We start from the raw sequence: 57,294 nt of genomic DNA, 5'->3' as shown, positions 1-57,294 counted from the left end.
TCTCGCCGGTGTCCACGCTGATCAAGTGGTTCCCGGACCGCCCGGGTCTCGCGACCGGCCTGGCGATCATGGGCTTCGGCGGCGGAGCGCTCGTCGCCAGCCCGCTGTCGCGCCAACTGCTCGGCCTGTACGACTCCAACTACGACCCGAACGTCAGTACGTCGGTCGCCGGCGGCGGCGCGCTGGTCGGGCTGTTCGTCACGCTCGGCATCGGCTACTTCGTCATCATGATGTTCGGCGTCTTCAACATCCGCGTGCCCGCCGAGGGCTGGATGCCGGAGGGGTTCGATCCGAAGACCGTGCAACAGAAGGCGCTCGTCACCACCGCGAACGTGTCGGCCGCGAACGCGATCAAGACGCCGCAGTTCTGGTTCCTCTGGGTCGTGCTGTTCTGCAACGTGACCGCGGGCATCGGCATCCTCGAGCAGGCCAGCCCGATGATCCAGGACTTCTTCCGCGGCGACAGCGGCAAGTCGAGCGTCGCGGTCGCGGCGGCAGCCGGGTTCGTCGGGCTGCTGTCGATCTTCAACATGGCCGGCCGGTTCGGCTGGTCGACGACGTCGGACCTGATCGGCCGCAAGCCGATCTACGCGATGTACCTCGGCGTCGGGATCATCGCGTATGCCCTGCTCGCCACCGTCGGCCACACCAGCACGGTCGTCTTCGTCCTGCTCGCCGCGATCATCATCTCGTTCTACGGCGGCGGGTTCGCGACGGTTCCGGCGTACCTGAAGGATCTGTTCGGCACATATCAAGTCGGCGCTATCCACGGGCGGCTGTTGACCGCATGGTCCGCGGCGGGGATCGCCGGACCCCTGATCATCAACGGTTTCCTCGACCACGAAGGCAAACCGGGCACGCTGACCGCATCGGCGTACCGGCCGGCGCTGTTCACGATGGTCGGCGTACTGGCGGTGGGGTTCATCGCGAACCTGCTGATCCGCTCGGTCGCCGAACGATTCCACGAGAAGTCCGAGACCACGGTGGAGGCAGCGCAATGAACCAGACCCCACGCCTGGTGATCTCCTGGCTCCTGGTCGCCGTCCTGCTCGGGTACGGCGTCATCGAGACCCTGATCACCGCCGCGAAAATCTTCACCGAGTAAAGCGAAAACGATCAAGTACGACGCCGCGAGACGGCGCACGATGGTGACATGACCATCGGGCGCCTGATCGCGGTGAACGTCGTGCACGAGGTGATTCGCGGGCCGACTCGCTGGACCGCGATCGACAAGCGGCCGGTGCGCGGGGCGGTCGAGGTCGGCGAGCTCGGGCTGGTCGGCGATCGGCAGTGCGATACGCGGTACCACGGCGGCCCGGACAAAGCGCTCTACGCGTACGCGTCGGAGGATGCGGCGTGGTGGGCCGGCGAGCTGGACCGGGACATCCCACCAGGGTTGTTCGGGGAGAACCTGACGACGTCCGGGCTCGACATCACCGGCGCCATGATCGGTGAGCGGTGGCGGATCGGCGGGCCCAAACACGGGATCCTGGTCGAGGTTCGGTCGCCGCGTACGCCGTGCGGGAACTTGTCGGGGCGGATGGGGATCCACCGGTTCCACCACCGGTTCGCGAAGACCGGTCGAGTAGGCGCTTATCTGAAGGTGCTCGAGACCGGTTCGGTGCGCGAAGGCAACCGCATCAAAGTGGTCCATAAACCCGACCACGGCCGAACTATTGGCCAGCTGTCCTCAGGTGGGTGACGTCGCCTGCTGCCAAGGGCCTCGGGCCATCAGCGGAGTCGACTATGAGGCGACCGTCGTCAGCCAGGTCGCGGGCAGTGCCTTCCAGGAACGTGCCGTCGGGTAGCTCCACGCGGACGGTTCGCCCCAGCGTCGCGGACAGTTCGCGGTACTCCGGAAGCACCACACCTGGGTCACCGTCGGCGTCGACCCAGGACTGGTAACGGGAAGCGAGTTCACGCAGTACGGCGGCCATCACCGTAGCGCGGTCGGTCGTCGTTGCCTTCTCCAACTCCAGCGAGGTCGCGGCCTCATGTGGCTTCTCCGACTCCCGCAGCGTCACGTTGAGGCCGATGCCGACCACGGCGGCAGGTCCCTCGATGCGCTCGAGCAGGATGCCCGCCAGTTTGCGGTCGTCGACCAGCACGTCGTTCGGCCACTTCACCTGTGCCGGGACCTCAGCAACCGCACGCACTGCAGCCGCAACAGCCAGCGGAACCAGCAGACCGAGCCACGGCCAGCGAGCCGCCTCCACCGTCACCGGACGCAGCAGGACGGACATGAGCAAGGCAGACCGCGGCGGTGTGGTCCACGTCCGCCCCAGTCGCCCACGCCCGGACGACTGGTACTCCGCGGCGACAACCAGCCCCTCGGCCTGTCCACCAGCGGCCGCGGCGGCCACGACCGCGTTGGTCGACGGCGTCTCCTCGAGTACGTCGATCTGCGTCCACAGCGCACCGGGACGCACCAGGCGGCCCCGCAGGAACTTCTCGTCCAGCGGGGGCCGCTCCAGGTCGCTGAATCTCATCCGGTGTTCTGCAGACCGGCGGCAACGCCCGAGACGGTCAGCAGCAGCAGCCGTCGAGTACGGACGATCTGCTCCTCGTCCAGCGAGTCGTCGGTGCGCAGTGTCCGCAGCGCCCGCAACTGCAGGTAGCTGAGCGCGTCGACGTACGGGTTGCGCAGCTCGACCGCACGACCCAGCACGCGCCGCCCCTGGAGCAGTCGCTCCTCGCCGAGAACCTTGAGCACCCACTCGGTCGTCAGCGCGTGCTCGTCGAGCATCTGCTGCGTCAGGTCCGGCCGGTCGCCCAACTCCAGGTAACGGCCGAGAATGCGGCGGTCCGTCTTCGCCAGCGACATCTCCGCGTTCTCCAGCATCACCTGGAACAGCGGCCAGTTCTGGTTCGCGTCCTGCAGCAGGGCGACGTCTCCGACGGCCGACAGCGCCGTACCAAGGCCATACCAACCCGGTGCGTTCACGCGGGCCTGCGACCAGGCGAACACCCACGGGATCGCCCGCAGGTCCTCCAGCGACGACACCGCCACACCACGCCGTGCCGGCCGCGACCCGAGCGGCAGCTGACCGAGCTCCTCCAGCGGAGTCACCCGGCCGAACCACTCCGCGAACCCGTCGGCCCTCACCAGCCGGTGGTACGCCGTCCGCGCGGCCTCGTCGAGCGTCTTCTCCATCACCGCGAACCGCTCCGCGGCCGCAGTGGCCCGCTCCTCGACCGCCGGGGTCGACGCGAGCAGCGTCGCCGCAGTTACCTGCTCGATGTGGCGCTGCGCGATCGGTGCGTTCCCGTACCGCGCCGGGATCGCCTCGCCCTGCTCAGTCAGCTTGAACCGGCCCGCGACCGACCCGGGAGCCTGCGCGAGTACGGCGCGGTTCGCCGGACCACCGCCGCGTCCGAGCGCGCCACCACGACCGTGGAACAGAGTCAGCCGGATCGCATTGCGCTGCGCCCAGGCCGTGATCCGCGCCTGCGCGTCGTACAGCGCCAGCGTCGCCGAGACCGGCCCGACGTCCTTGGCGGAGTCGGAGTACCCGAGCATGACCTCGAAGCGCCGGTCGTTCGCGGTGAGCCGGTGCCGGACCCGGGTGAGCTGGATCGCGTTGTCCAGCACCTCCACCGAGTTCTGCAGGTCCTCACCGGTCTCGAACAGCGGTACGACGTCCAGCTCGATCGGGCGTCCGTCCAGTGCGGCATCCGCCAGCTCGTAGACAGCTGCCAGGTCACCGGCGTTGCGGGTGAACGACACGACGTACCGACGGCAGGCCTCGGGGCCGAAGCGCTGCTGGATCTGACCGATGACCCGGAGCGTGGCCAGCACCTCTTCGGTCTGGTCGGAGAGCTCCCCGCCGCCTAGCACCTCTTCCAGCGCCTTGGCGTGTACTGCGGAGTGCTGGCGGATCTCCAGCTCGGCCAGATGGAAGCCGAACGAGTTCACCTGCCAGATGAGCTGCTGCAGCTGGCCGTACGCCTGGCGTGGTGCCCCGGCGGTGACCAGCGAATCCTGCAGGACCTTGAGCTCGTGCAGGAAGTCAGCGGCCCGCGGGTAGCCGAAGTCGGCGTCACGGGACCGGGTCGCGGCCAGCCGGCGCGCTGCGAGCAGCAGGAGCTGCCGGTGCGGCTCGGCCGGCGAGCGGCTCTCGATGTCCGCGATCAGCTCCGGGTTGACCGCTCGGGCGTCCTCCAGGATGCGACGGACCGGTGCGGACGGCGGAGTGGTCGCGGCGTCCAGGGTGAGCGCGCGGCCGAGCGCCTCGGTCGCCTGCTCGAGCGCCCGGAGGACGTGGTCGGCTTGGATCTGCATGGCTTCCCGCGTGATCGCCGCGGTCACGTTCGGGTTGCCGTCCCGGTCGCCGCCGATCCACGAGCCCAGGTGCACGAACGGCGCGACCACTGGCGTACGGGTGCCGGCTGCGTCACCGGACAGCGCGTCGTCGAGGCGGCGGTACACGTTGGGGACGACATCGAAGAGGGTCTCTTCGAACACGGCCATCGCGGACCGCACCTCGTCCAGCGGAGTGGGCCGGCTGGTGCGGAGCTGCGACGTACGCCAGAGGATGTCGACCTGCTCGACGAGGCGGCGGCGGTTCTCCGCGAGGTCGCTGTCGCCGGCGCGCGGGTCGTGGCGCTCGTCCAGCAGCGCCGAGATGCGCCGGATCGTGGCCAGTACGGCGCGACGCCGGGCCTCGGTCGGGTGCGCGGTCAGCACCGGGCGGAACTCCAGCCCGTTCAGCAGGGCGCGGGCCTGCTGCTCGCCGCTGTCGCGGGTGATCTGCTCGACGGCCTGGGCCAGCTCGGACACCACGGCCTCACTGCCGGCGCGGTCACGCTCCCGCAGTACCCGGGCGCGGTGCAGTTCCTCGCTCAGGTTGGTCAGGTGGAAGTAGCAGGTGAAGGCCCGCGCCACGTCCTCGGCCCGCTCGTGCGGCCACGACGCGACCAACTGCTCGGCCGCGGCGCCGTCACCGGCAATGGTCAGCTCGCGCAGCTTCTCGACGTCGTCGAGCAGCGGCTGGCCGGCATACTCGACCAGGACCTTGCCGAGGATCTCGCCGAGCAGGCGGACGTCGGCCCTGAGTTCTTCAGGCACCTCGAACCGCGCGCGGGTACGGGTCTCACTACCGGTGTCGCTCACGTTCGCCCACCCTATCGGCGGACGCCCGTCGATGCCGCACAGTCCAGCCACTGGAAGCCGATCGTGACCGCGCGTTCAGCTACTTCACAGTACGTCGCGCTCAGACGTTGCCGAAGCCGCCCGCGACGACCTGGGAGACGGTCTTGGCCAGCTCGGCCGGGCTGCGGTCGGTGCCGTCGACGACGAGCATCCGGGCGCAGGACTCGGTCATCGACGCGAGCAGTTCGGCGAGGACGGGAAGGTTCGCGTCCGGGTCGCCGACGCCAGGGAGGGACTTGAGCAGGGTCAGGCGCAGGCTCTCGACCAGGAACGCGCGGGCGGCGCGGACCCGTTCGGCGACTACGGGCGCAGCGCCGTACTGCGCGCCGAAGACGATGCGCCACGACTGCGGTTGCTCGGAAACCGCGGTCAGGAACGCGGTCAGGCCCTCGAGGACATGCTCCTCCGGGGTGCCGACGCTGGGGTCCGCGGGCAGCGCGGCGACGATCGAGACGACCAGGTGCTGCTCCTCGCGGGCGAGCAGCGCCAGCAGCAGTTCGTCCCGGTTCGCGAACGAGTCGTAGACGACGGGTTTGGTGACGCCGGCCGCATCCGCGACGGACTGCATCGTCGTACCGGCGAAGCCGTTCGCGGAGAAAACCTCGAGCGCGGCATCCAGGATCAGCGGGCGACGCCGCTCCGGACCGAGATGACGGGCGCGCCGACGTCGTTCAGGGTCCTCGACCACTTGACAAACCTACCGCATCGTAGGAAATTCCTACAGTCCGGTAGGAACTGCCGCGGGGGTGGTCGATGACCGAGCGAGGCAGTGCCGGTTGGCTGGAGTCCGAGGGCATTACCACCTTGGACGCGAGCGAGCTGGCCCGATTGGTCGACCGGACGTCGGAGCGGGAGCTTCGGCATCGTCTCATCGGGGGAGTGCGAGAGGTCGCGTTGCGCGAGATCTTCCGCCGGATGCCGGAGTACCTCCGACCCGCCCGGGCCGCCGGGTTCGACGCTGTGATCAGCTGGCAGATCACCGGCGCGGGCGGGGACGGTCACTCCGTCGACGAGTACTGGATCCACGTTCACGACAGCCGGTGCACGGTGCTGTCGACGCAGCCTGCTCCGGCGGACATCTCGATCCGCACGGATCCCGCCACGCTGCTGCGGATCGTCACCGGCAACGAGGATCCGATCGTGGCGGTCCTCAAGCAACGGCTCTCCGTCCGCGGTGACCTGGCCCAGGCCGCGCGCCTCACCAAGCTGTTCGCCGTCGGTCCTGCCTGACGGCGCTTATCGGCCGGCGGCCAGGTTCGGCGACGCGCTGCGGCGGACGTCACAGGCGGTACGGCGTACTGGCGCGTAGGCTGCGCGTTCATGGGAGAGACGGTGAACATCCACACCACCGCCGGGAAGCTCGCGGACCTCGAGCACCGGCTGGACGAGGCCGTGCATGCCGGTTCCGAGCGCGCTGTGGAGAAGCAGCACGCGCGCGGTAAGAAGACCGCCCGCGAGCGGATCGAACTGCTGCTCGACGAGGGCTCCTTCTCCGAGCTGGACGAGTTCGCCCGGCACCGCTCGACCAGCTTCGGCCTCGACGGCAACCGCCCGTACGGCGACGGCGTGGTGACCGGTTTCGGCACCATCGACGGCCGTCAGGTGTGCGTGTTCGCGCAGGACTTCACCGTCTTCGGCGGCAGCCTGGGCGAGGTCTTCGGCGAGAAGATCGTCAAGGTGATGGACCTGGCGATGAAGATCGGCTGCCCGCTGATCGGCATCAACGACTCCGGGGGCGCCCGGATCCAGGAGGGCGTGGTCTCGCTCGGCCTGTACGGCGAGATCTTCCGCCGCAACGTCCGCGCGTCCGGCGTGATCCCGCAGATCTCGCTGATCATGGGCCCGTGTGCCGGCGGCGCGGTCTACTCCCCCGCGGTCACCGATTTCACCGTCATGGTCGACGAGTCGTCGTACATGTTCATCACCGGCCCGGACGTGATCAAGACCGTCACCGGCGAGGACGTCACCCAGGAGGAGCTCGGCGGCGCGCGGACGCACAACACCAAGTCCGGCAACGCGCACTACCTCGGCAGCGACGAGGAGGACGCGATCGAGTGGGTGAAGGCGCTCGTCGGTCACCTCCCGCAGAACAACCTCGAGGACCCGCCGGTGTACGACGCCCTGTATGACGCGGGGGATCTCGAGCCGACCGAGACCGACCTCGCGCTCGACACGCTCGTCCCGGACTCGCCGAACCAGCCGTACGACATGCACACCGCGATCGAGGCGGTCGTCGACGACGGCGAATTCCTCGAGGTGCACGCACTGTTCGCGCCGAACATGATCGTCGGCTTCGGCCGGGTCGAGGGCCGCCCGGTCGGCGTGGTCGCGAACCAGCCGATGCAGTTCGCCGGCACACTCGACATCGACGCGTCCGAGAAGGCGGCCCGCTTCGTCCGCACCTGCGACGCGTTCAACCTGCCGATCCTGACCTTCGTCGACGTACCCGGCTTCCTGCCCGGCACCGACCAGGAGTGGAACGGCATCATCCGCCGCGGCGCCAAACTGATCTACGCGTACGCCGAAGCGACCGTCCCGATGATCACCGTGATCACCCGCAAGGCGTACGGCGGCGCGTACGACGTGATGGGCTCGAAGCATCTCGGCGCGGACATGAACATCGCCTGGCCGACCGCCCAGATCGCGGTGATGGGTGCACAGGGCGCGGTCAACATCCTGTACCGCCGCGAACTGGCCGGTGCCGAGGACGCGGAGACCCGCCGCCAGCAGCTCATCACCGAGTACGAGGACCATCTGGCGAATCCGTACATCGCCGCCGAGCGCGGCTACATCGACTCGGTCATCAAGCCCAGCGAGACCCGCGCCGAGATCATCCGCGCCCTCCGCCTGCTCCGCACCAAGCGCGACACTCTGCCCCCGAAGAAGCATGGGAACATTCCCCTGTGACCACTCTCCAGATCACCAAAGGCAACCCGACCCCGGAAGAGCTGGCCGCCCTGGTCACGGTCCTGGCCGCCCGCGCGTCTGCCGCTCCCGCGCCCGCACCGGACCGGCAACGAGCCAGCAACTGGGCGACGTACTGGCGCAACGCCCGCAGCCCGTTCCACCCCGGCCCGGGCCAGTGGCGCGCCAGCGCACATCCGTAAACACTGGCGGTATGGCTAAGTACGCGGTCAATCCCGAGGCGGTCGACAACGCGCGGAAGCTGATCGACGCGCGGCAGTACGTGTTGGACAGCGACTGGGGTGAGGTGCAGCCGCGGGCCGACGACCAGAACTCGTTCCTGGACAAGCACACCTGGGCGGAGTACGGCGCTTGGCACCTCGGGCTCACCGAAGGCGCCGGCGAGGAGACCAAGGCACGCTACGCGTTCGTGCTCGGCGATTTCCGCCGGATCCACCGCACCGCACTGATCGCCTGTGTCTACCGAGCCTCCGAATGGCGCCACAAAGAGGTCGAACTCGCGGCCCACGACCTCCTGCAAATCCTCGACAAGAAGACCGGCCTCACCGCCTGATCAGCTTCGACGGAAGCGGAGCACCGGGTACGTCGGGGCCTGGCCCGTATTGCGGGTAGGGCCGGGGAACGTCGTCGCGCCGTCCAGGACGAGGCCGTAGCGAGCTGCGACCGCGACGAGATGCGCGATGGCGTCCTGCGAGCGGTTCTCGTCCGGACCGCGGTCGTCGGCGTACCGGCTGGCGTCGGACTTGTCCGTGGTCGTGACGAAGACGCCGTCGGTGCGCAGGACCCGGGCGACCTCGGCGATCACCGGCTCGCTGTTGCCGAGCAGGTGCAGCAGCCAGACGGCCACCACCGCGTCGCACCGGCGATCCGCGATCGGCAGCCGCGTCGCGTCGGCCGCGGCTACGTGGCCCGGGAGCCGGACGCGTGCGTGCTGGAGCATCGCGGTCGAGATGTCCACGCCGTGCACCAGGTTGCCCAGGGCAACCAGCTCCGCCCCGACGATGCCTGTGCCGACGGCGAGCTCGAGCACGCGACCGCCCTTGGGCAGCAGTGAATCGACCGCGCGCGCCGCGGCCTCTGCGCGGATGACACCGCCGCGCGTCTCGTCGTACGTCGAGGCGACGGTCTCGTCGTACACGTACGCGGACGTAGTCTTCCACAGCTCGGGCCAGGCGATGCCGACCTGCGCGAGCATGCGCCGGAGCAACGGCAACGACAGGCCGACGACGTTGTGGTAGTCGCCTTCGACGCCAGTGACGAACGGACCGCCGAGACCGTCGACCGTGAATGCTCCGGCGACGACCAGCGGTTCGCCGGTGGCGACGTACGCGTCGATCTCGTCATCGGTCAGGTCGGCGAAGTGGACAGTGGTCGACGCCAACTCGCGCAGTTCCTGCTTGGCCGAGGTGTCGATCAGGCAGTGCCCGGTGTGCAGTACGCCGCTCCGCCCGCGCATCATCCGCCAGCGCTGGCGAGCGGCTTCGGGCGTCTCGGGTTTCCCGTACGGCTGTCCGTCGAACTCGAGCACCGAGTCGCACCCGAGCACCGTCGCATGATCGCTCAGATTCGCGACCACCGCGCGCGCCTTCAGCGTCGCGAGCAACCGCGCGAGCTCTCCCGGATTCTCCGCGGTCACGTCGTCCTCGTAGACGCCGGACACGATCACCTCGGGTTCGATACCCGCACTGCGCAGCGTCTTCAGCCTGGCCGGCGACTTCGAGGCCAGGACGAAACGGATGCTCATAGCTTCGCCAGCGCCCGGCGCAGCGGGTCCAGGCCGATCGATCCGAGGTTCAGCGCGTCGGAGTGGAACGTGCGCAGGTCGAACGCGGATCCCTTGCGCTGCTTGGCTTCCTCCCGCGCCTGCAGCCAGATCCGCTCACCGACCTTGTACGACGGCGCCTGCCCCGGCCAGCCGAGGTACCGGTTGAGCTCGGCGTGCAGGAACTCGGTCTCCATCCGGCAGTGTGCGCGCAGGAACTCGAACCCGAGCTCGGCGTTCCACCGCTCCCCCGGCCGCCAGCCGAACGGGTTGTCGCGCGGGACTTCCAGCTCCAGATGCATGCCGATGTCAACGATCACCCGCGCCGCGCGGAAGCCTTGCGCGTCCAGCATGCCGAACCGCGCGCCCGGCTCCTCGAGGTATCCCAGCTCCTCCATCAGGCGTTCGGCGTACAGCGCCCAGCCCTCGCCGTGACCGGACACCCAGCACGCGATCCGCTGCCAGCGGTTCAGCAGGTCGGTCCGCAGCATCGTCTGCGCGACCTGGAGGTGATGCCCGGGCACGCCCTCATGGTAGACGGTCGTGACCTCGCGCCAGGTGGCGAACTGCTCGACGCCGTTCGGCACCGCCCACCACATCCGGCCCGGCCGGGTGGTCAGGTCCTCGCTCGGCTGCGTGTAGTAGATCGAGCCGTCGGACGTCGGCGCGATCATGCACTCGAGCGTGCGGATCTCGTCGGCGATGTCGAAGTGGGTGCCGCCCAGCTCGGCGACGGCCGCGTCGGACAGCTGCTGCATCCAGTCCCGGAAGGCGTCCTTGCCGCGGATCGTCCGCGCCGGATCGTTGTCCAGCAGCGCCGCTGTCGCCTCGATGCTCCGCTCGCCGCCGTTCAGGCCGGCGGCGATGTCCTGCATGTCGTTCTCGATCCGGGCCAGCTCGGCCCAGCCCCAGGCGTACGTCTCCTCGAGGTCGATCGCCGCGCCCAGGAAGCTGCGCGAGGCCAGCTCGTACACCTCCCGGCCGCACGCGTCCCGCTGCGGCGCCCGCGGCGCGAGGTCGGTCGCCAGCCAGGCGCCGAACTGGTCGAACGCCTTCCGCGCCGAGGCTGCCGCGGCCTCGACCGTCGACTTGACCGCACCCTCCGGAACCTGCGCGGCCAGACCGGCGAAGAAGTCGTCGCCGTCGGCACCGGTCCAGCTGGCGATCCGCTCGGCCAGCCCATTGACCTGACGCACCGCGGAGATCCGGCCCTGCGCCGCTTGCTCGAGCAGCGTGTCGCGGTACCCGTCGAGCGTCGTACCGATCTGGTTGAGCCGGATCGCGACCGTCTCCCAGTCCTGCTCGGTGTCGGTCGGCATCAGGTCGAACACCTGCCGCAACGCCGCCGGAACCGACGAGATCGCGTTCAGCTGGTGCTGCGGTACGCCGGCCTCGTAGCGCTCGAGTTCCAGCCCGAGGCGCTCGACCAGCGCGTCCTTGGCGACCTCCTCGCGCGGGCTCGCGGGCTCGATCGGCTGCGCCTCCGCGAGGGTCTGACGGGTCAGCTCGATCCGCGCCTCGAACCCGGCCGGAGTGAAGTCCGGCAGCTCGTGGTCGTGGCCGGCGATCCCCAGCTCAGTGGCCGCGATCGGGTCGAGCACGATCTCCTGCTCGAGGTGCCGTTCAGCCAGCCGGTCGATCGGACTGTCGGGTGTGCGGGCATCAGTCACGGGATCGTTCACAGGCCGACCCTACCGTCCAGGGGCGCACGATACTGACCTGTTTGTTGCCGATACTGTGGCGGTCGCTTTCTGACGCACAGGAGAGGAACGGCGTTGAGCCAGCCACCCTATGGGCCGCCCGGCCAGAACCCTTATAACTCTCCCTACCCGCCTAACCCGCAGTACCAGCAGCCTGTTTATGGACCGCCACAGCGCCAATACGGCGGGCCGCCGCCGCAAGGCCCCGGCCTCGGGTGGGGTCCCAACTTCGGGCCGCCCGGTCCCGGCGGTCCTGGTCCGGGCTGGCAGCCGCAGCGACCGCGGAAGAAGTCGAAGGCGCCGCTGATCGCGATCCTGTCGATCATCGGCGTCGCGATCGTCGGCGGGTGGATCATCGGCGTCGTCAAGAAGAACGCCGACACGATCACCACGCCGCCGGTGAGCCCGAGCCGCTACACCCCGGAGCCGACCGGCGCCCCGACCGAAGAGCCCACCGAACAGCCGACTGAACAGCCGACCGAGCAGCCGAGCAGCACGGAGACGACGACCTCGACCGCGCCGAAGGTGCCGGACTCGACGGTCGTGGCCAAGAACGCGCTGTACAAGGTCGGCCAGATGAAGACGGTCAACTGCAAGGAGCCGCGGGTCCGGCCGACCAACGCGCGCAACGCGGCGGCGTACTGGACCGCGATCAAGCCCTGCCTGGACAAGGCCTGGGCGCCGCTGGTGGCGAAGGCCGGCTACAAGTTCCGTCCGCCGACGATGACGTTCTGGGCGGGGACGAACGCGACGGGCCCGTGCGGCACCGGACCGGTCGAAGTGCCGTACTTCTGCTCGGCCAACAACAACCTGTACATGAAGGTCGACGTGTTCGTGAAGGCGTACATGGAGTACCCGGACGCGGAGTCCAAGGCGTACACGCGGATGTGGTACTCCCGCTCGATCGCGCACGAGTACGGCCACGGCGTACAGAACATGACCGGCATCCTGCAGGCGTCGGACAACATCCGGTACGAGCTGACCAACTACGACGACCGGACCCGGCAGACCCGCCGGATGGAACTGCAGGCGAACTGCTTCGCCGGCGTCTTCCTCGCGGTGAACAAGCGCAGCTACCCGATCAGCGGCGAGATGCTCTACGTCTGGAACAAGTGGGTCGTGACGGCCGGCGACAAGCCGGAGGAGGGCGACCACGGCAGCGTGGCGAGCCAGCAGCGATTCATGGGTACGTCGTTCAAGACCGGCAACCCGGCCAGTTGCAACACGTTCGCGGTGTCACCCAGATACGTCAGCTGACCCCGGCGGCGCCACCTGCCGCCAGGAGTCGAGCAGGATGTCGTACAACTCGTCGGCGTCCTCGAGCGCGGCGAGGCGGGCCCGAACCCAGTTCGAGCCCGCCTCGTGCTTCGGCACCCAGAACTTCTCGGGTTCCGCCGCGATCAGTTCTTCGCGTTCCAGCCGGGGACAGCGGACCGCGAACGACGTCTGGTCGTCCGGCACCGTGACGAACATCCGCCCGGCCACGTCGAACGTCGGGTGTCCCCACCGCTGCTTCTCCACCGTCTCCGGGAAGGACAGCGCGATCCGTCGTACGTCGTCTGCGTCCAGCACGGTCACACTTTAGAGCGACCCGGCAGCAGCAACGCGACCAGCGCACCGGCGGCGACGATCGCCGCGCCCGTCCAGACCGCGGGCACCACGCCGGCGGCGTAGCTGGTCGGCGACTCGTACGATCCGGCCGAGGCGAACACCGACGCGAGGACGGCGACACCCATCGCGACCCCGACCTCGCGGATCGTGTTGTTCGTACCGGACGCGACGCCGCGGTCGGCGTCGGACGCGCTGTTCATCACCACGCTCGCCGACGGCGCGAAGGTCAGCCCCATGCCGACGCCGGCGAGGATGAACGGTACGACGAGATCGCCGTACTGCGTTGTGGCCGTTGTGATCAGCGCGATCCACCCGAGCGCGGCGGCCAGGAACGTCTGTCCGACGACGATGAGCGTGCGCGGGCCGACTCGATCGACGATCAGGCCGGCGATCGGTGCGACCACGAGCGGCGCCGCGGTCCACGGCAGCGTGCGTACACCGGACTGGAACGGCGTGTAGCCCTGCACGACCTGGAAGAACTGCGCCAGCAGGAAGACCGACCCGAACACGCCGACCGCGAAGGTGAACGAGACGACGTTCACCACGCTGAACGAGCGGACCGAGAACAACCGCAGCGGCAGCATCGGAGCGGACGTCCGATTCTCCCAGCCGATGAACGCAGCGAGCAGTACGACGCCCGCGATCAACGAGCCGAGCACGCTGCCGGACGTCCAACCGTCGCCGGCTCCGTGCACGACACCCCACACGATCGACAGCACGCCGGCCGTCGCGAGAACCAGTCCGAGCAGGTCGAGCCGCTTCGCCGCACCCCTGGACTCGGTCAGCACCCGAGCGGCGAGCAGCACCGCGAACACGCCGACCGGAACGTTCAGCCAGAAGATCCACTGCCAGTTCAGACCGTCGACGACGGCTCCACCGACCACAGGACCGACGGCGACGCCGAGGCCCGAGATGCCACCCCAGATGCCGATCGCCGCGCTGCGCTGCTTCTCCGGTACTGCGCCTGCGAGCAACGTCAGCGACAGCGGCATCACGGCCGCGGCGCCGATGCCCTGGATCGCGCGGAACACGGTCAGCATCCACGGCTCGGTCGCCAGCGCGCAGGCGGCCGATGCGAGGGTGAACAGCGCGATCCCCGCCAGGAACATCCGCCGCCGGCCGAGCCGGTCGCCGATCGCGGCCGCGGTCAGCAGCAACGCGGCGAAGGCCAGCGTGTAGGCGTTCACGAACCACTGCAGGTCCGACAGCGACGCCCCGAGCTCGGTCTTGATCACCGGCAGCGCATTCGTCACCACCAGGTTGTCCAGCGTGACCATGAAGGTGGGAATCCCCACCGCGGCCAACACCACCCCGAGCCCACGGCTCCGGGTCCCCACCACATCCCTCTCGACGAGAGCGGTCATCGCAAGCTCCTAGTTGTAATCCACTGATAACTTCATTGATGACGAGAGTATGCATCCACTGATAACATGTCAACCAGTTCGGAGAAGAAGTGCAAGAACGGCGCCTCCGGCGCCAGGAGCACGGGCAGACTCGGAAGGAGGAGTGGCCATGGCGCGGGTTCGGTTGACGGCTGAGGAGCGGGGGGCGGAGGTGTTGGAGGCTGCTGTGCGGGCGTTTGCGGCGTCGGGGTACGAAGGGACCAAGACCGACGAGATCGCTCGGATGGCCGGGGTGTCGCAGCCCTACGTGATCCGGCTGTTCGGGACCAAGCAGCAGCTGTTCCTGGCGGCCATCGACAGCGTGTGCCGGCGGATCGAGGAGATCTTCCGGGAGGCGGCCGAGGAGGCTCCGGAGCTCGATGCGCTGGGCCGCAACTACAAGCGCCTGCTCGGCGAGCGCGAACTGCTGCTGGTCCTGCTGCACGGCTTCTCCGCCAGCGGCGACCCAGTCATCGGGGACTGCGTCCGCGAGCGCTTCGGCAGCATCTACACGTTGATCCGCGAGCTGACCGGCGCCTCCGCGCAGGAGGCCCGCGAGTTCCTCTCGGCCGGCATGCTGCTGACCGTCATGTCCGCGATGCAGGCCATCGGCCCCGATGCCATCCCGCTGCCCTGGGCCAAGGAGATCGAGGACACCCTCGGTTAGCCCCGATCGAGCTTCTGACCGGCGGCGAACCAGATCGTCGCCGTACCCAGCCCCATCGCGACAACCGTCACCACCAGCGACCCCGGCACGTCCGCTCCCTGCACCAGCGCAGCAGCCAGCGCCACCACCGGCACCAGCAACACGGCGATTGCCGTAGGCAACCACCAGCGCCGGAGCGCAGCCGGATGAACCCGGGCGTACGACGGCAGCTGAGCAGCGAACGCGGCCGCCAGATGCACCACCACAAGCGCCACCGCCGTCAGCACCAGACTCCAGCTGATCTCGGCCGGCGCCCGCATCAACCACCCGAGCGCGATAACCAGCACGAACACCACACCCGCCAGCGAATCCGGCAACACAATAGTTGCCAACAGCATCGGTACGCCGACCAGTGGGATCAGATCCAGCTGGTCCCACGACTGAACAGCCGGCACGACGAGTGCGACAGCACCCGCGACCGCGATCAGCAGCCGGGCATACACAACAGCCCGCCCGGACGCACGCAACTGCGCCAGCCAGAGCGTTATCTTCTCGGCAGCATTCATGAGCGGATCCTCGGCGCCGCGGACAGCCGCGCGGCGTCCCGCAGTACCTCGTCCAGCGTGCCGGAGCCGCGCCACGGAACGGTCGGTACGCCGAGGTCGCTGAGCCGATCGAGGTCGCGGCGACGCTCGAGCAACCGCAGGCGCCAGGCGAGCGGCCACGATCGCGAATCGTGGGCGTCGACGTCGATGATCGACTCGACGTCCGGCGGCAAGGTGTCGATCGCGATCACCGTGCACCCGGAGTGGACGAGCGTGACGATGTAGCCGAGCATCACCGGACGCAGCAGCGGACTGAGCACGAGCACCAAGCTGTCCGACCGGACCCGATTGCGCCGGGCCAGCTGCTCCTCGTCCTGCTGCCGACCGCGCCGATCCGCGTGGACCAGCGTGTCCAGGATCCGCCGCAGATGCGCGCGCCCGCTCCCCGACCGCACACCGCGGAACAGGCTGCCGGTGTCGATCAATCGCACCCGGTCGCCGTTGCGCAGGTAGTGCTCCGCAACCGCAGCGGCCGCTCGTACGGCGGTGTCCAGGCTCGACGACCGCCCGTCGATCCCTTCACTGACGGCGATCTCGCCGCCGGTGTCGACCATGATCACGACCTCGGTGTCCCGGTCTGACCATGTCGAGGTGACGTGCAACTCCTGCGTCCGCGCCGACACGGCCCAGTTGATCCGCCGCAGCCGGTCCCCGGTCCGGAACGGCCGTACGCCGGCCAGCTCCGTGCCCTCACCCGGCCGACGCGAACGGTGCAACCCGACCAGCCCGGCCGGCCGCGGTACGGCGTCGACCGCCTCGAAACCCTCCCGCAGCGGCAAGGTCGTCACCGCCTGCGACTCCACCGACGTCACCTGGACCCGGTACGCCCCGACCGACGAGGTCGCGGTGACCGTTGGCCGCTCCAACGACCGCAGCCCCCACCGCTTCGACCGTACGCCGACCTCGAGCGTGACCTCGCCGTTCGACACCGGCTCCGCGATCGCCGCCTGCGGCGGGTCGTACTGGAACCAGGCCGTCCGCGGCAGCGCCGCCACGATCAGGTCGATGTCCGGGTCAACCCCGTCCGGCACCCGCAGCCGGTACGTCGTCGCCTGCCCCTCGAACAACACGTCCGCGTCGAGTTCCGTGTGCACCTCCGGCCGCTCCCGGGGCCGGAAGAATCGTCCCCAGGCCGCCAGGAACGCCAACGGCAGCCCGAACACGGCGGCGTCCGGCCGCCGGAACAGTACGGCGACCGCCAGCAGGACCGCGGCCGCGCAGATCGCCCGGATCTGCGCGTGCGTCGGACGCCACCTCATCTAGCGGCGACCACGGTAGGCGGCGCGGCGACCGAACCAAGCACGGTCCGCACGACGGTCGCCCCAGTCACCTCGTGCAGCCACAGCTCCGGCCGCACCGTGATCCGATGCGCCAGCGCAGCCACAGCCACCGCCTTCACATCCTCCGGTACGACGTAGTCGCGGCCCTTGATCACCGCGTACGCCCGCGCCGTCAGCAGCAGCGCCAGCGAGCCACGCGGCGACGCACCGACCAGCACCTGCGAGTCCCGACGGGTCGCGGCGGCGAGGTCGACGCAGTACTGGCCGACGGTGTCGTCGACAGTGACCCTCTCGACGGCCTGCTGTGCAGCGAGCAGGCCGGCTGCGTCGGTCACCGCCTCGACGGTCTGGTCTTCACGACGACGGCTCATCCGGCGCCGCAGTACCTCCCACTCCTCCGCGGGGCTCGGGTAGCCGAAGCCGATCCGCAGCATGAAGCGGTCGAGCTGTGCCTCGGGCAACGGGTAGGTGCCCTCGTACTCCACCGGGTTCGCCGTCGCGAGCACGTGGAACGGAGTCGGCAGCGGGAACGTCTGCCCCTCGACGGTGACCTGGTGCTCCTGCATCGACTCCAGCAGCGCAGCCTGCGTCTTCGGTGGCGTCCGGTTGATCTCGTCGGCCAGCAGCAGGCCGGTGAAGATCGGGCCGGGCCGGAAGACGAACTCGGACTCCTTCTGGTCGTACACGAACCCGCCGGTGACGTCCGACGGCAGCAGGTCCGGCGTGAACTGCACGCGCCGGAACTCCAGCCCGAGCGCCTGCGCGAACGACCGCGCGGCCAGCGTCTTCGCGAGACCCGGGTAGTCCTCGAGCAGCACGTGCCCGCCGGCCAGGACGCCCGCCAGCACCAGCTCGAGCGCCTCGGCCTTCCCGACCACGGCCTGGCTGACCCGCTCCAGCACCTGCCGGCTCAGGTCAGAAACCTCGCCCAGAGTGAGCTCGCCATCAGTCACAGGTATTCCTCACAGGTTCTCGATGGTGTGGATCGCGTACTCGATCTCGTCGAGCGACGCGGTGCGCTTGTCGTCACCGGTGATCAGCTGCCAGAGCCGGTCGCCGGTGATCTCGCGAGCCCGGTCCGGCTCGCGCTCGGGGTCGACGCCGTGCCGGTGCACCAGGCGGTCGGTGGCCAGCTCGAGCAGCATTGGCCGCACCCGGCGTACGAAGGTCTGGGAGCCTTCCCCGGCACGCCGCTCGCGGCTCGACTCCTGCAGCCAGGTGGCGATGAACTGGGTCCGGTTGTCGCTGGTCCGCGTCCGCAGCGCGGCGAGCTTGTCGTCGTGCTGGCCGGGCCAGCTCGTCTCCACGACCTGCGGCAGGACCAACCGGATCGCGAGCGACCCGATCCCGACCGCGAGCGCGGTGCCCACGAACCACAGCGGCCGCGGCGCCATCCCGGCCGCGCCGAACACCGCCACCAGCAGCAGACTCGCCAGCACCGCGATGCCGACGTGCTGCAGGAGCATCTTGTTCGGCCGCAAGGACCGGCTCTTCTTGACCTCCGGCGGCGGCCCTTTCTCCTCCAGCGGCGACCAGCGGTACGACGTCATCCGGCGACCTCCGCTGTGTCGGGACGAGCCGCCGCGAGTTCGTCACGCAACCGCAGCAACGCTGCTCGCGCCTCGATCCGTGCTGCTTCGCTCGAACCGTGCGTCGAGTACCGCGCTTCGCGATACAGCGCGCCGAGCCGGACCAACTGCCCCTCGGAGATCCCGCCGATCCCGAGCACGCGCACGGTGAACTCGGCCGGTGTCTCCGCCGGATCCCGCGGTACTCCGGCCGACGCCGCCGCTTCCTCCAACGCCACCCAGCACGCGATCACCGCGTCCGTCGCCTTGCCGGAGTCGATGCGTGCGAGTCCTGCGTCGACAGCCTCGGCCAGGCGCTCGGTCTTCACCCGCTCCCAGTCCGTGTCCTCAGGCTCCGCCTGCGGCAGCCGCACCTTGCTGACGATCCGGTAGATGACCAGCCCGATGAACACCAGCACTGCCGCGATCGCCAGGTAGATCACCGCCTGCCACAACGCCTTCAACCAGCCCGGCATCTCGACCGGCTTGATGTCCCGCGGCGACGGTGTGGCCGTCGGCGGCGGCGCAGCGGTGTCGGACGGCGTGAACGTCGGCAGCGGTCGCGGGCTGGCCTTGAGCGTGCTTTCGCTGATCGGCCGGACCGGCCCGCTCGCCGACGCGAGCACGACGAAGCCGGCCGCGACAACCCCCACGAGCACCACGGCGGCCACCGCGAGCGCACCCCGCCGCTGCGTCTGCATCTGGGCAGGCTACCCCGTCAAAAGCCTGTGTCGAGGAAGGGGAGTCGAGATGTGGAAAACGCTTCCGCAGTCGTGGACAGGGCGCCGGCCGTGTGCTCGTCGACCAGACCCGCCCGGCCGAGCCTGGTCAGTGACGGGCGCCCGAGGTAGACGGCCCCGAGATCGCGCACGTGCAGCGTCAGGTCGGCCTCCCGCGACGTCGACTCGCAGCGAGCACCTTCCGGGCCGCCGTCGAGGTGCCAGCGGCCCGCGTTCCACGGCAGGAAGTCGTCTACCACCCCGATGACGACGTCGACATCACGTGCGTACGTGCGCCCGGCGAGCGCCGTACCGACATCGACCGGCCGGACCCACAGGCCGTCCCGCGTGATCGGCGACGGTGCCCGCGGGTCGAGCAGGAGGTCCAGCAGCGGGTCGTCGGAGGCGAGCATCCCGCAGCGCGTCTCGCTGAGCAGGTCCGGCTCGAGCAGGTACCTCCACAGTGCCGCGTGGGACGCGATGTCGACCGCATGGACGCGGTGCACGTCGACGTACCCCTTCTCTGCCCTTTTGGTCCGGTAGTGGGCGAACCCGGTCAGCTCGCCGTCGCGCTCGGCCAGCACGCACCGGACCTTCGACCCGTTGCCGGGACTGCCGGTCAGGTTGTCGCTGATCGTGTACTCCTGCCAGCGCTCGTCGTGCTGGAACATCCCCGGCCGCTCCAGCGCCAGCTTGTTCCGCAGCTCCCCGCAACGCGCCAGACTCTCGCGTACGTCGACGTACCGGAGCTTCACGTCGTCGATGCCGGCCACCGCACGCAGCGTGCGCGACACCTTCGGTACGACGATCTCCTGGTGATCGGCCGCGAGCCCGTACCCGAACCGCGGGTAGATGACCGCCTCGCTCGCCGTCAACGCGGCCAACGGCTCGATGCCTGCCTCGTGAATGTCGGTCAGCTGCGTCCGCATCAGGTCCCGCAGGATGCCCCGCCGCCGATGCGTGGCCCGGACACCGACCATCGTCACGCCCGCGACCGGCAACTGCCCGCCGGGCACCGTCATCCGATGCGAGAACGCGCCGGTGTGCCCGACGAGCTGCCCGTCGTCGATCGCGACCGTCGACCGCTCGCGCTCCCAGATCTTCCGCTCGGACTCGTACTGCGCGTCGGTCCACGGCGACGAGAACGCCATGTCCAGGAGCTCCAGGAGCTCGTCCCATTCACCGCTGAACTGCTCGATCTCGATCGCCATGTCCCTTGCCTATCAGACAATCGGACCTCTGGACTGATGAAAACCGTTTTCATATACTCAGGAGATGACCGCCCCTGGTCAGTACATCTAGCCCAGCAACGGCAGGCGGCTCGCGTGTGGGCCGAGCATCTCGAGGTCGTCCTCGTCGAGCGGCAGGCGACCGGTTGCCTTCAGCACGTACGTCGTGGTGTCCCAGCCGATCACATCCCACGCGTCCGGGCCGAACAGGCCGTCCAGCGTGCGCGCGGTCACCTGCAGTCCTTCCGGATCCGGCTCCGGTGCGTACGGCAGCCCGACGGTCAGGTCGAGGTGATGGACCGTTGCCTCAAGCACTAATGTCGCGACGAAGTCGACCGCCCGCAGAACGTGTCCCTGGGTCTCGATCCGGCGGCCCTTCGTGGCCAGTCCCAGCGCGGAGGCTCGCACCGCGGCCTCCGACACCTCACGCCAGTGCTGCACGAGCAGACCGGGCCTGCGGTACGACGCTGCGATGCCCTGGACGAAGCTGGTGTCGCCGTCGGGGTGCGGCGGGAAGTCCTGCCAATAGCTGACGAAATCCCGGTCGGGCTCGACCACCGCCGGGCTGGCGAAGGCGATCAGCGCGCGCTGCGCGTCGTACAGGAGATGCACGAGCAGCGGGCCGACGGGCATGCCGGGGCAACGGGTCTCGCGCTGGAAGTCCGCATCGCTCAACCCCTGCACCGTCTCGGTGAGCCGTCCGTACGTCCGGCCCAGCGTGGCGGCAAGCCGTAACGGCAGCGCCCCTCGCTCGGGTGCCTTCATCCGCGGCCTCCTCGGTGTGCTGCTCCGAACTTAGCTCGGGAAGCTCTGCCGCGCAGTCTCCAGATGGGCGGCCGCGCTCGCCTCCAGGTGGCTGAGGTCGGAGGCAACGGTCGCGAAGCTGTAGCCCTGCTCGATCCGGAGATTAGCGGAGTCGCCGTCGAAGGTGTGGATGCCGGCGGCGATTCCGGCCTCCTGCGCGGTCTGCGCGATCAGCTCGACCGCCTCCTCGAACGGGCCTTCGATCTCCGGGTCGCCCGGGAACCGTGCGCCCAGCGCGAGACCGAGGTCCGACGGGCCGACGTACACGCCGTCGAGGCCGGGGGTCGCGCAGATCTCGGCGACGTTCTTCAGCCCGAGCGGCGTCTCGATCATCGCGAGTACGACGGTCTGCGCGTTGCTGTCGGCCGGCACCGGGCCGATCCGCAACGAAGCCCGCATCGGCCCGAACGAGCGCACCCCGGCCGGCGGGTACTTCGCCGCGCGGACCGCCCGTACGACGTCGTCCGCGGTGTCGATCAGCGGCACGATCACCCCGGTCGCGCCGGCGTCGAGCGCGCGGCCGATCGGTGTCGGATCGTTCGCCTCGACCCGCACCAGGCCCGCCGTCGGCCGCGGCCCGATCGAGGCCCCCGCGTCGATGGCGAGCAGGCCGGTCATCAGGCCTTGGTACCCGATCAGGCCGTGCTGCCCGTCGAGCACCACATAGTCGTACCCCAGCCTGGCAATGCGCTCGGCGACCGGCGGAACGTCCAGCGTGATCCAGTAGCCGACCAGCTTCTCCCGGGAGCGGACGCGGCCCGCGAAACCGTTGACACTCACGCAGCGCAGACTATCTACACCGGTGGTACGCCGTGCCGGCGGTGCGAGAAGGTCCGGTCCTTGGACTGCGCCGCGGCGAGGCGCGCGATCAGGTCGTTGCGGAGGTCCTCCGGCTCGACGATCGCGTCGATGACCAGGTCCGCGGCCAGTCGCAGGATGTCGATATCGGTCTCGTACTCCTCGCGGAGCTTCGCGACATACTCGACCCGTTCGCCCTCGTCGGCGATCTCCTGGATCTTGTTGTAGTACACGGCATTGATCGCCGCCTCCGGACCCATCACGGCGATCTTCGCGGTCGGCAGCGCGACGCACGCGTCCGGCGAGAAGCCCGGGCCGCACATCGCGTAGAGGCCGGCGCCGTACGCCTTGCGGACGATCACCGACACCGTCGGCACGGTCGCCTCGGAGACCGCGGTGATCATCTTCGCGCCGTGCCGGATGATCCCGGCCCGCTCGACCTCGCTGCCGATCATGAACCCGGGCACGTCGCACAGATAGATCAGCGGCACGTTGAACGCGTCGCACAGCCAGATGAAACGCGCCGCCTTGTCCGCCGAGTCGACGAACAGCACCCCGCCCTTGACCGCCGGCTGGTTCGCGACGATCCCGACCACCTGCCCGGCCAGCAGCCCGAACCCGACCACGAGCTCCGGCGCGTACGCCGGTTTGATCTCGAAGAACGTGTCCGCGTCGACGACCGCGTCGATCACGTCGTGGATGTCGAACCCGATGCTCTCCTCGGCCGGGACCAGATCCCGGGTGAAGTCGCGGCCGGCGTCCGAGGCGTCGTACGACGGCGGCCGCGAGCGCCACGAACCGGGGAGGTACGAGAAGTACTGCTTGGCGAGCTCGATCGCCTCGGTGTCGTCGGACGCGAGCAGGTCACCGCAGCCGGACACGCTGGTGTGCATCCGGGCACCGCCCATCTCCTCCAGCGTCACCTTCTCGCCGACGACCATCTCGGCCATCCGGGGCGAGCCGAGGTACATCGAGGCGTTGCCGTCGACCATGATCACGATGTCGCAGAACGCCGGGATGTACGCGCCGCCCGCCGCGGACGGGCCGAAGAGGCAGCAGATCTGCGGGACCTTGCCGGACAGCGCGACCTGGTTGTGGAAGATCCGGCCCGCGCCGCGGCGGCCCGGGAACAGCTCGACCTGGTCGGTGATGCGGGCGCCGGCAGAGTCGATCAGCCAGAAGATCGGCAGCTCGTCGCGGAGCGCGACCTCGGTGATCCGGACGATCTTCTCGACCGTTCGCGCACCCCACGATCCCGCCTTGACGGTCGGGTCGTTGGCGACGATCAGCGCCGGGCGGCCGTCGACCAGCGCGCGGCCGGTGACCACGCCGTCGGCGGGCAGGCCGGGGTTGAGGGCGTTGGCCAACTGCGCTTCCTCGACGAAGCTGCCCTCGTCGACGAGCAGCGCGATCCGGTCGCGGACGTAAAGCTTGTTCTGGCTCTGCAGCTTGGCCGCGGCCTTCTCGGGCGGTGCCAGCGTCGCTTCGCGGGCGACCTTGACCTCAGTCCAGTGATCGTGGGTCATGCATGCATCATTCCACCGGTAGCCCGAGACTCCGGGCGATGAGCATCCGCTGGACCTCCGACGTACCCTCGCCGATCTCGAGGATCTTGGCGTCGCGGTAGAAGCGGGTGACCGGGTACTCCTCCATGAAGCCGTAGCCGCCGAAGACCTGGGTGGCGATCCTGGTAGCTGTCACGGCCGACTCGGTCGCGTACAGCTTGGCGACCGATGCTGCCTGCTTGAACTCCTGTACGCACGCATGAGCGTCCTTGAGCGCCGCCGCCCGGTAGACGAGCAGCTCGGCCGCGTCGGCCATCACCTTCAGGTCGGCGATCTGGAACGCGACACCCTGCTTGCGCCCGATCGGCCCACCGAACGTCTGCCGCTCACCGGCGTACTGCACCGACAACTCGAGGCAGGCGCGGATGCAGCCGAGCGCGACCGCCGCGATCGCGACCCGCCCGTCGTCGAGCGTCGCGAGGAACTGCGCGAACCCCTTGCCGCGCTGGCCGAGCAGGTTGCTCTCGGGGACGCGTACGCCGCTCAGCGACAGCGGATGCGTGTCACTCGCGTGCCAGCCGAGCTTGTCGTACGCCGCCTCCGCCACGAAGCCCGGCGTACCGGTCGGGACGATGATCGTGGAGATCTCCGGCTTGCCGTCGGCGCGCTCACCGGTCCGCGCGGTGACCGTCACGCACGAGGTGATGGACGAGCCGGAGTTGGTGATGAACTGCTTCGAGCCGTCGATCACCCATTCGCCGCCGTCCAGCACCGCGCGGGTCTTGGTCGCGCCGGCGTCCGAGCCGGACTCCGGCTCGGTGAGGCCGAATCCGGCCAGCTTCTGGCCGGCCACCAGGTCGGGCAGCCAGGTCGCCTTCTGCTCGTCGGTGCCGTACGTCAGGATCGGATTGATCCCGAGCCCGACCGCTGCCTCGAGCGTGATGCCCATCGACTGGTCGACCCGGGAGATCTCCTCGATCGCCACGCACAGGCTGGTGAAGTCGCCGCCGGCGCCGCCGTACTCCTCCGGCGCGGTCAGCCCGAACAGGCCGAGCTTCCCCATCTTCTGCACGACCTCCACCGGGAAGTAGTGCTTGCGGTCCCACTCGGCCGCGTGCGGTGCGATCTCCGCCTCCGCGAAGTCGCGAACGCTCTGGCGGAACTCGCGGTGTTCCTCGGACAGCTCGAACATGCGGCACCCTTTCGTGCTTGACGCTTACGTAAACGTAAAGCACGCTGGGGTACATGCACAATAGCCAGGTGTCCGCTGAGACCTGGTCGATCGCCGAGCTCGCCACGGAGTACGACGTCACGCTCCGAACCATCCGCTTCTACGAGGACCGCGGCCTCCTCACCCCCGAACGCCGCGGCACGGCCCGCGTCTACCACCCCCGCGACAAGGTCCGCCTGGGCCTCATCCTGCGCGGCAAACGACTCGGTTTCTCCCTCGACGAGATCGCGAAGATCGTCGACATGTACGACGCCGAACCCGGCGAGGAGGGCCAGTTGGTCTACCTCCTGGACCAGATCACCCACCGCCGCGCCGAACTCGAACAACGCCGCCGCGACATCGAAGAAACCCTCGCCGACCTCGCCGAAGTAGAAACCCGCTGCCGCGCCGACCTCTCCGCCCTCAGATCGTCCCTTCGAAAGCCCTGAGCTCCGGACGCGCTCAGTCGGTCTTGCGGCCGTAGAGCCAGTAGGCGACGGGGGCGGTGCCGAGCGAGTTGAACAGCGTGAGCACCAGGGCCCACAGGGGCTTGGGGCCGCGGACCTGCGCGGCGGGCCGGCGGGCGAGGTCGGCCAGGGCGACGGCTTTCATCATGCCTTCTACGACAGCCACGATCATGATCAGTCGCCGGTACCGCGGGTTCAGGTCGGCCCATCTCTTTCCGCTCACTCCTCCACCATGCGCCCGCGGCATCACACAGGCAAGCAGGCCGCGCTGTGGGTGAAGCGGTGGAGGGCGAGCGTCGCCAGGCGCGGGTCGGCGCCGAGTGGCGCGCTGACGAGGCGGCCCCGGGCGTGCCGTCGGACGAGGGTCTCGAAGAAGCCGGGTGCCAGGAGGTACGTCGCGACCGCGACTCGGCCCGGCGTCCGGGCGAGGACGGCTGGTAGGCGTTCGCCGACGCCAGAGAGGTAGCCGACGCGCACCGGTCGGTCGATGCGGCGGGACAACAGCGCGGCGGTCTCCTCGCAGTCGAGCAACGCGCGAGCGTCGGAGGACCCGGCAGCTGCCAGTACGACGTGGTCGGTCCGGGACAGATCGCCGAGCCGGTCGGCGAGGATCTCGGCGAGGACGGGATCCGGCCCGAGCGCCTCGGCCGGGTGCACCTGTCCCGGATAGCGCTCCACCTCGGCGGCGATGTCGACGTACACGTGGTAGCCGGAGCTGAGCAACAGCGGCACGACGACGGCCTCGTTGCTGTCAGCAACGACCCGGCGCATCAGCTCGGGTAGCGCCGGAAGATTGAGATCCACGAAGCCGAGCGAGATCGGGAGGTCCGGCCGCTGTCGTGCCATCTCACGCACGAGGTCGTGCACCACCCGGATCCCGCGCGGATCCGCCGTACCGTGGGCGACGGCAACCAGATCGGTCATGAAGGCACCCCCGCCGGCTCGACGGCGAGCCGGTAACCACGGCGGACCACTGTGCGGACCAGTTCGGGACGGCCGACCGCCGTGCGGAGGCGGTTGACAGTGACCTCCACGGCATGGACGTCCTCGGCACCAGGCAACACGGCGAGCAACTCCGGCCGGGACACTACGTCGCCTCCCGCGGCAACGAGAGCAGCAAGCACAGCACGAGGTCCGGGACCGAGCGGGAGTACGACGCCGTCCAGCACCGCCGCGCCGCCGCGGATGACCAACTGGCCGAACGCCGTCTCGATCGACCGAGCGTTGTCGTCGGTCAGCCGATCGGTCACGATCCGGATCAACGCTCCCAACCGGAACCGGTCCGGCACCAGCGGCTCCAGCCCCAACGCCACAAAGGGTCCCGCAGTGACCGGTCCGACGCACGCGTTCAGCACGCGCCCCGTCCGCAGCGCCGACACCAACGCGTCGTACTGCCCGGTCAGCGCCGCCGCGTCGAGCATCGCCTGGGCACCCGGCGCCGACGTGTGGACGACGGCATCCACGGTGCCCGCACAGATCTGCGAGATCATTCGCTCCACGACGACCGGATCAGGCGCCGGCCCCCATCGATACACCTCCAGCCCGCGCACCGACGCTCCCGCCGTACGCAGCGCATCCTGCAACGCCGGATCCGACAGACCATGCAGTTGTACGACGATCTTCCGGCCGTGCACGCCCTGGGTACGTAACCACTCCACCACTTCGGCCGTCGTCTCCGACCGCGCCGACCAGTGCTCGACCAGCCCGGCCGCCCGGATCGCACCGCGCGCCTTCGGACCGCGGGCGAGGATCCTCGACTGCTCCAACGTGCTCAGCAGATCAGCGGCCAGCCCCGCGGTGTCGGCCGCCTCGACCCAGCCGCGGAACCCGACCGCAGTGGTGACCACGACATCGTCCGGCGGGTTCGCGATCACCCGCCGGGTCGCCTCGATCAGCGCGTGGTCGTCCGCGACCGGCACGATCTGCAGCGTCGGCGCATGGAGCACCTTCGCGCCGCGCCGCTCGAACGACGCGATCAGATCCTCCGCGCGCCGATGCGCGGTGATCGCGATCGTGCAGCCGCTGAGCGGCCCCTGCCTAGCCACCGGAGCCCACCACGACCTGACCGTCGACGACCTCGACCGGATACACCGGCAGCGAGACCTCCGGGTCGTCCAGGCACTCGCCCGTGCGCAGCGAGAAGACCTGCTTGAACATCGGCGACGCCACCGTCGGCACATCACCCCGGCTGCCGACGATGCCGCGCGACATCACGTTCGCCCCGCTGAACGGATCCTGGTTGCCCAGGGCAAACACTTCGCCGTCGTGGGTGCGGAACAACGCGATCTGCACATCCCCGAGCAGGGCGGCGACACCACGCTCCGGCAGCAGGACGTCGTACTCACAGACCATCATCGGCGTACCTCCAATCGGGGGCCGGCCAGCAGGACCGGCTCGAGCTGCCCGCGTTCGGCCGGGCTGGCCGGGCGCGGCTGACTGCGCTCGACCACGTAGCGCAGATCGGCGTCGGGCTGGTCCGGCGCGTTCACGAACGACACGAACCGGGACAGCTTCTGCGGGTCGTTCAGCGTCGCCTGCCACTCATCGACGTACGAGTCGACATGGCGAGCCATCGCCGCGTCGAGATCGGCGGCGATGCCGAGGCTGTCGTTGAGTACGACGTCGCGCACGTGGTCGAGGCCGCCCTCGAGCTCCCGGATCCACACCGCCGTCCGCTGCAGCCGGTCGCCGGTGCGGATGTAGTACATGAGGAACCGGTCGATCGCTTGGAACAGCTCCTCATCGGTGAGATCGGACGCGAGCAGCTCCGCGTGCCGGGGCGTCATCCCGCCGTTGCCGCCCACGTACAGGTTCCAGCCCTTCTCGGTCGCGATCACGCCGACGTCCTTGCCGCGGGCCTCGGCGCACTCGCGGGCGCACCCCGACACACCGAGCTTGAGCTTGTGCGGCGACCGCAGCCCGCGGTACCGCAGCTCCAGCGCGATCGCCATGCCGACCGAGTCCTGTACGCCGTACCGGCACCAGGTGGACCCGACGCACGACTTCACCGTCCGCAGCGCCTTGCCGTATGCATGCCCGGACTCGAACCCGGCGTCGACCAACCGCTTCCAGATCGCCGGCAGCTGCTCGATCCGCGCGCCGAACAGATCGACCCGCTGGCCACCGGTGATCTTCGTGTACAGCCCGAAGTCGCGCGCCACCTCACCGATCGTGATCAGACCCTCCGGCGTGATCTCACCGCCCGGGATGCGCGGCACCACGGAGTACGTGCCGTCCTTCTGCATGTTGGCCATCACGTGGTCGTTGGTATCCTGCAGCGCCGCGCGCTCGCCCTCGAGGACGTGACCGGCCGGGTCCAGGCTCGCCAGGATCGACGCCACCACGGGCTTGCAGATGTCGCAGCCGCGCCCGGTCCCGTGCCGCTCGACGATCTCGCTGAACGTCCGCAGCTCGGTGATCCGTACGACGTCGAACAGCTCCGCCCGGCTCAGCGCGAAGTGCTCGCACAGAGCCTTGCTGACCTCGACCCCGGCCTTGGTGAGCTCGGCGTTGAGCAGGTTCTTCACGACCGGTAGACACGAACCACAGCTGGTCCCCGCCTTGGTCCGCCCGCAGACCGATTTGATGTCGCCGCAGCCTTCATCGCGTACGGCGCAGCGGATCGTCCCTGCCGACACGTTGTTGCACGAGCACACCGGCGCGTCGTCCGGCAGCTCTAGCTGGACCGGCGCGGCACCCTCCGGCAGCAGGAACGCGGCCGGGTCCGCACCGAGCTCGCGGCCGACCATCGGGCGCAGTCCGGAGTACGCCGATGCGTCGCCGACCAGGATGCCGCCGAGCAGCGTACGGGCGTCGTCGGACAGCACGAGCTTCTTGTAGACACCGGCCACCGGGTCGGCGTACACGATGTCCAGCGCGCCCTCGGTCGCGCCGAACGCGTCGCCGAAGCTCGCGACGTCGACGCCGAGCAACTTCAACTTGGTCGACGTGTCCGCGCCGGGGAACGTTGCCTCGCCACCTAGCAGGCGGTCGGCAACGATCTCGGCCATGGTGTAGCCGGGGGCAATCAATCCCCAGACGCGGCCTTCGATACAAGCGACTTCACCGATCGCCCACACGCCGGGCACCGACGTACGGCAGGCCTCGTCCACGACGACACCGCCGCGCTCACCGATCTCCAGACCGGCCTCGCGGCCGAGCTCGTCGCGCGGACGGACACCGGTCGCGAACACCACCACGTCGGCCGGCAGATCGGGGCCGTCGGCAACGGCCATCGCTCGCGCCGCACCTTGCGAGGTGAGCTTGACGCGCTGGCACTGCGTTGCGGTCAGTACTTCGACGTCGAGCCCCTCGATCAACCGGGACAGCGCCGAGCCGCCGCCCTCGTCGACCTGCAACGGCATCAGCCGCGGCGCGAACTCGACGACCTTCGTGGCCGCATCCAGCGCCCGCAGGGCACCGGCTGCCTCCAGGCCGAGCAGACCGCCGCCGACGACGACTCCGTTGACCTGCTTGCCTTCCGACTTCAGGCGTTCGACGTACACGCGCAGGGCGGCGACGTCGTCGATGGTCCGGTAGACGAAGCAGCCTTGCGCGTCGTTGTTCTTGACGGGCGGGATGAACGCCGCGGAACCGGTCGCGAGAACGAGTTCGTCGTACCCGACCTTCTCGCCGCGCGCAGTCGTCACGGTCTTCGCCGTCGTGTCGATCGAGGTGATCAGGACGCCCTTGCGGAGGTTCACCGCCGGGTCGTCCCACAGGTCAGGGTCGCCGAGGGAGAGATCCTGCGGGTCGCGGCCGGAGAAGTAGCTGGTCAGTGCGACCCGGTCGTAGGGCAGCCGCGGCTCTTCGGCGAACACCGTGATGCGATAGGTGATGTCGGTGTCGCGTTGCCGGAGTGCCTCGACCAGCCGGTGCGCGACCATGCCGCCGCCTACCACCACAACGTGCTTGGCCTTCTTCAGCTCTGCCATCGTCGCCCTCCTGCTCGGGACTGGTTCGGTCTCGCCGCGCCGGAAGCGGTCGAGCAGTTCGCCGACGGCGCCGGTGCAGCTCCCGCACCCGGTCGTCGCCCGCGTCGTGGCGGCGATGCCGTCGACACTGTCGGCACCTCCACGCCAGGCCGCCTCGATCGCGGCCCTGGTGACCCCGTTGCACCGACAGACCGCCGGCACCCTCTTGGTCGGTACTTCGGTTGCCGTGAGCAACCCGTCCGCAACAACCGGCGTCCCCCGATCCGCCAGCAACACCAACTCCGCTGCCACCTCGGGCGCGCCGACCACGACTGCCGAGCGCACGACGCCGTCCCGCAGGACGGCCCGCACATACCTGCTGCCGTCCTCCAGCCGCACAACCTCGCCGGCCTCGTCCTTGTCGCCGAGCGCAAGCAGGTCAAGCCCACCCGCGGTCAGCCGCACGACCTCGTAGTCGGGCAGCTCGGTCGTCTCTCCCGAGAATTGCCGGGACAGGGCTTCGGCGTGCGCCCATGCGGACGCGACCGTGCCAGTCAGGCTGCCGTCTACCTCGGCGCAGTCACCGATTGCGTGAATCCTTGGGTCGTCGGGACTCGTGAGCGTGTGGTCGACGACGATGCCAGTGCGGACTGTGAGACCCGTCGCCAGCTCGGTTCGTGCTTGGACGCCGCACGCGACCACCAGCAACTCGCCGAATACCTGTCGCCCACTGCGCAAGTTCAACGCCCGGAAGCGCCCGTCCCGAACATCAGTCCCGTCGAGCGTGGTGTTGAGCAGTACTTCGACACCCAACTCCCGGACGGCCCGCGTGACCCGCCGCCCAGCAGACGCCCGGATCGTCTTGTCCAACAGCGTTTCCCCGTCGTGCACCAGCGTCACGGCAACCCCGCGCTCCCGCAGCGCACAAGCCGTCTCGACGCCCAGCACACCACCACCGAGCACAACCGCCCGCCGGACCGAGCCCGCTGCCTCCACGACCGCCCGGGCATCATCCACCGACCGCAGCGTCTGCACTCCATCCGCTGCGACAACCTCCCTAGGGACCGTCGGTACTGCCCCGGTCGCGAACACCAGTCGGTCGTAACCCCACTCGCGCCCAGTGGCATCACGCACCACGCGGCGGTCCCGGTCCACCGCCACGGCGGTAGCCACCGGTTCATCGCCCATCAGCGGCTCAGCGCGGCCGGCGACGTACTCGGTCAGCCTGCTCCGGTTGAACGACGGTTCGTCGCCGAGCACCGTCACGTCGTACGACGGCAACAGCTCGGCCAGCCGTCGCCCGGCCATCCCGCCGCCGATGATCACCACTCTCATGCCGACACTCCCGTCGCCGGTAGAACGGCGGCGGTGACTTCGACGGCACACACCTTGAACTCGGGCATCCCCGACACCGGGTCGAGCGCATCGTTGGTCAGCTCGTTGACAGCCTCGACCCCACCGAAATGGAACGGCACGAACACCGTGTCCGGCCGTACGTCGGTCGTCACGCGCGCCGGCAGCACCATCGATCCACGCGCCGTCCGCAACCGCACCGGCCGCCCGTCGCCGATCCCCAACTGCGCGGCCACCCGCGGATGAATCTCCGCGAACACCTCCGGCTCCGCCTCCGCCAACTCCGGCACCCGTCGCGTCTGCGCACCGCTCTGGTAGTGCTGCAACAGGCGCCCAGTCACCAAGTACAGCGGCGATTCCGCGTTGAGATCATCCGCCACCGGACGATGATCGACAGCCACCACACGTGCCCGCCCGTCCGGCGTCGGGAACCCGTCCGAGAACAATCGCGGCGTACCGGGGTGCCCTTCGTGCGGGACTGGCCAGAACAACTCCTCGCCCGCGTCCAACCGGTCCCACGTGATCCCCGAATAGTCGGCCCGCCCACCGGCGCTCGCCCGCCGAAGCTCCTCGAAGACCTCAGCCGGATCGGTCGAAAACCCTTTGCTACCAAGCCTTTCGGCCAGACCGGCGAACACCGCGAGATCGCTCCGCACCTCACCGGGAGGCGCTACGGCGGTACGCCGACGCAGTACCCGTCCCTCGAGCGACGTCATCGTGCCGTCCTCTTCGGCCCACTGCGTCACCGGAAACACCACGTCCGCCAGCAGCGCGGTCTCGGACGGGACCACGTCCGCAACGACCAACAGCTCCAGCGAAGCAAGCCGCTCGCGCACGGAGGCGAGGTTCGGCGCCGACACCAGCAGGTTGCTCCCGTGCACCATCAACGCCTTGGGCCCATCCGGCTGGCCGAGCGAATTGATCAGTTCAACCGCGCTCTTCCCCGGGCCGGGCAGGTCCTCCACACCCCAGACCCGCATCAGGTGCGCACGGGCCGCCGGATCAGAGATGCTCCGATAACCGGGCAGCTGATCCGCCTTCTGCCCGTGCTCGCGACCGCCTTGCCCGTTTCCCTGCCCCGTGATGCACCCGTACCCGCTCCCCAACCGACCAGGAAGCCCAAGCGCCAGCGCGAGGTTGATACAAGCAGTCACCGTGTCAGTGCCCTTGCTGTGCTGCTCTGCCCCGCGTCCGGTCAGGATGAAGGCACCCGCCCCGCCATGAACCGGAGCCGCCGCTGCCAGCACCCGCGCGGCCCGGCGGATCGTCGCGGCAGGCACACCAGTCACCCGCTCAGCCCGCTCCGGCCACCAGGACGCCGTGGAGCGAATCAGCAAGTCCGGATCGTCGACCCGCTCGGCCAAGTAGGCCGTGTCCGCGAGGCCCTCCTGCAGCACTACGTGTGTCAGAGCGAGCACCAAGGCGAGGTCCGTGCCAGGTGTGGCCTGCAGGTGGATGCCGCCGTCGTCTTCGGTGAGTCCGGCGGTGGACGAGTGGCGCGGGTCGACGACCAGAAGCCCACCCGCGTCCCTCGCCCCTTGCAGCTGCGCGACCGCCGGCGGCATCGTCTCCGCGATGTTGCTTCCGACCAGCAGGATCGCGCCCGCACCGCCAAGATCCGCCAGCGGGAACGGCAGGCCCCGGTCGATCCCGAACGCCCGATTCGTCGCGGCCGCCGCCGACGACATACAGAACCGGCCGTTGTAGTCCACATTCGCTGTCTTCAACGCCACCCGCGCGAACTTCCCGAGCGCGTACGCCTTCTCGTTCGTCAGCCCGCCGCCGCCGAACACCGCCACCGCGTTGCGGCCGTGCGTCTCCTGCAGCGACTGGATGCGTGAGGCAACGAAGTCCAGCGCGGTGTCCCAGCTCGTCTCCACCAGTTCGCCCGCGGCATTGCGGATCAGCGGCGTGGTGAGCCGATCCGGCACCGTGAGTACGTCGGGAGCCGTCCAGCCCTTGCGGCACAGCCCGCCTCGGCCGGCGGGGCGCACCTCCACGGCACCCGGTCGCGCGACCGGGTGCAGCGTGGTGGCGCACTGCAGAGCGCAGTACGGACAGTGAGTAAGGACAGAGCTCACACGCGCTCCTGGCTGAGCGGTCCGCCCTTGCGGAGGTAGCAGAAGTACGTCACCGCCAGGCACAGCACGTAGAACCCGCAGAACACGTACAGCGCCGGGATCAGCGAGCCGAAGTGACTCGTCGACATCGCGAACCCGCGCGGCACCAGGAACCCGCCGTACGCACCGACCGCCGACGCGATCCCGATGCAGGCCGCCGCCTCACGCCGCGCCCGGCCCGGGTCTCCCGGCGTCGTCAGCCGGAACACGGCCGGGATCATCCGGTACGTCGACCCGTTGGCCGCGCCGCTAGCCACGAACAGGACCAGGAAGCTGATCAGGAACGCCGCGAAGCTGCCGGACTTCACCGACACGATCGCCGCCAGGATGCCGAGCCCCATCACCACGAACGAGCAGACCGTGATCCAGGCGCCGCCGATCCGGTCGGCCAGCTTGCCGCCGAACGGCCGCGCCACCGACCCGACCAGCGCGCCGAGGAACGCGAAGTGCGCCGGCGTGATGTCCGGGAACGTGGTCTTGATCAGCAGCGGGAACGCCGCTCCGAAGCCGATGAACGACCCGAACGTGCCGATGTAGAGGAACGAGATCACCCAGGTGTGCGGGCGCTTCGCCGCGGCGATCGACGTACGGAACGAGGAGTTCGCCACCGAGAGGTTGGCCATTACCTTCCACGCCCAGAACGCGGCCAGCACGATCAGCGGCAGCCACATCAGCCCGGCCCGGTTCAGCGACAGGCCCGCGCCGGCGACGATCACGATCGGCACCAGGAGCTGGACGACGGCGACGCCGAGATTGCCGCCGGCCGCGTTGATGCCGAGAGCGAAGCCCTTCTCCTTCTCCGGGTAGAAGAACGAGATGTTGGTCATGCTGCTGGCGAAGTTGCCCCCGCCGACACCCGCTGTCGCCGCGACCAGCGCCATCAGCCAGAACGGCGTGTCCGGCCGGGTCATGAAGTAGGCCAGACCCGCGGTCGGGATCAGCAGGAGCAGCGCCGAGAACACGGTCCAGTTCCGCCCGCCGAACCGCGGTACGGCGAACGTGTACGGCAGCCGCAGCGTCGCGCCGACCAGACTCGGCAGCGCGACCAGCCAGAACAGCTGGTTGGTGTCGTAGCCGAATCCGGCCTTGGGCATCGACACCACGACGATGCTCCACAGCTGCCAGACAGAGAAGCCGAGGAACTCGGCGAAGATCGAGGGCCACAGGTTGCGCCGCGCGATCGCACGGCCCTTCCCGGCCCAGAACGTGGCGTCCTCGGGATCCCAGACGTCGATCCAGCGTCCGCGCCGCGGCGCCTCGACGGTCCCCACGGTGCCCACGGTGCCGTGGGCGTCCCTGGTGGTGACGGTCTCCGGTCCTGCCTCGAGCGTCATCGCAAGTCTCCGATCATCCGACCTCATCGATTAGGCCTGGACGTTATGACCGGGGTGTTTCCGCGTAGTCATCTTGTTGTTACGCCGCCGAAACGGCTCCCGCACACCCACTGCGGGGTGGTGAGAGATCGCGGGTACTGTGCCGACGTGAACCGGTGGACGTGGCGAGCGGCGATTGCCGCGGTACTGATCGGCTGGCTGGTGCTGGGCGCCCTGGGCGGGCCGGCGGTCGGAAAGCTGAGTGAGGTCCAGCAGAACGACAACGCGAACTTCCTCCCGAAGCAGGCCGAGTCGACGTTGGTGGCCAACGAGTCGGCGAAGTTCATCGACTCCAAGGCGCTGCCGTACTTCGTCCTGATCGAGCGTGAATCGGGGATCACCGCGGCGGACCTGGACGCGGCCAAGGCGTTCATCGCCCGGATCCCTTCGCTGGATCTCGGCAACGGCAAGAAGCTCGGTTCCTATCTGACTGCTCCGGTTGCCGCTCCGATCCCGTCGGAGGATCACAAGGCGCTGCTGATCACCGTCCAGACCGACGGCGACCGCGCCGACGAGGTGGTCAAGCAGGGCACCACCGTGCTGTTCGCGGTCGCCGACACGCTGCGGACCGACATCAAGCAGAACCTCACACCGACTGGTCTGCAGGTGTATGTCACCGGTCCGGGCGGGGTATTCGCGGACTTCGTGGTCGCGTTCAGCGGGATCGACGGGATCCTGCTCGGGGTCGCGCTGGCGGTCGTGTTCGTAATCCTGCTGATCGTCTACCGCAGCCCGATCCTGCCGATCGCAGTTCTGCTGACCGCGGTCTTCGGCCTCGCGCTGGCCGCGCTGGTGGTCTACCCGCTGGCGAAGAACGGCGTACTCCAGCTGAACGGTCAGAGCCAGGGCATCCTGTTCATCCTGGTCGTCGGAGCCTCGACCGACTACTCGCTGCTACTCGTCTCTCGTTACAAAGAGGAGTTGCACGACTACGAGAGCAAGTTCCAGGCGATGCTGGTCGCCTGGCGGGCGTCGATCGAACCGATCGCGGCCAGCGCGGCGACAGTCATCCTCGGTCTGCTCTGTCTGCTGCTCTCCCAGCTCGGCAGCACGAAGGGTCTCGGCCCCGTCGGCGCCTTCGGGATCGCCGGCGCGTTCATCGCGGCGATGACTTTCCTGCCCGCGATCCTGCTCGCGTTCGGCCGGCGGATCTTCTGGCCGTCGATCCCGCGCGTCGACCACATCCACTCCCGCGACCAGGTCGGTGGCAAGCGCCTTTGGGGCCGCATCTCCGGGTTGGTCGGGCGGCACTCCCGCCGGGTCTGGGTTATCAGCGCGCTGGCATTGCTCGCGTGCGCGGCGTTCCTCCCGACGTTCAAGGCGAGCGGGACCTCGCAGGAGGACCTGTTCCTGAACAAGGTGGAGTCCGTCACTGGACAGCAGGAGTTGGCCAAGCACTTCGACGCCGGTGCGGGTACGCCGGTGCAGATCCTCACCCCGGTCGCGCAGGCGGATCAGGTGGTTGCGACCGCGCTGAAGGTCGACGGTATCGGCGCGGCCTCTGCTTCGGTCGCTCCCGGCGTACCGCCGAAGGTCGTCGACGGCAAGGTGCTCGTCCAGGCCACCCTCAAGGTGCCGGCCGATTCACCCGAGGCGACTCAGGTCGTCAAACACCTGCGGTCCTCGCTGGACTCGGTCAGTCCGGACATCCTGGTGGGCGGCAACACCGCGATCAACCTCGACGTACTGGACGCCGCGCAGCGGGATCTCCGCGTCATCATCCCGACCATCCTCGCGGTGATCTTCGTCGTACTGATGCTGCTGCTGCGATCGCTGGTCGCCGCCGTACTGCTGGTGATCGCGAACGTGCTGTCCTTCGGCGCGACGCTCGGGGTCAGCGCGCTGATGTTCAACCACGTCTTCGGGTTCCCCGGCGCGGATCCCGGCATCCCGCTCTACGCCTTCGTCTTCCTAGTTGCCCTAGGCATCGACTATTCGATCTTCCTGATGACCCGCGTCCGCGAGGAATCCCAGGAGCACGGCACCAGACCCGGCATCCTCGTCGGCCTGGCCGTCACCGGCGGCGTCATCACCTCCGCCGGCGTAGTCCTGGCCGCGACCTTCTCCGCCCTCGCCGTCCTCCCCATCCTCTTCCTCGCCCAAATAGCCTTCATGGTCGCCTTCGGCGTCCTCCTGGACACCACAGTCGTCCGCTCCCTCCTCGTCCCCTCCCTCGCCCACGACATAGGTCCCCGAGTCTGGTGGCCCAGCAAACTATCCAAGGAAAAGCAGGAAGATTCGAAGAGCAGCCAGCTTCGCTGATTAGCCGGAGGTTTGCCTGTGGCGCCCGGCGAGCGCACACCCGACCACCGCGATGGAAGAATTCAGCAGTAGCCCCCGTCCGCACACTGGTCTCGGCTCAGTTCGTCCCCTGGGTCGGCCATCGGCATGCTTGCTCGGTCATCGGCTCATCAGCGCACGCAGGTCTCGATCGCGGTCTGCAGCTCGTCCGTCGCGCACGTCGACAACGCCGTGACGTCGGCACAGTTCCCACCCTCGGCGGCGTTGTCCTGACCAGGCAAGCACGACAACTCGGCCGCCACAGCAGCATCCTTCGACACGACCACCAACTGGTACTGACGGCAGCCACCGGCGACTCGCCGGTGGTTTGGGCGCGCTTCGCCAGGCCGCTTGTGGCGTGGAGGGGCCAGTATGCGCAGGGGGAGCACGGTCGCGCCCCACTGATGCGGCGCATGGTCATCCCGTATCGGTAGCGGGACAGACGCGGCTTCAGCCGTTACAGCGACTCCCGTCAAATCGCCGACCCACCCCGACTACATCGATCGACTAGGGCCGCGGCTGGCATACCGAGTTCGCCTTGTAAATAACGGCTTTCGCGACTGGGCCGATTTGGTCTCAGGAAGGCGAACAGCTAGAATCGAACACATGTTCGACAACGATCTGAGTGAGCTCTCCACGGCCGACCTGCTGGAGTCGGCCGCCGAGCATCGCGCGATCGCCAACCGGGCCGACGCGCGGCTGCTGCAGCACGCCCAGATCTACGCCGACCGCTTCCACCCCTCCGAGTGTCGCGTCCGGCCCGGCCGGCGATCGTTTGACGGCCGCGAGCGGGCCGTGGTGCTGGGCGGCGACGGCTGCCCGCAGATCGCCGAGTTCGCCATCGCCGAGTTCGGCGTCGTGCTCGGCATCTCCCCGATGGTGGCACGCCAGCTCCTCGGCGAAGCACTCGCCCTACGCCACCGCTTCCCCTTCACCTGGGCCCGCGTCCAAGCCGGCACCGCCACCCCCTGGAAGGCCCGCCAACTCGCCACGACCTGCCTGAAACTCTCCGAGGAAGCCGCCCGGTCGGTCGACAAACGCGTCGCACCACTGATCGACACCATCACCCCCTACCGCCTCGACAGGATCATCCGCGCTGCCAAAACCCACGCCGACCCCGCCCTCGCCCGCACCGAGACCGCCGAAGCAGCCCAAGAACGCGGCGTCTTCATCGGCCGCAGCGACCACCACGGCAACAAAACCATCTACGCCAAAGCCCCCGCCGCCGCGGTCATCCGCCACGACGCCACCATCACCGCCATCGCCGAAGCCCTCAAAACCATCGGCGACACCCGCCACCTCCAACACCGCCGCGCCGACGCCCTCGGCATCATCGCCGACCCCCGCTTCACCCAACAACTCCTCACCCAAGCCCACCACCACCCCACCCCCACCAGCAGCCCGACCACCTCCACAACCACGTCCACAAACACGTCAACAGACGCCGCCACGGCACCCACCGACACCTCAAGCCCGGCTCCACGCCCTAGCCGTCAACCGGCGAACGCGACGACCTCCCAAGCAGCCCCTGGCTCGCGTCGCGTAGAAGCAGCCTCGCAACCAGCGGCCGGCACCCGATCGCCCGCGCCAGGTCGCAGCGCGCTCAGCTCACGCGACGCGACGCCGGGCCCCAGCGCGTCCGGCCCACACGACATGGCGCCGGGCCCCAGCGCCTCCGGCCCACAGGACATAGCGCCGGGGCCCAGCACGTTCAGCCCAACCGATGTAGCGACAGACCGCAGCACGTCCGGCCCCCGCGACGTGGCGAGCGGCCGCAGCACGTTCGGCCCGCGCGGCCGCTCGAACAACACACCGAGCACATCACCAGACCCCACCCACGGCGACACCACGGCCCACCCAACAAGCCCGCCGCACGACCACCCACGCCACCGCTCAAACAACACGCCGCGCACATCACCAGACCCCATCCACGCCAACACCACGGCCCCAACAAGCCCGCCGCACGACCACCCACGCCACCGCTCGAACGACACGCCATGCACGTCGCCGGCCCCGGCTCGCGATGGCACTCCGGCGCTCCCGGCGAGCCCGCCGTACGACCACCCGCGCGCAGGTGACGTCTACCTGACTGATCCACTCGAACCGCCGGATCCGCTCGCCGATGAGGTCGGCCCCTACGATCCCGATCCACCGAGCGACCCGTTCGACAGCCGGCCGATGGCCTATGTTCCAGGCCCGCGGACCGAACCTGACGACGGCATGCCGATGGACGGTGCTGCTCAACGGGCGCTCGACGCACGGCTCGCGCAGATCAAGCACGACGCCTACGCCAACCCCGCGAGCGCCAGCGGCGGACAGGTGCGTCCAGGCCACACCGAGGTCTTCGTGCATCTCACCGATCTCACACTTGCCACCGGCAACGGCGTCCTCCGCGCCGAGGGCATCGGTCCGCTGCTCGCCGACCAGCTCACCGAACTCGTCGGCCACGCGCCGTACACCGTCAAACCCGTCATCGACCTCAACGACGCCATCAGCGCCGACGCCTACGAGATCCCCACCAGGATCCGCGAACGCGTACGACTCACCTACCCCGTCGAGCTGTTCCCCTACGGCACCCGCGAGACCCATAGGACCATCGACCTCGACCACCTGCAGCCCTACGATCCGTACGGCCCGGGCGGTCAGACCAATACACGCAACCTCGCACCGCTCAGCCGCTTCGGCCACCGGGTGAAGACCCACGCCCCTGGCTGGAATGTCCGCCGCGTCGACGTGAAGACCCTGGAATGGACCACACCCCACGACTTCACCTTCCACGTCGACCCCACCGGAACCCACCGCCTGCCGAAGTCCCCACCGGCCAACTGATCCGGAGACGACGAGTCTGAGCGAGGCCAGCACCCCAGTACGGCACGGCGCAATGAGTGATCTTGCGCCGTTCCTGGGTACGACGACTCGCGCGGACCGGACCTAGTCGGCGTCGTCGAGCGACTTGTGGAACCTGCGCAGCCAGGCCGCCCGCTCCGGCGTGAGCTCTGGACCGGCAAGGCGAGCCGGAGGGTACGCCGACCACGGCCCGCCGCTGGGTCGAGGCGATCGCGAGCCGTTGTGCCGCCCGCCCGAATTGCACCACCACCCCACCGCACGCTGCCGCCACCCCAGCCGGGCAGGTCGACGATGCTGCCGCCGCCGAGAGCTGTGCACCCGGGCTCCGTCCTCCACCCGCCGCGCACGCCACGCCGTCGTCCGACCCACGGTGCAGCCAGACGCCGTCCTCCCACCCACCACGCAACCAAACTCCTAGCGGGGCTGGCTGATCCTCATCAGCCGGGCCGATCGGATGAGAACCAAGACGCCTTGCGCCTCGAGCGAGATCCGGCGTCGCGGCGCGGACGGCATCCTCGTGCAGTCACGTTCGCCCCACCCACCACGCAACCAGTCACAGTCGCCCGCCCGCCCGCCGTGCAACCAGACACCGCCTTCCCACCCGGGCACCGTCCTCGCGCGCTGCGCATCCAAAGGAAGGGTAGAAGAAGAAAAAAACGGCTATTCAGAAGGCTCGGGCGAGTACTCCAGGCAAGAGACTGAAAAGCAAGAGAAGAACAAAGATTTAGAGTTGTAGCTGGCCTCGGGATCGGGCGGAAGTCTCTGCCTTCGCCCTGTCGGAACCGCACATCTACCCACCGCGATATGCACGCATTGCTCACCCGGCTTGGCTGAGGTCACCCCTCCTGATCACTCGCCCGGGCGTAGCGGTTTCATCCTGACCGCGACCTCGGGGATTGCTCTTTCTGCTGCTGCTCGACAAACCACGACGCGAGCGCGGCGGTAATCGTGCCCATCAAAGCGACGCCGCCGAACATCAGCGCGACTCCGACAATCCGGCCCTCGCCGGTGGTCGGGAAGTGGTCGCCGTAACCCACCGTCGACATCGTGGCGGCGGCCCACCAGAGCGAGTCGCCAAAGGTGGTGATGTTGGCTTTCGCGCTGCCCCGCTCCGCGTCCAGCACAGCCAGCGCGGCCACGAACCCAAGCAGGAGCGCGCCGGTGACCGCGTACGTCGTGGCCTTGGTCCGCAGCGACATTCCGGCGTGCCGCATCCGCACCAGCACCGGAAGCAGACGGACGAGACGCATCGGCCGCAGCAGCGGCAGCACGATCACCGCAAGGTCGACCAGGTTGCCGCGGACGAACCGCCTCCAATCCTCCGCCAGGCTCAGCCTGATGAAGTAGTCCACGCCGAAGAGCCCCCAGATGAGCCACGATGCAATCGAGCAGGCCCGGACCAGTCCGGGCGATAGTCCGGGGTTCAAGATCGGCCAGGCGTAGACCGCAAGAAAGGCAACTGCCGCGCCGTCCAGAAGCCAACCTGTACGCCGCTCATAGCTGCCGGTCATCATGTCCGGGCCCCTGCGTTGTGGTGCCGCCGTCGCGCGCCGGAACGGAGGGGTACCTGGGCGGCTGGCTCGGTAGTAGGGAACAATTCGCTCATGGTTCGTTGCCCAAGGCTCGCCCCGGTCCGGGCCTTCTCCGCGAGCTGCTCACCATGTATGCAATGCCGCAGATGCCTCTCCTCGCCGACCGGGTCCCGAAGATCCGGGTCGTAGCCCTCACGAGCACTCTCCAGGTGCTCGCGGCCGTCAAGGTGAAGCAGTCTCGGCGCGCGGTGATGGTCACAGACCTTCCATGCCAACTCGGTCATCGGGTGGTGCTCCTCTCAGTCGCGCTCGTCCGGCAACTCGACCACGCCTGGCAGGTCGTCCGGCTCGTCCTCGTCCTCCCCCCGGCGCGGCGATCCGTGGCATTCCAGGATGGGCCGGGACGAGTGCGCTTGGAACTGTTCGAACCACTCGTCGACGTCCGCCATGCCGGCGGTGGCCGCGTCCGGGGCCGGTTCTGCTGGAGCCAGTCCGAGCCCGTGGCTTCCGCTATGCGGCCCAGGTAGTCGACGGTTCTTCGGATCGTGAGTTTCGCGTCGGACGGCGTAGCGGTCGCAGTCGCGGCCGTGATCGGACGCGTGGTACCGGATGTCGCTGTGGCTGGGCGAGTTGTCCTAGCGATCCGTCTCCTGTGCTTCGTATTAGCGTGGAACGCATGGAGACGTTCGAGGGGCGGATCGTGGTCAATGAGGGCGGCGGAGCCTGGGTTGAGGTGCCGGGGGAGGTGGTTGCGGCGCTTGGTGGGGGTGGGCGGATTGCGGTGCGGGCTACGTTCGACGGGATTGAGTACCGGGGATCGATCGCGTCCATGGGTGGGTGCATGGTGTTGGGGATTCTCAAGGGGATCCGGGCCGAGCTGCGGAAGGGCGATGGGGATGCCGTGAGGGTGACGGTGGAGCGGGATACGGCTGAGCGGACCGTTGAGGTGCCGGAGGATTTCGCGGCGGCGCTGCGGGAGGCGGGGTTGCGGGAGGCGTTCGACAAGTTGGCTTACAGCCATCGGCGGGAGCATGTGCAGGCGATCCTCGACGCGAAGAAGGCCGAGACGCGTGAGCGGCGGATCGGTAAGGCGTTGGAGATGCTCAGGTCTTCTTGAGCGAGGCGAGTTCGGTTCGGTTGGAGACGCCGAGTTTGGCGTAGACATGGGCCAGATGGGTCTTGACCGTGCCACGGCTCATGAACAGGCGCTCGCCGATCTCGGGGTTGCTTAGCCCTTCGACCGCTAGGTCGACGACCTGCTGCTCCGTCGGAGTGAGGCTGGCCCAGCCGGAAGACGGGCGACCGCGCGCTCCCCGAGTACGGCGGGCATAGGCGACGGCGTCGTCCAATGACAGCGGGGGCTCGCCGGAGGAGGTCGGCAAGTCGGGATGATCGAGCGGCGTGGCCAGGCCCAAAACCGTGCGGGTGGCGGCTGCGGCGGTGGCCAGGCGGGCGGCGTCAGCGGTGCGGTTGGTGTGGTTTGCCAAGAGCGCAAGGGATTCCAGGCTGTCGATGATGTACGTACGCAGCCCGTGATCCACCCGGATCGTCAACGCCTGATGCAGCAGATCGGCGGCCTTCTCCGGCTGCGTAGTGATTGCGACACGGCCAAGCTGATCGAGCGCATCCGCGAGGATCCGCGGCAGGTTATACCGACGAGCCAGTACGACGGCCCGCTCGAGCAGCTCCGACGCATCATGCCCGCCGGCACGCCGAGCGGCCGCAACCGACGGCAGCAGCATCGCGGGTACGAACGTCTCCGCCAAGGGACCGTCCGCCGCGGTCTCACGGGCAACCCACTCCACGGCAGCGTCGTACTCGCCGCTCCAGTAAGAGATCAGCCCCATCACCTGCCCGAGATTCGGTACGACGGCGCCCGCGGTCTCGGCCAACTCGAGCAGCGGCTGCATCAGCGAGCGTGCCTCGTCCAACCGACCCGTCCGCACCAGCAGCGTCGCCAGCTGCCCGCGCGCGGTGCCGACCCGGTGGAAATCAGCCAGCGGTTCGGCCGCGGCCAGAGCGCGCTCGCCGATCTCGACGGCCTTCAAGGGTTCACCGGTCGACATCAGGCTCTCGGACCAGACGGTCAACACAGTCGAGGCAATCCCGCGTTCGCCGCTGGCGATCAGGCCGTCAGCCGCCAGGTCGAGCAGCGGCCGCAGTTCGTCATGCCTGTCCCACAAGGAAAGCAGGACGCACTGCAAGGCGATGTTCGCGTTGCGTGCCGGCTCGTTGTCCCCCGCCAGCCGCAAACCCTCAGCCGTCAGATCCCACGCCTTCTGGAAATCCCTGAAGAACTCGCCGACCGCCACCAGCGCCAGGAAGAGCGACCGCAACCGGTCGTCGCCCAGCTCGGTAGCAAGCGCGAGCCCACGACCCGCCGCGTCGTACCCGAACGGGTCGACCGTATCGGCGACCGTCGCATACCCGTACAGCAAACGGGCCTGAAGCAACGACCGGTCATCCGGCGCGAGCTCGATCGCTCGGCGCAGGTACCCGATGCCCTCGTTACCCGTCGCCTGCAAGTTCCACAACCAGCGCAGCGCGGCCGCCAGCCGACGGCCACGATCATGATCCGCCGACAGCCCATACTCCAGAGCCGCCCGGTAGTTCTCTCGGTCAGGCTCAATCCGCGCCCGCCACGCCTCGCGGTCCACGTCCAGCAAGGGTTCCGCGCCCTCAGCCACCGAAAGGTAGTGCGAGAGGTGCCGTGAACGAGTCTCCTCGGTCTCGCCGGCTTCCGCCAACCGCGCCGCGGCGTACTCGCGGATCGTCTCCAGCAGGCGATACTGGCCGCCCTCCGCCACCACGAGCGATTTGTCGACAAGCCGCGCAAAATCCTCGAGTACGACGTCGCACACCGCAGCCGCTGCCTCCAGCGTGAAACCGCCCGCGAAGACTGCCAACTTCCGGAACACCTGGCGCTCGTCCGGAGAAAGCAGGTCGTAACTCCAGCCGATCGACGCGGCGAGAGTCTGCTGCCGCGCCGCAACCCCTCGCACGTTCTTAGTCAGCAAGCCGAACCGGTCGTCCAGGCCCGCTGCGATCTGTGAAGGCGTCAGCGTGCGAACCCGAGCAGCGGCCAGTTCGAGCGCCAGCGGGATGCCGTCGAGACGAAGGCAGATGGAACGGATGGCCTGCTCCGATTCAGGAAACTCCGACCCGGCCCGCTCGACGAACAGCTCCCGCGCCTCGTCCGGGGCAAGGGCGGGCACTCGCCAGATCGCCTCGCCCGGCAGGTCGAGCGGCTCACGACTCGTTGCTAGCACGGAGATCTCCGGGCAGCCGGTGTGCAGCGCGAGGACGAACTCCGCGACCGCGTCGATGATCTGCTCGCAGTTGTCCAGGCAGATCAGCGCCCGCTTGGTCCTCAGTTGGCCGAGCAGGAGACGGTCGCCGGACTCGACGAGCAGACCGATCGCGGCCGCGACGGCCTCCGGGATCTGCCCGGCCTCGGTGACCGCGGAAAGATCGACCCACCAGACTCCGTCGGGCCAGCGCTCAGCTACTTGGGCTGCGGTCTGCGCAGCCAGCCGGGTCTTGCCGCTGCCGCCCGGGCCGGTGAGGGTGACGAGCCTGCTGCCAGCCAGTTGCGTTCGAAGCGCGGCCACCTGGGTCTGTCGGCCGACGAAGCTGGTGAACATCACCGGCAGGTTGTTGGGCACCTGGTCCAGCGAACGCAACGGCTGAGTCGTCGAAGTCAGCTCGAGGATCCGCTCCGGCGAACCGAGATCATGCAGCCGATGTACGCCGAGATCGGCAACGCCGGCGACACCCACAGCTGTCGTTGCCGTGAGCAACGTCTGACCAGGATTGGCGATCGCCAGCAATTGCTCGGCATGCCGGACGGCGGGCGCGGTCGTCGGCGCGGTGTGCAGCGCGATTCGGAGCAGCTCCCCCGCCGGCACCAGCGATGCCGCCTCCCGAAGCTCTCCGGCCGCAGCGATTGCGTCGGTGGGTTCGTCGTACACAAGGACGGGCCAGCCGGCGTCCCGTCGTACGAGCAGCTCGCCCGGCAGCTCAGCGGCCAGGCCGGCCAGGCGTGCGTAGGCAGGCGCGCTGGCGGCACCGGCGTACGACGCGGCAAGAGCAGTCACCCCACCCATGCCGGCCAGTCTGCCATCCGGCTGTGTCGGGTCGCCGATGTCGACAGTATTCGTTACCCTCCCGGACAGGGGGTCGAGGAGAGTGAGGAGCCTGATGGCAGACACCACATCGACTGACCACGGACGATTCGCACTACCGACCAAGAATCTGCCCGCACCGCAAGTTCGCGACCTTCCCGAGCCGCCCACGAAGACCTGGAAGATCATCGGCCCCGGCATGGTCGGCGCCGGCGTGGGACTGGCCTCGGGTGAGTTCATCCTCTGGCCGTACATCTCCAGCCAGGTCGGCCTGGTGTTCCTCTGGGGCGCCGTCGTCGGCGTGGTGGTCCAGTGGTTCCTGAACATGGAGATCGAGCGGTACACGCTGGCAACTGGTGAGACAGCGTTGACCGGCTTCAACCGGTACGGGAAGCACTGGGGCCTGTTCTTCGCGATCATGACGTACTTCGCGAACCTCTGGCCCGGCTGGGCGACGAGCTCGGCGAGCATGCTCACGTACCTGTTCGGCGCCGGCGATCCGCGCTGGATCGCGATCGGGATGCTGTTGCTGATCGGCGCGATCCTGACGTTCGCGCCGGTCGTCTACGTGATGCTGGAGCGGCTGATCGCGGTGAAGATCGCCGCGGTCGCACTGCTCGTGATCCTCGCGCTGGTGTTCGCGATCCGTGCGAAGACGTACAGCGCGCTCGGTGAGGCGGTCACGCACCCGCAGTTCCCGGCCGACCAGCTCGGATTCGCGCTGGTGATGGGTGCGATCGCGTACGCCGGTGCGGGCGGCGGTCAGAACCTTGTCCAGAGCAACTGGATCCGGGACAAGGGTTTCGGCCAAGGCGCGCACGTGCCGCGGCTGACGTCACCGGTGACGGGTGAGACCGAGGCGGATCCGACCGCCAACGGGTACACGTTCACACCGGACGACGCGAACCTGGCCCGCTGGAAGCGCTGGTGGAAGTTCGCGAACATCGAGCAGGCCGCGACGTTCGTCGCGATCACCGTGATCACGATCGCGTTCACGTCGATGCTCGCCCACGCCACCCTGTTCGGGAACCCGGACGTCAAGAACAACATCGGCTTCCTGAAGATCGAGGGTACGACGCTGCAGACACTCGTCGGCGGCTGGTTCGGCTACCTGTTCTGGGCGATCGGCGCGTTCTCGCTGTTCGCCGCCGCGGCCGGCATCGTCGACTACACGTCACGCCTGTCGTCGGACATGATCAAGGCCCGCTACCTGCGCGAGTCGAAGATCACCGAGTCCAAGCTGTACTTCTGGCTGGTCTGGGGACTCGTTGCCTTCGGCATCATCGTCCTCCTGGCCGGCCTGACCCAGCCGCTGGTCCTGCTGGTCATCTCGGCCTGCACCGCCGGCACGATGATGTTCGTGTACTCCGGCCTGCTCTGGTGGATGAACTCGCGCGCCCTCCCGGACGCGATCCGCATCACCACCTGGCGCACCGTCGTACTGGCCTTCTCGTTCCTGGCGTTCGGCTTCCTGGCCGTCTTCACCATCATCGACCAGGTCAAGAAGTTGTAGCCCCGTCAGCCGAGGAAGGCCCTCAGCCGAGGAAGGCCACCACGGCTTCCTCGGCTGCGGTACGCCGTACCACCTGCAAGCCGCTGCGCTCCCGGACCGCGCGATAGACCTCGACCGACGCCTTCAAAGCACGCAGACAATCCTCGCGGTCGGCCGTCGCGACGGTCTCACGGAGCGCCGGCACGAGCTCCGGCGCCAGCGTTTCCAGCCGCCGTACGCCGGCCGGACGCGTGGTCCGTCCGATCCCCGCCAGCGGCGCGATCGCGGCGCCGCGGATCATGTCCAGCGCCTCGATAGCTTCGAACAGCTCGCCGCGGGCGATCTTGACGGCGGTGTAGTGCACCCAGACCCAGATGCGGTCCTCGATCCACTGGGCATCCGGCTGCGGCCAGCTCGGCGCGGACTCCGCGAGCACCCCATCGAGGGTGTTGTCCCGCTGCCACAGCACGAGCCCGTTCTCGACCCGCGTCCGGAAACCATCAGGCGTCACGAACTTCAGGTCGACATGCACCAGCGGCGGCCCGAACAACGCGATCAGCAGCCGCGGCTCGCCGACATGCTCCCCGGTGAAGCTCGACAGCAACAGCCCGACCCGCCCGGCGAACTCCTTCGCCTCGGCCAGGCACTCCGGCTGTCCTTCCGGCGTACACACCAGCACGAGATCCAGATCCGAATACTCATCGCTGGTGCCCGAGGCAACCGATCCCCCGACCACCACCGCGAGCACCCTCGCATCGGCAGCGGCCTCCGCGACAACCTTCTCCGCAAGCTCCCGAAGGTGCTCCGGGACGCCGACCAGTTCCACAGTTCCTCCTCGATCAGGTCAGCAGGCCATCATCACCCACCGCCCACCAAGAAGGCGACCGAATTTAGACCCGCGGTCCGTAAGCCTCCGGGGCGCCGTTGGCGGTGGTGAAGAGGGAGTAGACGGAGGTCGTCGCCGTGATGAAGAGGCGGTTGCGTTTGGGGCCGCCCCAGGTGAGGTTGCTGACGGTTTCGGGGACGAGGAGTTTGCCGAGGAGCGTGCCGTCGGGGTGGTAGATGTGGACGCCGTCGGCGGCAGAGGTCCAGATCCGGCCCTGCGTGTCGAGGCGGAAGCCGTCGAAGATGCCGTTGCCGCACTCGGCGAACAGCTCGCCGCCGGAGAGCTTGTCGCCGTCGACGGTGAAGACGCGCATCGTGCCCTCCTCCGAGTCGGAGATGTAGAGCAACGACTCGTCCGGCGAGAACGCGATCCCGTTCGGCCGGTTGAAGTCGTCCGCGACCCGGGTCAGTACGCCGTCCGTCCCGACGCGGTACACATGGCAGCCGCCGGTCTCGATCTCGCCCTTGTAGCCCTCGTAGTCGCTGTCGATCCCGTACGCCGGATCCGTGAACCAGATCGACCCGTCACGCTTCACGACGACGTCGTTCGGGCTGTTCAGCCGCTTCCCGTCGTACTCGTGCGCGAGCACCGTGATCCCGCCGTGGTGTTCGGTCCGCGTCACGCGCCGGTTGCCGTGCTCGCAGCTGACGAGCCGGCCCTCGGTGTCGCGGGTGTGGCCGTTGGTGTTGCCGGCCGGGTGCCGGAAGACCGAGACCTGGTACGAGGTCTCGTCCCAGCGCAGGATGCGGTCGTTCGGGATGTCGCTCCAGAGCAGATACCGGCCCGCGGCGGAGTACACCGGGCCCTCGACCCAGCGACCGCCGGTCCACAGCCGCTCGAGCTTGTTGTCTCCGCGGATCCCCGCGAACCGGTCGTCCAGCTTCTCCCAGACGGCCGGTGCGGTCCCTGCCAACGGCTCGAGAATTCCCGTCATCACGACTCCTCACGAACTCGGCTGCAAACGCTTTCAGCTGAGCCTATCCGTGAACCCCAGTTGAGCGCCTTGCGCGGTTGACAGCCACGACCACACCGACGTTGTCGCCGTGATGAACAGGCGGTTGCCCTTGGGGCCGCCGAAAGTCAGGTTGGACACGACGTCCGGCAGCAGCAGTTTGCCGATCAGCGTGCCGTCCGGGTCGAAGCAGTGCACGCCCTCGTGCGTCGCCGCCCAGACCCGGCCGGCGCTGTCCACCCGGATCCCGTCGAACATGCCCGCCTCGCAGGGCGCGAACACCTCGCCGCCGACCAGCTTCTCGCCGTCGACGTCGAAGCGCCGGATGTGCTTCCCGGGGGTGTCGACGACGTACAACTGCTGCTCGTCCAGCGTGAACGCGAGCCCGTTCGGGCGGGTGAAGTCGTCCGCGACGACCGTCAGTACGCCGTCCGGCGCGATTCGGTAGACGTGGCACCCGTCGAGCTCCTGCTCGGCCGCATGACCCTCGTAGTTGGAGGTGATCCCGTACGGCGGATCGGTGAACCAGATCGAGCCGTCGCTGTGTTCGACCACGTCGTTCGGGCTGTTCAGCCTTCGGCCGCCGAGATGCGAGGCGAGCACGGTGCGGCTGCCGTCGTACTCCGTCCGGACGACCTGGCGATCGCCCTGTGAGCAGCTGATCAGGCGGCCGGTGCGGTCGATGGTGTTGCCGTTGACGTAGCCGGACGGCTCGCGGAACACGCTGACGTGTCCGGAGACCTCGTCCCAGCGGAGCATCCGGTCGTTCGGGATGTCGCTGAAGATCAGGCAGCGCCAGGCGGGCGAGTACGCCGGTCCTTCGAGCCAGCGGCCGCCGTCGTACAGGCACTCGACGTACTCGTCGCCGGCGATGCGGGCGAAGCGCTCGTCGAGCACCACCAACTCGGCGCGGATCCGCGGCAGGGTGTCGGTGAGTGCGATCGTCATACCCGAACCATATCCTGCTATTATGGGTGCGAACAGAATGACATATGGACTTAGGTGCAGATGGCCATAGATGATGTGGATCGCAAGCTGCTGACCGCGCTGCAGGAGGATGCTGCGCAGTCGTACGCCGCGCTCGGGGAGATCGCCGGGCTGTCGGCCGGATCGGCGCACGAGCGGGTGCGCAAGCTGAAGGCGGCCGGCGTGATCCGGCGTACGACGATCGACGTCGACCCGGCCGCGCTCGGCCGCGGCGTACTCGCGTTCGTCCTGCTCGAGGCGAACGCCTGGATGGGCGACTCCCGCGAGGCGTTGCTGGACATCCCTGCGGTCGAGGAGGCACACATCATCGCGGGGCCGGCGTCGGTGCTCGTGAAGGTCCGGACGACGACCACCGAGGACCTGCAGGCCACGCTGCGCGCGCTCCACGAGGTCGACGGCGTGATCGGCACGCAGACCGTCGTCGTACTGGAGTCGTTCTTCGAGCGGCAACCCGCCGTGGTGTGAGGAACACCCTGTCTCCTTCGACGGCCGGTTCACCCTAGACTCGGGCCAGCCGAAGGGAGTCAGCTGTGTCCGACAGCAAGCAGATCACCAAGGTGCTGGTCGCCAACCGGGGCGAGATCGCCGTCCGGGTCGTCCGGGCCGCCGCCGATGCGGGACTGGGCAGCGTCGCGCTGTACGCCGACCAGGACCGCGACGCGCTGTTCGTCCGGCTCGCCGACGAGGCGTACGCGCTGGACGGGTCGACACCGGCCGACTCCTACCTGAACATCGCCAAGATCCTGGACGTGGCGGCGCGCTCCGGCGCGGACGCCGTCCACCCCGGCTACGGCTTCCTGGCCGAGAACGCCGAGTTCGCCCAGGCCGTGATCGACGCCGGGCTGATCTGGATCGGCCCGCCGCCGTCGGCGATCGACTCGCTCGGCGACAAGGTCAAGGCGCGGCACATCGCGGAGAAAGTCGGCGCGCCGCAGGTGCCCGGGACGCCGGACCCGGTCAACGGGGCTGATGAGGTCGTCGCGTTCGCGGAGGAGTACGGGCTGCCGATCGCGATCAAGGCGGCGTACGGCGGTGGTGGTCGCGGGATGAAGGTCGCGCGGACCATGGAGGAGATCCCGGAGTTGTTCGAGTCCGCGACCCGCGAGGCCGTGAGTGCCTTCGGGCGCGGCGAGTGCTTCGTCGAGCGGTACCTGGACAAGCCGCGGCACGTCGAGACCCAGTGCCTGGCCGATGCCCACGGCAACGTTGTCGTGGTGTCAACGCGGGACTGCTCGCTGCAGCGCCGGTACCAGAAGCTCGTCGAGGAGGCGCCCGCGCCGTTCCTTTCGCCTGAGCAGCTGGAGCTGTTGTATTCGTCGTCCAAGAAGATCCTGCGCGAGGCGGGGTACGTCGGGGCGGGCACGTGCGAGTTCCTGGTCGGGCAGGACGGGCTGATCTCGTTCCTCGAGGTGAACACGCGACTGCAGGTCGAGCACCCGGTGTCCGAGGAGGTCACCGGGCTGGACCTGGTGCGGGAGATGTTCCGGATCGCCCAAGGCGAGGAGCTCGGGTACGACGATCCGGTCGTGTCGGGGCACTCGATCGAGTTCCGGATCAACGCGGAGGACGGTGGCCGCGGGTTCCTGCCGGCGCCGGGGACGCTGACTCGGTGGCATGCGCCGTCGGGTCCTGGCGTGCGGCTCGACGGTGGGTACGACCAGGGCGAGACGGTGCCGGGTGCGTTCGACTCGCTGGTCGCGAAGCTGATCGTGAGCGGCCGGGACCGTCAGCAGGCGCTCGAGCGGTCGCGGCGGGCCTTGCGTGAGTTCGTCGTCGAGGGGATGCCTACTGTCATCCCGTTCCACCAGGCTGTCGTGTCGGATCCGGCGTTCGTCGGGACGGACGGGTTCAAGGTCCACACGCGGTGGATCGAGACGGAGTACGACAACCAGCTCACGCCGTACGAAGGTCCGCTCGGCGAGCCGTCCGAGGAGGGCGAGCGCGAGAAGGTGACGGTCGAGGTCGGCGGCAAGCGACTCGAGGTCGTGCTGCCCGCGGGTCTCGGCGCCGTTGGTGGTGCTGCTGTGGCCGGCGCCGGTGCTGCCGCGGGGAAGAAGAAGCCCGCCCGGCGAGCCGGCGGAACCAAGAGCTCCGCCGCCTCCGGTGACTCCCTCACCTCACCGATGCAGGGCACCATCGTCAAGATCGCCGTCGAGGAAGGCGCCACCGTCGCCGAAGGCGACCTCATCGTCGTCCTCGAAGCCATGAAGATGGAACAACCCCTCAACGCCCACAAATCCGGCACCGTCACCGGCCTGACCGCCGAGGTAGGCGCCACCGTCTCCGCCGGCGCCGCAATCTGCGAAATCAAAGACTGACCCCAGCCACGGCTAAGACCTCTTGGACCGTGTGGCTGACATACTCCGGCGGTTGTGGAGCGTTCTGTGGCGGAGTCTTGGGGAATGATCATCGGTTGGTTGAAGGAGCACCTGCCGCACGCGCTGGATCACCTTCAACCACCGGCTTCATGGAGTGAGATCTCGGCGCTTCGTGCTGCCATGGATCGCCGGCTGCCGAGCGATCTGATCGCCTGGCTGACGTTTAACAACGGGTTCGGGTGGCACGCGGACTTCGGGAGTCTCATCCCGTTTCTCTACATCCCGATGGGGATCGACCGGATGCTGCGCGACCGCAAGATGCTGCGTGAGGTGACTTCCTCGATCTTTCCCGATCGAGCACCCTCCGCCGAGCAGCAGTCGGCCGGGACGCGGACCTTCGAGTGGCTCGACGCGTTCCTTCCGATCGGCGACGCCGGCACCGACTGCCACCTCTTCGTCGACCTCCGCGAGGGCGAGCACCACGGTTGCGTCGGTGACTTCGACTACCAATCAGGCGGGTTCTCCATCCCGGACTGGTTCAGCATCGGCGAGATGCTCGCCGATGTGGCGGACGCCCTGGTCCTGAACCAGCCCGCCCGGGCGGATCTCGGCCGCCGCAGACACGCCGCAACCCCGTTTCCGACTCACCCTCCCGTCGCGTGGACGCCGTACATCGACGAAGGCCGCCTGCACTGGCAACAGGTCAACCTCGACGACTAACCGCCCCGCCGGCCGACTTGGCCGGCGGCACGGATGGTTGTCATGTGCTCAGTCTCCGCAATCTGAACGGATTGACAGACAGTTCTCAGGTTTTCGCTGTAGGTTCCCGTGCAGGCATTCCGGTGAGGAGGGTTACTGCATGTCCAAGAAGACCCATCAGCAGCAGCTGGCGGCGCGGAAGGCGAAGCGGCTGGCCGAGCGGGAGAGCGAGCGGCGCCGGCAGCGGCGGAACCTGGCGATCACGATCGCCTCGGTCGCGACGGTCGTCGTGGTGATCGTCGGGGTCTTCGTGGTGTTCGGGGTGGGTGGTGACGACAAGCCGGCGGCCGCGCCGAGCGACCAGGCGTCGGCGGGGCCGGAGAACAAGCCGACGAGCATTCCGACCGCGATGGCGCCGGCGCCGAAGCGGGCGACGCCGCTCGCGGCCGAGGTCAACTGCACGTACAAGAAGAGCGCCGAGCCGGCCAGCAAGAAGGTGAACCCGCCGGCCGACGGCAAGACCAAGGCGTCCGGTACGTCGAAGGTCAGCCTGAACACGTCGATCGGCGATCTGCAGCTGACGCTGGACAGCGCGCTGGCGCCGTGTGCGGTGAAGAACTTCCTGAGCCTGGTCGGGCAGAAGTACTTCGACAACACCAAGTGCCATCGGTTGACGGTCGGCGAAGGCCTGCAGGTGCTGCAGTGCGGCGATCCGACCGGGACCGGATCGGGCGGGCCGGGCTACAGCTTCGCGGACGAGGTGTATCCGACGCTGAAGTACGGGCGGGGTGTGCTCGCGATGGCTAACTCCGGGGCGAACACCAACGGGAGCCAGTTCTTCATCGTGTACGGCGATGCGTCGGGGCTGACGCCGCAGTACACGGCGTTCGGGACGATCGACGAGGCGAGCGCGAAGCTGATCGACAAGGTGGCCGAGGCGGGTGTTACGCCGCAGAACGGGCCGCAGGACGGCACGCCGATCACGCCGGTCGAGATCAAGACGGCAACTGCAGCAGCCTGAACAAAAGAACCGCGCCGCCCGTCCCCTGCGGAGACGGGCGGCGCGGATGTTTAAGCGAGCAGGCCGTACCTGGAGCGGGGCCAGGCCAGGAGGGCGTGAATTTGGGTTATGCCGGATTGTTGGAGGAGTTCTACTGAGCCTTCGCCGAAGTGGTACAGGTTGGTGGCGGGGTCCCGGGTGGTGGTCCAGTTGTAGTCGGCGTAGGACTGCATTGCCTTGCGGTAGCTGGGGTTCGGGGCTACCGAGTCCAGGATCAAGAGGTTCTTGAACCAGATGGAGTTGAAGGCAGCGCCCTGCTTCGCGAGGATCTCCGGGGTGTTGTAGAACGCCAGCGACGCCGACGCGACCGACTTCGCGTCGCTGAGGTACTTCGGGTTACCGGTTGCCTTGAACAACAGAACCCCGGCGCCGAGCATCACGCCCTGGTTGTAGCTCCACTGGGTCTTCTCGACGTTGCCGGCCAGGTCGATGTGGTCCCAGTACAGACCGTTCGGGGCGAGCATGCAGGTCTGCGCCCACGTGTACATCCGCTGCGCCCACGTCAGATACGACTTGTCCCGCGTCAGCAGGTACAGATGCGCGCCGAGCTCGGCGCCCGGCCCGTTCGACACCGTGTTCCGGTCCTGGCTCCACGGAGCCTGGGTCCAGAAGACGCCGCCGGCGCACGGGTGCGACGGATCGGTGTCCCAGCCGTGGACGACGAGCGCGAAGATGTCCTTCGCCCGAGCGAGTGCAGCGCGGTCACCAGTCCGCTTGTACCGCTGGATCAGGTTCAGCCCGATCCACTCGTTGTCGTCGTAGAACTTGTCCCCACCTTGACCGTTCGGCGGCCGCACGTACGAGTCGTATCCGGTCGGCGTCGTACCCGAGTTCCAGTAGAACTCGTACGCCGCGAGCCGTCGGTCGGCCTCCGCCGACGCCTTGCGGCCCGCACCGGGGATGCCGGCCAGGTCCTCGGCCGCGATCGAGGCCTGCGAGTACGGCCAGACGTACGAGTACGGATTGGTCTGCGTGTTCGGGTACTCCTCCCGCAGCAATCCCCCGTTGCCGGCGTCGAAGTACTTGTTGATCGCGTCGTACGACGCGCGCGCCCGAGCTGCGTTCGGCTCGGTCGCCGCGTCGGCCGTGGTCATGCTCAGCGACCCGAGGACGGTGACCGCGAGTACTCCGGCGGCCAGACGAGTTGATATACCAAATTTCCTGCGCATCGACCTACTCCTCCTGGGCGGTGGCGGTTGACATCGATGTCACGTTCTAACCGGCGCACGGACACGACGTCAATGGCTCAGCGACCAGGCTCTTCGACAATGCTGGTTGGTATATCAAGCTTGCGCGCCGGGAAGCTGATCCAGCCGGACTTCAGATGCAGCCGGATCCGGACCTGGTCCGCGGTCAGCACCCGCTTCCCCTTCGACCCGACCGCCTCGACGGTCAGCGCCCGACCGCCACCCGGCCCGACGCCGCTCCGCTTCAGCACCCGCACGTACCGGATCGATCCGACGGCGAAGACGGACTGCATGTCCGCCGCCGACCGCGTCACGGTCCAGGTCACGTTCGGGTTCCCGTTCTTCGGGTACGCGTCCCAGCCGTCCGCCTTCATCACCTGGTACGGCACGTCCCCCGTCGCGGTCGCCCCGCCGTTCGACGACGAGAACTCGGCGATGATCGGCTTGCCGTTGTACAACCGGATCTGCCCCGCGGTCGCCGCGATCGCGTTGTTCGTCGACGTCTCCTCCGAGTCGTACCCGCCGTACACCTGGCAGGACGTCGTGTCGCACAGATCGTAGGCCTTGCTCGACGCGCGATCGCGATGGAAGACCGAATAGGTGCGCGCGGCAACGGCCTGTGCCTGCAGCGCGGCCGGTCTCCAACTGGACAAGGCCTCCCGCGGTACGACGCCGCGCAGGTAGTACTCCAGCGGTACGACGTTCACGGTGTCCAGATGCGTTCCGGACACGTCGATCGCCCGCAGTGCGCCGCGATACCGCCGTACGGCGCCGCTCGGCAGGATCAGGCCGATCACGGCAGCTCCTTCGAACTGCGCCATGCCCGTGAACGTCTTGTACAGCGTCCATTTCTTCGTCTTGGCGTCGTACGAGCTGAGCTTGGTCCCGTGCTCGCCGTTGGGGTCGATCGACCACTGGTTCCGGTTCGATGCCTGGGGCAACACGTAGACCTTGCCGGTGGCAAAGGACCGGACGCTCAGCTTGTTCACCGCCCCGACCCGTACGCCGTCGGTGGTGTCCGCGCTGATCCGGACGCGGATGCTGCCGGTCGCCTTCCCGGTCGTCGTGCCCGGATAGTAGAAGTCCAGGATCTGCTTGACGGACTTCCCCGCCAGCGCGGCACCCTGCGCGCCGTACTGCGACAGCCCGCGGCCGTGGCCGAAGCCGCGACCCATGATCGTCGTGTCCGGGGCCGTTGCCGTGGGGACGATCTCGCGGGCCTGCGCGGTCGCGCTGATGACCGTGGACGACAGGACGACGGCCGCGATCGCACGCCCAGAAATCGGTACCGTTCTCATGAAGCTCTCCCGTACACAAGATTGACCTGACGTGCGCGGCGGTCCCACACGAGCCAGCCGCGCTGGAACTTCTGCCGGGAGCCGCCCGGCACGCGGTACGCCTCGGTGATCGGCAGCCCGAGCCGCGCACTGCCGGCACCGAGCCGGCGGAAGCGCGTCCGGAAGGCGCCGGCCGTCGAATGGGTGCCGCTGGCAACGGAGTAGAAGACGTCACGAGTGGCGAAGTACGTCGCCCAGCCGGTGCGGGTCCGGTGTTCGCCCCAGAACGGCTGGCCGATGGTGCGGAACCCGAGCGTGCGCGCGTACCGGTAGATCGGCGTCGAGAAACTCCCGCCCATCAACGTGTTCACGCGCTGTCGCAGCCAGCCGAGTTTGTTGTACAGCTGGGTCCCGGGGCACGCGGTCGCCTTGGTGTCGCGATGGCCGGAGACCGTGTGCAGACTGCTGCCGTCGAGCCGGATCGTTGCCTGAGGCGACCGATAGTTGGCGTCCAGCTTCCAGGCGATCACC

Annotated in this window: 51 protein-coding genes (2 of these 51 only partly in view); 18 read left to right on the top strand and 33 right to left on the bottom strand. The window is 68.6% G+C overall.

Going from position 1 to position 57,294, the window contains the following annotated elements; genetic code table 11:
- Together AB0J62_RS17580 and AB0J62_RS17575 are read left to right on the top strand one after the other, a co-directional pair.
- Positions 1–1,001, top strand: partial view of an OFA family MFS transporter gene (locus AB0J62_RS17580; RefSeq protein WP_363871288.1) — the 3' portion only. Its footprint begins 394 nt before the window's first position; the window shows 1,001 of its 1,395 coding nt (coding positions 395–1,395); the start codon falls outside the window, past its left edge; its stop codon occupies positions 999–1,001.
- 152 nt (positions 1,002–1,153) lie between these two features.
- A complete protein-coding gene (locus AB0J62_RS17575) occupies positions 1,154–1,702 on the top strand; it encodes an MOSC domain-containing protein (protein WP_363871285.1) in 549 nt (182 codons plus the stop codon).
- On the opposite strand, the gene AB0J62_RS17570 is transcribed toward AB0J62_RS17575, so the two are convergent.
- From AB0J62_RS17570 to AB0J62_RS17560, 3 genes are all read right to left on the bottom strand, one after another.
- The gene (locus tag AB0J62_RS17570) at positions 1,674–2,489 is read right to left on the bottom strand and encodes a biotin--[acetyl-CoA-carboxylase] ligase (RefSeq protein ID WP_363871281.1); all 816 of its coding nucleotides are present in this window, start codon (positions 2,487–2,489) and stop codon (positions 1,674–1,676) included. The two genes, AB0J62_RS17575 and AB0J62_RS17570, sit on opposite strands and share 29 nt — an antisense overlap.
- A complete protein-coding gene (locus tag AB0J62_RS17565; RefSeq protein WP_363871278.1) occupies positions 2,486–5,113 on the bottom strand; it encodes a phosphoenolpyruvate carboxylase in 2,628 nt (875 codons plus the stop codon). Before AB0J62_RS17565 ends, AB0J62_RS17570 begins: the two co-directional genes overlap by 4 nt.
- A 100-nt stretch (positions 5,114–5,213) precedes the next feature.
- Positions 5,214–5,840 (bottom strand): TetR/AcrR family transcriptional regulator, encoded by a 627-nt coding sequence (locus AB0J62_RS17560; protein ID WP_363871275.1) that lies wholly within the window; start codon positions 5,838–5,840, stop codon positions 5,214–5,216.
- 65 nt (positions 5,841–5,905) lie between these two features.
- Between AB0J62_RS17560 and AB0J62_RS17555 the strand changes: the two genes are divergently transcribed.
- The 4 genes from AB0J62_RS17555 to AB0J62_RS17540 all read left to right on the top strand — a co-directional run bounded on the left by AB0J62_RS17555 (position 5,906) and on the right by AB0J62_RS17540 (position 8,630).
- Entirely contained in the window at positions 5,906–6,382 is a 477-nt protein-coding gene (locus AB0J62_RS17555) for an SCP2 sterol-binding domain-containing protein (RefSeq protein ID WP_363871272.1), read from the top strand.
- Between the two features lie 90 nt (positions 6,383–6,472).
- A complete protein-coding gene (locus AB0J62_RS17550) occupies positions 6,473–8,059 on the top strand; it encodes an acyl-CoA carboxylase subunit beta (RefSeq protein ID WP_363871269.1) in 1,587 nt (528 codons plus the stop codon).
- Positions 8,056–8,259, top strand: a complete 204-nt coding sequence (locus AB0J62_RS17545; RefSeq protein WP_363871266.1) for an acyl-CoA carboxylase subunit epsilon — start codon at positions 8,056–8,058, stop codon at positions 8,257–8,259. The genes AB0J62_RS17550 and AB0J62_RS17545 overlap by 4 nt, the downstream gene beginning before the upstream one ends.
- Positions 8,260–8,270: 11 nt before the next feature.
- The gene (locus tag AB0J62_RS17540; protein ID WP_363871263.1) at positions 8,271–8,630 is read left to right on the top strand and encodes a hypothetical protein; all 360 of its coding nucleotides are present in this window, start codon (positions 8,271–8,273) and stop codon (positions 8,628–8,630) included.
- Here AB0J62_RS17540 and AB0J62_RS17535 read toward each other — a convergent pair whose 3' ends face one another.
- The gene (locus AB0J62_RS17535) at positions 8,631–9,821 is read right to left on the bottom strand and encodes a Maf family nucleotide pyrophosphatase (protein WP_363871260.1); all 1,191 of its coding nucleotides are present in this window, start codon (positions 9,819–9,821) and stop codon (positions 8,631–8,633) included.
- On the bottom strand, positions 9,818–11,521 hold the full coding sequence (locus tag AB0J62_RS17530; protein WP_363871257.1) for a DUF885 domain-containing protein: 1,704 nt from the start codon (positions 11,519–11,521) through the stop codon (positions 9,818–9,820). Before AB0J62_RS17530 ends, AB0J62_RS17535 begins: the two co-directional genes overlap by 4 nt.
- Before the next feature lie 93 nt (positions 11,522–11,614).
- Here AB0J62_RS17530 and AB0J62_RS17525 point away from each other — a divergent pair, with 93 nt between their 5' ends.
- Entirely contained in the window at positions 11,615–12,796 is a 1,182-nt protein-coding gene (locus AB0J62_RS17525) for a neutral zinc metallopeptidase (protein ID WP_363871254.1), read from the top strand.
- On the opposite strand, the gene AB0J62_RS17520 is transcribed toward AB0J62_RS17525, so the two are convergent.
- Positions 12,776–13,111, bottom strand: coding sequence for an MmcQ/YjbR family DNA-binding protein (locus AB0J62_RS17520; protein ID WP_363871251.1), 336 nt, complete (start codon positions 13,109–13,111; stop codon positions 12,776–12,778). The two genes, AB0J62_RS17525 and AB0J62_RS17520, sit on opposite strands and share 21 nt — an antisense overlap.
- A 2-nt stretch (positions 13,112–13,113) precedes the next feature.
- Entirely contained in the window at positions 13,114–14,514 is a 1,401-nt protein-coding gene (locus AB0J62_RS17515; protein ID WP_363871247.1) for a DHA2 family efflux MFS transporter permease subunit, read from the bottom strand.
- A 148-nt stretch (positions 14,515–14,662) separates the two neighbouring features.
- Here AB0J62_RS17515 and AB0J62_RS17510 point away from each other — a divergent pair, with 148 nt between their 5' ends.
- Positions 14,663–15,199, top strand: a complete 537-nt coding sequence (locus AB0J62_RS17510; protein ID WP_363871244.1) for a helix-turn-helix domain-containing protein — start codon at positions 14,663–14,665, stop codon at positions 15,197–15,199.
- On the opposite strand, the gene AB0J62_RS17505 is transcribed toward AB0J62_RS17510, so the two are convergent.
- The 10 genes from AB0J62_RS17505 to AB0J62_RS17460 all read right to left on the bottom strand — a co-directional run bounded on the left by AB0J62_RS17505 (position 15,196) and on the right by AB0J62_RS17460 (position 24,878).
- On the bottom strand, positions 15,196–15,744 hold the full coding sequence (locus AB0J62_RS17505) for a hypothetical protein (RefSeq protein WP_363871241.1): 549 nt from the start codon (positions 15,742–15,744) through the stop codon (positions 15,196–15,198). The two genes, AB0J62_RS17510 and AB0J62_RS17505, sit on opposite strands and share 4 nt — an antisense overlap.
- Positions 15,741–17,042 carry a DUF58 domain-containing protein gene (locus AB0J62_RS17500; RefSeq protein ID WP_363871238.1) on the bottom strand — a complete coding sequence of 434 codons (1,302 nt, stop codon included), beginning with the start codon at positions 17,040–17,042 and terminating at the stop codon, positions 15,741–15,743. The genes AB0J62_RS17505 and AB0J62_RS17500 overlap by 4 nt, the downstream gene beginning before the upstream one ends.
- Positions 17,039–18,016, bottom strand: a complete 978-nt coding sequence (locus tag AB0J62_RS17495; protein ID WP_134105242.1) for a MoxR family ATPase — start codon at positions 18,014–18,016, stop codon at positions 17,039–17,041. Before AB0J62_RS17495 ends, AB0J62_RS17500 begins: the two co-directional genes overlap by 4 nt.
- A gap of 9 nt (positions 18,017–18,025) precedes the next feature.
- A complete protein-coding gene (locus AB0J62_RS17490; RefSeq protein WP_363871233.1) occupies positions 18,026–18,613 on the bottom strand; it encodes a hypothetical protein in 588 nt (195 codons plus the stop codon).
- Entirely contained in the window at positions 18,610–19,332 is a 723-nt protein-coding gene (locus AB0J62_RS17485) for a DUF4129 domain-containing protein (protein ID WP_363871230.1), read from the bottom strand. The genes AB0J62_RS17490 and AB0J62_RS17485 overlap by 4 nt, the downstream gene beginning before the upstream one ends.
- A gap of 17 nt (positions 19,333–19,349) precedes the next feature.
- The gene (locus AB0J62_RS17480) at positions 19,350–20,561 is read right to left on the bottom strand and encodes a GNAT family N-acetyltransferase (RefSeq protein ID WP_363871227.1); all 1,212 of its coding nucleotides are present in this window, start codon (positions 20,559–20,561) and stop codon (positions 19,350–19,352) included.
- Positions 20,562–20,648: 87 nt separating this feature from the next.
- Positions 20,649–21,344, bottom strand: a complete 696-nt coding sequence (locus tag AB0J62_RS17475; RefSeq protein ID WP_363871224.1) for a maleylpyruvate isomerase N-terminal domain-containing protein — start codon at positions 21,342–21,344, stop codon at positions 20,649–20,651.
- Between the two features lie 30 nt (positions 21,345–21,374).
- Positions 21,375–22,163: an aldolase/citrate lyase family protein gene (locus AB0J62_RS17470; RefSeq protein ID WP_363871221.1), complete on the bottom strand. Its 789-nt coding sequence runs from the start codon at positions 22,161–22,163 to the stop codon at positions 21,375–21,377.
- Positions 22,164–22,177: 14 nt separating this feature from the next.
- On the bottom strand, positions 22,178–23,707 hold the full coding sequence (locus tag AB0J62_RS17465; protein ID WP_134105247.1) for an acyl-CoA carboxylase subunit beta: 1,530 nt from the start codon (positions 23,705–23,707) through the stop codon (positions 22,178–22,180).
- A 7-nt stretch (positions 23,708–23,714) separates the two neighbouring features.
- Positions 23,715–24,878 (bottom strand): acyl-CoA dehydrogenase family protein, encoded by a 1,164-nt coding sequence (locus tag AB0J62_RS17460; protein ID WP_363871216.1) that lies wholly within the window; start codon positions 24,876–24,878, stop codon positions 23,715–23,717.
- A 68-nt stretch (positions 24,879–24,946) separates the two neighbouring features.
- On the opposite strand from AB0J62_RS17460, the gene AB0J62_RS17455 reads away from it, so the two are divergent.
- Positions 24,947–25,345: a MerR family DNA-binding transcriptional regulator gene (locus AB0J62_RS17455; protein ID WP_363871213.1), complete on the top strand. Its 399-nt coding sequence runs from the start codon at positions 24,947–24,949 to the stop codon at positions 25,343–25,345.
- 13 nt (positions 25,346–25,358) lie between these two features.
- On the opposite strand, the gene AB0J62_RS17450 is transcribed toward AB0J62_RS17455, so the two are convergent.
- From AB0J62_RS17450 to AB0J62_RS17420, 7 genes are read right to left on the bottom strand one after another with little or no spacing between them, the layout of a single operon-like run.
- The gene (locus AB0J62_RS17450; RefSeq protein ID WP_363871210.1) at positions 25,359–25,586 is read right to left on the bottom strand and encodes a hypothetical protein; all 228 of its coding nucleotides are present in this window, start codon (positions 25,584–25,586) and stop codon (positions 25,359–25,361) included.
- Positions 25,587–25,609: 23 nt separating this feature from the next.
- Complete coding sequence (locus tag AB0J62_RS17445; RefSeq protein ID WP_363871207.1) at positions 25,610–26,287, bottom strand: CbiX/SirB N-terminal domain-containing protein; 678 nt, start codon at positions 26,285–26,287, stop codon at positions 25,610–25,612.
- Positions 26,284–27,408 carry a uroporphyrinogen-III synthase gene (locus tag AB0J62_RS17440; RefSeq protein ID WP_363871204.1) on the bottom strand — a complete coding sequence of 375 codons (1,125 nt, stop codon included), beginning with the start codon at positions 27,406–27,408 and terminating at the stop codon, positions 26,284–26,286. Before AB0J62_RS17440 ends, AB0J62_RS17445 begins: the two co-directional genes overlap by 4 nt.
- Positions 27,401–27,718, bottom strand: a complete 318-nt coding sequence (gene nirD, locus AB0J62_RS17435; protein WP_363871201.1) for a nitrite reductase small subunit NirD — start codon at positions 27,716–27,718, stop codon at positions 27,401–27,403. The genes AB0J62_RS17440 and nirD overlap by 8 nt, the downstream gene beginning before the upstream one ends.
- Positions 27,715–31,611, bottom strand: a complete 3,897-nt coding sequence (nirB, locus tag AB0J62_RS17430; protein ID WP_363871198.1) for a nitrite reductase large subunit NirB — start codon at positions 31,609–31,611, stop codon at positions 27,715–27,717. Before nirB ends, nirD begins: the two co-directional genes overlap by 4 nt.
- Positions 31,608–33,710 carry a molybdopterin oxidoreductase family protein gene (locus AB0J62_RS17425; protein WP_363871195.1) on the bottom strand — a complete coding sequence of 701 codons (2,103 nt, stop codon included), beginning with the start codon at positions 33,708–33,710 and terminating at the stop codon, positions 31,608–31,610. The genes nirB and AB0J62_RS17425 overlap by 4 nt, the downstream gene beginning before the upstream one ends.
- The gene (locus AB0J62_RS17420; protein ID WP_363871192.1) at positions 33,707–35,083 is read right to left on the bottom strand and encodes an MFS transporter; all 1,377 of its coding nucleotides are present in this window, start codon (positions 35,081–35,083) and stop codon (positions 33,707–33,709) included. The genes AB0J62_RS17425 and AB0J62_RS17420 overlap by 4 nt, the downstream gene beginning before the upstream one ends.
- Positions 35,084–35,230: 147 nt before the next feature.
- Here AB0J62_RS17420 and AB0J62_RS17415 point away from each other — a divergent pair, with 147 nt between their 5' ends.
- Positions 35,231–37,384 carry an MMPL family transporter gene (locus AB0J62_RS17415; RefSeq protein WP_363871189.1) on the top strand — a complete coding sequence of 718 codons (2,154 nt, stop codon included), beginning with the start codon at positions 35,231–35,233 and terminating at the stop codon, positions 37,382–37,384.
- Between the two features lie 149 nt (positions 37,385–37,533).
- On the opposite strand, the gene AB0J62_RS17410 is transcribed toward AB0J62_RS17415, so the two are convergent.
- Positions 37,534–37,665, bottom strand: a complete 132-nt coding sequence (locus AB0J62_RS17410) for a hypothetical protein (RefSeq protein WP_363871186.1) — start codon at positions 37,663–37,665, stop codon at positions 37,534–37,536.
- Positions 37,666–38,008: 343 nt separating this feature from the next.
- Between AB0J62_RS17410 and AB0J62_RS17405 the strand changes: the two genes are divergently transcribed.
- Positions 38,009–40,231, top strand: coding sequence for a hypothetical protein (locus AB0J62_RS17405; RefSeq protein WP_363871183.1), 2,223 nt, complete (start codon positions 38,009–38,011; stop codon positions 40,229–40,231).
- Between the two features lie 890 nt (positions 40,232–41,121).
- On the opposite strand, the gene AB0J62_RS17400 is transcribed toward AB0J62_RS17405, so the two are convergent.
- Positions 41,122–41,763 (bottom strand): ion channel, encoded by a 642-nt coding sequence (locus AB0J62_RS17400; RefSeq protein WP_363871180.1) that lies wholly within the window; start codon positions 41,761–41,763, stop codon positions 41,122–41,124.
- 155 nt (positions 41,764–41,918) lie between these two features.
- On the opposite strand from AB0J62_RS17400, the gene AB0J62_RS17395 reads away from it, so the two are divergent.
- Together AB0J62_RS17395 and AB0J62_RS17390 are read left to right on the top strand one after the other, a co-directional pair.
- Positions 41,919–42,308, top strand: a complete 390-nt coding sequence (locus AB0J62_RS17395; RefSeq protein WP_363871175.1) for a hypothetical protein — start codon at positions 41,919–41,921, stop codon at positions 42,306–42,308.
- A gap of 149 nt (positions 42,309–42,457) precedes the next feature.
- Complete coding sequence (locus tag AB0J62_RS17390; RefSeq protein WP_363871172.1) at positions 42,458–42,898, top strand: YdeI/OmpD-associated family protein; 441 nt, start codon at positions 42,458–42,460, stop codon at positions 42,896–42,898.
- Here the strand turns inward: AB0J62_RS17390 and AB0J62_RS17385 are convergent.
- The gene (locus tag AB0J62_RS17385; protein ID WP_363871169.1) at positions 42,885–45,887 is read right to left on the bottom strand and encodes a LuxR C-terminal-related transcriptional regulator; all 3,003 of its coding nucleotides are present in this window, start codon (positions 45,885–45,887) and stop codon (positions 42,885–42,887) included. The two genes, AB0J62_RS17390 and AB0J62_RS17385, sit on opposite strands and share 14 nt — an antisense overlap.
- Positions 45,888–45,981: 94 nt before the next feature.
- On the opposite strand from AB0J62_RS17385, the gene AB0J62_RS17380 reads away from it, so the two are divergent.
- Positions 45,982–47,418 carry an Nramp family divalent metal transporter gene (locus tag AB0J62_RS17380; protein ID WP_363871165.1) on the top strand — a complete coding sequence of 479 codons (1,437 nt, stop codon included), beginning with the start codon at positions 45,982–45,984 and terminating at the stop codon, positions 47,416–47,418.
- Positions 47,419–47,440: 22 nt separating this feature from the next.
- Here AB0J62_RS17380 and AB0J62_RS17375 read toward each other — a convergent pair whose 3' ends face one another.
- The 3 genes from AB0J62_RS17375 to AB0J62_RS17365 form a co-directional block, all read right to left on the bottom strand.
- Positions 47,441–48,223 (bottom strand): nucleotidyltransferase domain-containing protein, encoded by a 783-nt coding sequence (locus tag AB0J62_RS17375; protein WP_363871162.1) that lies wholly within the window; start codon positions 48,221–48,223, stop codon positions 47,441–47,443.
- Positions 48,224–48,287: 64 nt separating this feature from the next.
- Positions 48,288–49,217: an SMP-30/gluconolactonase/LRE family protein gene (locus AB0J62_RS17370; protein ID WP_363871159.1), complete on the bottom strand. Its 930-nt coding sequence runs from the start codon at positions 49,215–49,217 to the stop codon at positions 48,288–48,290.
- Positions 49,218–49,250: 33 nt separating this feature from the next.
- Positions 49,251–50,183: an SMP-30/gluconolactonase/LRE family protein gene (locus AB0J62_RS17365; protein WP_363871156.1), complete on the bottom strand. Its 933-nt coding sequence runs from the start codon at positions 50,181–50,183 to the stop codon at positions 49,251–49,253.
- Between the two features lie 60 nt (positions 50,184–50,243).
- On the opposite strand from AB0J62_RS17365, the gene AB0J62_RS17360 reads away from it, so the two are divergent.
- From AB0J62_RS17360 to AB0J62_RS17345, 4 genes are all read left to right on the top strand, one after another.
- On the top strand, positions 50,244–50,687 hold the full coding sequence (locus AB0J62_RS17360) for an Lrp/AsnC family transcriptional regulator (RefSeq protein WP_363871153.1): 444 nt from the start codon (positions 50,244–50,246) through the stop codon (positions 50,685–50,687).
- A 65-nt stretch (positions 50,688–50,752) separates the two neighbouring features.
- Positions 50,753–52,540 carry a biotin carboxylase N-terminal domain-containing protein gene (locus AB0J62_RS17355; RefSeq protein ID WP_363871150.1) on the top strand — a complete coding sequence of 596 codons (1,788 nt, stop codon included), beginning with the start codon at positions 50,753–50,755 and terminating at the stop codon, positions 52,538–52,540.
- Positions 52,541–52,624: 84 nt separating this feature from the next.
- A complete protein-coding gene (locus AB0J62_RS17350; protein ID WP_363871147.1) occupies positions 52,625–53,260 on the top strand; it encodes an SMI1/KNR4 family protein in 636 nt (211 codons plus the stop codon).
- A 139-nt stretch (positions 53,261–53,399) separates the two neighbouring features.
- The gene (locus AB0J62_RS17345) at positions 53,400–54,260 is read left to right on the top strand and encodes a peptidylprolyl isomerase (RefSeq protein WP_363871143.1); all 861 of its coding nucleotides are present in this window, start codon (positions 53,400–53,402) and stop codon (positions 54,258–54,260) included.
- Between the two features lie 50 nt (positions 54,261–54,310).
- On the opposite strand, the gene AB0J62_RS17340 is transcribed toward AB0J62_RS17345, so the two are convergent.
- The 3 genes from AB0J62_RS17340 to AB0J62_RS17330 form a co-directional block, all read right to left on the bottom strand.
- A complete protein-coding gene (locus AB0J62_RS17340) occupies positions 54,311–55,468 on the bottom strand; it encodes a glycoside hydrolase family 76 protein (RefSeq protein ID WP_363871140.1) in 1,158 nt (385 codons plus the stop codon).
- Between the two features lie 77 nt (positions 55,469–55,545).
- Entirely contained in the window at positions 55,546–56,784 is a 1,239-nt protein-coding gene (locus tag AB0J62_RS17335; protein WP_363871137.1) for a SpoIID/LytB domain-containing protein, read from the bottom strand.
- Positions 56,781–57,294 carry the 3' portion of a peptidoglycan recognition protein gene (locus AB0J62_RS17330; protein ID WP_363871134.1) on the bottom strand. 866 nt of this gene lie beyond the right edge of the window, so the window shows 514 of its 1,380 coding nt (coding positions 867–1,380); its start codon lies off the right edge, out of view; it ends in the stop codon at positions 56,781–56,783. Before AB0J62_RS17330 ends, AB0J62_RS17335 begins: the two co-directional genes overlap by 4 nt.

The organism is Kribbella sp. NPDC049584 (assembly GCF_040675555.1).
In the GTDB taxonomy this organism is placed as follows: Bacteria; Actinomycetota; Actinomycetes; order Propionibacteriales; family Kribbellaceae; genus Kribbella.
This window is presented reverse-complemented; position numbering and strand designations above follow the sequence as displayed.

What these genes read in the sequence shown, in the direction of transcription:
- AB0J62_RS17535 (WP_363871260.1), bottom strand. Translation starts at nt 9,821, where the DNA reads ATGAGCATCCGTTTCGTCCTGGCCTCGAAGTCGCCGGCCAGGCTGAAG.
- AB0J62_RS17370 (WP_363871159.1), bottom strand. Translation starts at nt 49,217, where the DNA reads ATGACGGGAATTCTCGAGCCGTTGGCAGGGACCGCACCGGCCGTCTGG.
- AB0J62_RS17570 (WP_363871281.1), bottom strand. Translation starts at nt 2,489, where the DNA reads ATGAGATTCAGCGACCTGGAGCGGCCCCCGCTGGACGAGAAGTTCCTG.
- AB0J62_RS17490 (WP_363871233.1), bottom strand. Translation starts at nt 18,613, where the DNA reads ATGACGTCGTACCGCTGGTCGCCGCTGGAGGAGAAAGGGCCGCCGCCG.
- AB0J62_RS17550 (WP_363871269.1), top strand. Translation starts at nt 6,473, where the DNA reads ATGGGAGAGACGGTGAACATCCACACCACCGCCGGGAAGCTCGCGGAC.
- AB0J62_RS17405 (WP_363871183.1), top strand. Translation starts at nt 38,009, where the DNA reads ATGTTCGACAACGATCTGAGTGAGCTCTCCACGGCCGACCTGCTGGAG.
- AB0J62_RS17485 (WP_363871230.1), bottom strand. Translation starts at nt 19,332, where the DNA reads ATGCAGACGCAGCGGCGGGGTGCGCTCGCGGTGGCCGCCGTGGTGCTC.
- AB0J62_RS17350 (WP_363871147.1), top strand. Translation starts at nt 52,625, where the DNA reads ATGATCATCGGTTGGTTGAAGGAGCACCTGCCGCACGCGCTGGATCAC.
- nirD (WP_363871201.1), bottom strand. Translation starts at nt 27,718, where the DNA reads ATGATGGTCTGTGAGTACGACGTCCTGCTGCCGGAGCGTGGTGTCGCC.
- AB0J62_RS17360 (WP_363871153.1), top strand. Translation starts at nt 50,244, where the DNA reads ATGGCCATAGATGATGTGGATCGCAAGCTGCTGACCGCGCTGCAGGAG.
- AB0J62_RS17515 (WP_363871247.1), bottom strand. Translation starts at nt 14,514, where the DNA reads ATGACCGCTCTCGTCGAGAGGGATGTGGTGGGGACCCGGAGCCGTGGG.
- AB0J62_RS17445 (WP_363871207.1), bottom strand. Translation starts at nt 26,287, where the DNA reads ATGACCGATCTGGTTGCCGTCGCCCACGGTACGGCGGATCCGCGCGGG.
- AB0J62_RS17385 (WP_363871169.1), bottom strand. Translation starts at nt 45,887, where the DNA reads ATGGGTGGGGTGACTGCTCTTGCCGCGTCGTACGCCGGTGCCGCCAGC.
- AB0J62_RS17390 (WP_363871172.1), top strand. Translation starts at nt 42,458, where the DNA reads ATGGAGACGTTCGAGGGGCGGATCGTGGTCAATGAGGGCGGCGGAGCC.
- AB0J62_RS17575 (WP_363871285.1), top strand. Translation starts at nt 1,154, where the DNA reads ATGACCATCGGGCGCCTGATCGCGGTGAACGTCGTGCACGAGGTGATT.
- AB0J62_RS17365 (WP_363871156.1), bottom strand. Translation starts at nt 50,183, where the DNA reads ATGACGATCGCACTCACCGACACCCTGCCGCGGATCCGCGCCGAGTTG.
- AB0J62_RS17500 (WP_363871238.1), bottom strand. Translation starts at nt 17,042, where the DNA reads ATGAGGTGGCGTCCGACGCACGCGCAGATCCGGGCGATCTGCGCGGCC.
- AB0J62_RS17345 (WP_363871143.1), top strand. Translation starts at nt 53,400, where the DNA reads ATGTCCAAGAAGACCCATCAGCAGCAGCTGGCGGCGCGGAAGGCGAAG.
- AB0J62_RS17465 (WP_134105247.1), bottom strand. Translation starts at nt 23,707, where the DNA reads ATGACCCACGATCACTGGACTGAGGTCAAGGTCGCCCGCGAAGCGACG.
- nirB (WP_363871198.1), bottom strand. Translation starts at nt 31,611, where the DNA reads ATGAGAGTGGTGATCATCGGCGGCGGGATGGCCGGGCGACGGCTGGCC.
- AB0J62_RS17510 (WP_363871244.1), top strand. Translation starts at nt 14,663, where the DNA reads ATGGCGCGGGTTCGGTTGACGGCTGAGGAGCGGGGGGCGGAGGTGTTG.
- AB0J62_RS17395 (WP_363871175.1), top strand. Translation starts at nt 41,919, where the DNA reads ATGCCGCAGATGCCTCTCCTCGCCGACCGGGTCCCGAAGATCCGGGTC.
- AB0J62_RS17380 (WP_363871165.1), top strand. Translation starts at nt 45,982, where the DNA reads ATGGCAGACACCACATCGACTGACCACGGACGATTCGCACTACCGACC.
- AB0J62_RS17475 (WP_363871224.1), bottom strand. Translation starts at nt 21,344, where the DNA reads ATGAAGGCACCCGAGCGAGGGGCGCTGCCGTTACGGCTTGCCGCCACG.
- AB0J62_RS17335 (WP_363871137.1), bottom strand. Translation starts at nt 56,784, where the DNA reads ATGAGAACGGTACCGATTTCTGGGCGTGCGATCGCGGCCGTCGTCCTG.
- AB0J62_RS17340 (WP_363871140.1), bottom strand. Translation starts at nt 55,468, where the DNA reads ATGCGCAGGAAATTTGGTATATCAACTCGTCTGGCCGCCGGAGTACTC.
- AB0J62_RS17460 (WP_363871216.1), bottom strand. Translation starts at nt 24,878, where the DNA reads ATGTTCGAGCTGTCCGAGGAACACCGCGAGTTCCGCCAGAGCGTTCGC.
- AB0J62_RS17480 (WP_363871227.1), bottom strand. Translation starts at nt 20,561, where the DNA reads ATGGCGATCGAGATCGAGCAGTTCAGCGGTGAATGGGACGAGCTCCTG.
- AB0J62_RS17555 (WP_363871272.1), top strand. Translation starts at nt 5,906, where the DNA reads ATGACCGAGCGAGGCAGTGCCGGTTGGCTGGAGTCCGAGGGCATTACC.
- AB0J62_RS17540 (WP_363871263.1), top strand. Translation starts at nt 8,271, where the DNA reads ATGGCTAAGTACGCGGTCAATCCCGAGGCGGTCGACAACGCGCGGAAG.
- AB0J62_RS17420 (WP_363871192.1), bottom strand. Translation starts at nt 35,083, where the DNA reads ATGACGCTCGAGGCAGGACCGGAGACCGTCACCACCAGGGACGCCCAC.
- AB0J62_RS17400 (WP_363871180.1), bottom strand. Translation starts at nt 41,763, where the DNA reads ATGATGACCGGCAGCTATGAGCGGCGTACAGGTTGGCTTCTGGACGGC.
- AB0J62_RS17505 (WP_363871241.1), bottom strand. Translation starts at nt 15,744, where the DNA reads ATGAATGCTGCCGAGAAGATAACGCTCTGGCTGGCGCAGTTGCGTGCG.